Below are 54,997 nucleotides of genomic sequence, written 5' to 3'. Positions count from 1 at the left end.
CTGATAATGGAACTGAATTTGCTAATTTACATAATCATGATATTGATGTTTACTATGCTCATCCCTATTCAGCCTGGGAAAGAGGCACTAATGAAAGACATAATGGTCTCATTAGAAGATTTATCCCTAAAGGAGAACAAATAAGTAAATATACAGAAAAGCAAATTCAGAAAATACAAAACTGGTGTAATAATTATCCAAGAAAATTATTGAATTATTTTACTCCAGATGAATTATTTCAAAAAGAACTTCAATCTATCATTAACAGTTTATAAATAGTTTTAACTTTAATATACTTTATAACACTAGGTTTTTCTATGAGTGTTGCATTTAATATTGCAATTTAAGTTTTGTTCTTATTTTATCACTTAACTAAAAAAAATAAAACCGGGGCAGATTGCCCCGGATCTTAAATCACACTTCTTAAGTTTTAATAGCCGCCCATCATATAGTAATCCATCAAGGCGCTATCTTTGCGTTTAATATGCTCTTCTGTTTCTGACTTAACTGAATAGTTAAATCGATTCTTATGGCTCTTGTGAGTACGCTTATCCTTAAAAATGTTCTTCATTAGTAATGCCCCCTTAAATTAGTTTATTAATCAGGGAACATACTCGCTGCACATCTACTTTGTTCCAAATATCCAGCCAACCGACCTATTATAGATAACTCAGCTACTCACGCTCTGTCGGTTCAATTACAGTATACTACTATTATTTAGCTTTGACAAGTATTTATTTAAATTTTTTAAAAATTTATTATTTTATTTTTTAAGCTTATATTTCACATAATTTTTACCTGCTGACAAGCAGGATTTAAAATGATTTACCAGAACTATTAAATTAATAATTATTTAAGGATATCTTAATTTAAATTAAGATTATAAGCAGTCTAAAAAATATAAGTAATTAATAAAATTAACTATGAATTGAGGTTGAATTTAATGAAAGAAAAAAAATTAATACTCAAGATTAGTAATTTATGCTGTTTTATTCTAACTATAGTGATTAATTTTTTAGCTAATTATCTACCTCTTAATAATCAAACAACAAAAGAAGTTGCTAGGTTTTTCCATAGTCCACTTAATCCTGCTAGTTTTACTTTTATAATCTGGGGTTTAATTTACTTATTAATTTTTATTTTCATAATTTATCAAATGAGTAATAAAGGAAAGATAAATCAGCAATTTTCAACTGGACCGTATTTTATTATTGCTTCTTTTGCAAACTGGAGCTGGATCTTGAGTTGGCATTATGAATATATTTATCTAACAATGTTTTCTATTTTAGTGTTACTTCTTTCATTAATTAAGCTTTATAAAAGATTAAATAGTTATCAAGATTATTCAAGATTAGAATATTTAATCTTAAAGTTGCCTTTCAGTATTTATACAGCCTGGGTAAGCTTTGCAGCAATTGCTAATTTTCTGGTTGTACTAATTTATAGTGATATTAATTGGCCTCATCATTTTTTAGTTGTTACCTCAATTATAGGAATTCTACTTAGCTTACTTGTTAATGTCAAAGTTTTAGAAAAATATCAAGATATTGCTTTTTCTATTGTTATTTTCTGGTCTTATTTAGGAGTTATCTCCAGCCAGGCTCTAAGCTGCCAGAGCAATCTAGCTATTATTATAATTAGCATAGCAGCTATTATTATCATGGTACTTAAATTATTTAATCTTTATAGTTTAAATAGCAGCTATTAAAACTTTTGGTCTGTTCATCAATAGAAACAGATTCAATTGTCGGAAGTTTAATTTCTACCTGATCTTTAATTTCAAAGTAATTTTCTGCTGGTTGATTTATAATCTCAAAAGCTATTTTTTGCCATTTTTTCCGTAATTGATCTACTTCAACCTGAGCTGCTTTTTTTTGAGCAATTACCTTAGTAAATAATTGGGCTGCTTCTGGATAACTGTTTTTAACTATATTTTTTTTAAATGATACCTTCTATTTAAATTACTATTTTCCTGGCTGGCAAAAGTTACTGTGATTTGATCTTTGTCTTTATAAATTAATTTATTATTACCAAAAGTTGCTCCAGATACATACTGAATACCATCACTAAAGCAGTTCTTAGTTTCTACAATTGCTAAAACCTTCTCTTGATCTATAGGTTTTTCCAACATTAACTTAACTGCATTAGCAGCTGCTAAAACCCCCAGCGCCAGATATGGACAATAATAGCCATGAAATTCAGCCGCTTTTAGTAAAAGGCCTTCCTGATTATTGTTAATAATCAATTCATTTAAACGAGTTCTAGCCTGATCTTTTTCTAGCCTTAATGGCTGATCAAGTAATTCAGAATAAGCTTTAATATCAACAACAGGAGTTCCATCAATTGCATCTAAACCAGCTACATATAATTTATTTCCTTCTCTTTTTAGCAACTTTACTGTAGTAACACCAAGCGGACTGGGACGACGGGGACTGCGGGAAGAAAAAAGGCCTCTTTTGGGGCCGATATGCCACTTTTTAACTAATTCATAACCAGTTGATTTATGAAAATAGAAAATCACCTGAAGATATTTATAATCCTCTATTTTTTTCAGTCCATCTATAAACTCAGTTTTAATTTCAATAACACTTTTACTATTCCTCATTTTAGTTGGTGAAGTTGGCTCTTTAAATTCACTTCTGACCTGACCAATTTCTGTAATTTTCATATTTAATTCTCCTTTCAAATCTTCATAATTATAATAATTAATTTCAAAAAATCTTTGCTCAATTTCAATTGGCAATTTTTTCAGGAATAACTATTTTAAATCCTTGATGATCTTTTAAACTAACTTTTACTCCATAAACAGCATAAATATTTGCAGCGGTTAATATTTCCTGCCTTCCGGATTTAAAAACCTGACCAGACTTAAGCATTACTATTTTATCACTAAAACGACTTGCTAAAGAAAGATCATGCATGATAATAACTGCTGCACTACCTTGATTGACTTCTCTTTTAATTAAATTAAATATTTCTAGCTGATGTTTTAAATCAAGATTATTATTTGGTTCATCAAGTAAGATTAATTTTGCCTGCTGTGCCAAGCCTCTTCCTAAATAAACTTTTTGCCGCTGTCCACCACTTAATTGATTAATTTTTGTAAAAGCAATTTCAGCTAAACCTAGTTTATTTATTATTTTAGCTGTTAATTTTCTATCTTGATGACTAGGCCGCCAACTTTGATAAACCTTACGCCCCATAAGAATGGTATCAAAAACAGTATTTGGAAAAGGACTACTAATCTGCTGTGGTACATAAGCTATAAGACGAGCCAGCTCCTGCCGCTTATATTGATCTAGATTTTTACCATTAATCATAATTGTGCCACTATTAATATCTAAAAAATTATTAATACATTTTAATAAAGTACTTTTTCCAGACCCATTTGGACCAACTAAAGTAAGTAATTGTCCTTTAGAGAGTTCTAAATTAATATTCTTCAAAATCTCACTTTTACCATAATTAAAGTTTACATTATTAAGCTTTAGCATCACCAATAACGCCTCCCTTTAATAATTAAATAGATAAAAAGCGGTGCCCCTAAAAAAGAAGTTAAGACTCCAACTGGCAGAACAACAGGATTTAATAAAGTTCTCGCCAAATTATTAGCAATTATCAATAATAAAGCACCAGCTAGACTAGTGTTCAGAAAAAGCTGACGTTGGCTACCGGGAGAAATTTTTCTTATTATATGTGGTGTAACAAGTCCGATAAAACCAATAATACCAACTAATGAAATAATTATTGAAGTTAACAAAGAAACTATAGTTAACGCAATTAGTCTCATTCTAACTGGATTAAGTCCCAGACTAACCGCAACTTCATCACCTGCATTTAACAAACTGTAATTCCAACTCTGAATAATAAAATAAATAACTACAATCAAAACCACAACAGCTAAACAGAAAAATTGTGTCCAATTAGTTCGACCTGGATCACCAAATGTCCAGTAAACAACTGAAGCAAGTTCTAAATCATCTGCTAGAAACTGTAAAATAGTAGTGCCAGCTGTAAATAAAGATGAAATAGCAATTCCAGCTAAAACAATAGTTTCTGTTCCCTGTTCTTTATGTAAACTAATTATTAAAATAAAAGCTACAGCCAACTGAGCAAAGAAAAAAGCAGTTAAGGCTGGTAATGATAAATTTGAAAATAAAGGTACAGTTTTTAGAAATTGTCTAGAATCAAGTACTACAATTGCAAAAGCCGCTCCAAAAGCTGCTGCATGAGAAATACCCAGAGTAAAAGGTGAGGCAAGTGGATTTTTCAAGATTGTCTGCATTACTGCGCCAGCAAGAGCCAAACCCACCCCTGCAACTAGAGCAGTTAAAACAGCCGGCAGCCTGATATTCCAGATAATATTATAAACCATTCCTCTTCTACCATTAATAATAGCCATCAAATCTGTCATATTTATTTTAGTTGAACCGGCAAGTAATGAATAAATTACTGCTGTTATTATTAAAATAAGTAAACTTATAGTTAAAATAATATTTTTCTGTTCTAATTTTTGAGCATTTTTTAGAATTTCATTTTCAGCATCTTTTGCTAAATGTTTATTACTCATTTTTTCTCCTATCCCATAGCTTAAATAGTTCTGGCTAAAAATCTATTTTAGAAATTTGGCTAATTGTATTTTTTTAAACCACCAAAAATAGCAGTCATTTTTTGATAAACAGCCTGGCCAACAAACTCCTGATAAATTTGATCTGCTTTTTGAGCAGGAACAAAATCATTAAATAAATCTGGGTAAACTACTTTAGCTATGTAATAACTGTTAGCCAGTAAAGTGGCATAATTAGTTGTATAATAATTATATGGAAGCAATTGATAAAAGTTATCAGCCTGATAAGCTTGTAAATAACTAAATTCTTGTCGAGTTAAATCCTCTTTAACTAAATTTAAACCACCTGTATCAACAAAAATGAGTCCCGGATTTGACAACAATAATTTTTCTTTATCAATTGTAATATTTTTGTTTGAATCCGCTGCAATAATAGTTTTTAGATCAAGATATTTAAAAGGTAAATAGCCACTTTCAGTAGAACAAATTCCATGTGCTCCTTTGTTGCCAATTCCGCCTACATAAACTTTAGTCATAATTTTTTCTGACGGGTTAAGGGCAGCTACCTTACTGCTTAAGTATTTTTTATGAAACTCAAATCTGGCTATCAATTCTGCTGCTCGCTGCTGCTGATGCAGAATATCTCCTAGAAATTTAAGTTGATTTTTAAAATCACTCTCTGTTAGTGAATCCGCATTCTGACTGGTAATAGAAACAACTGGAATCTTTGTTTTAGCAGCTAAAGTATTTAAGTTAGCTTTAGTTAAATAAGCTGCAATAATAATTTCTGGTTGCTGAGCAGTAATTAGTTCCGCATCACCACCAAACTGAGGTCCAATCAGGGGCAGATCTGCTAATTCTGGGTGGGCTAAATTATAAGGAGTTTTTCGATTGCGACGTTCAAACTCTTCCACTCCAACTACTCTATTTGCTGCCTTAAGATAAACTACCATCCGTAAAGAACCCGGGCCAACCGCAACTAAGCGATTAATTTTTTCTGGAATTTTAACTTGTCTACCTGAAAGATCAGTCACCTCTCTAGCTGCACAGGAAAAAGTAACTAAATTGCTGAATAAAGTTAATAATAAAATTATAAAAATTAAGTCTTGCTGTTTTTTTAATATCACCACTAAAATCTCCTCCCTGAATCAAATTAAATATTAGTTTATTAGGATTCATTTACTTTAGTTACTGTCAATTTCCCATGTTTTACTCCTTTTAAAGCAATTAGTCGTTCACTTATTTTAGTTAATTTGTTCTGCAATCCTTCTACTACAATAACTTCCAGACAAAACTTATGATTAAGATGTAAATGTAAATTAGTTTTAAATAAACAGTGATAATCATGTTGAAGCTGATACATTTTATCTGTTAAGCCAGGCTGCTTAAAATTATAGATTAAGGTAATAGTACCAACAACATTTTCCTGAGAATTTTCTTTTTCTTTAGTAATTAGTTTATCACGAATTAGATCTCTAATTGCTTCTGAACGATTATTATAAATCCCTTCATTTAACTGATCAAAACGAGCCAGTAATTCTGCTTCAATGGAAACTCCAAATCTTTTTAATTCTGACATTTAATCTTCTCCTCAATTAAATAATCTATTTCCATTAATTTAGTAACACTTTTTAGAAATACGTGTTACTATAATTCTTTATTTAAAATAATTTTCCTGTTTAAAATAAAAAAAAACCTGCTGCATAACCCCAACAGGTTTTGATTAAATATTTTTTATTAAAGTTGAACAGCAGCTTCTTGTTTAATAATTTGATATACTTTACGTAAAGGCAAATTATTTTTTCGAGCTAACTTTTGACAGTCTTCATATTCAGGTGAAAATTTTAGCATTTCTCCCTCATAAAAGGCCGCTTTAATATTTACATTACCAAGTGATGACTTAAAGCTAATAATTTTCCGGGCCAGTGAACTTCTTTCTACTTTAAATTGGCGAATACCCAGGGTAGTTGTTTCTTGAAAAATTATTTTCTTCAGCTGCTCAGCTTTAGGCTGGGTACAAAGAACACTCAATTTCTGAGCTGGACGATTTTTTTTCATAATTAAATTGGTTAAATAAACATCCTTCGCACCTGCTTTAAATAAAAGCGGAAACAAGTAGGAATAAATTTCTCCACTCATATCATCAATATTACTCTCTAAAACTAATAATTGCTCATTAATTTTTTTTTTGCCTGATAAACTCTCAATAAATTTGTGATTTCATAATCTCTTTTACCTGCTCCATAAGCAATTTTTTCTATTTCTAATTCTGGTAAATCAATAAACTTCTCAGCCAGAGTTTTTATAATAGCAGCTCCGGTTGGAGTTACTAGCTCACCATGTACACCTGTAGAATAGACAGGTACTTTCTGTAAAATTTCAATTGTTGCTGGTGCAGGAACTGGAATAATGCCATGTGCAGCCTTAATAAAACCTGTACCAAGCGAAATAGGTGAAGCATAAATATGGTCTGGTTCTAACATCTCAATTAAAATAGCTGTCCCTACAATATCTATAATCGAGTCAACAGCTCCCACCTCATGAAAATGAACCTCTGCTATACTTTTATTATGCACTTTAGCTTCTGCCGCTGCCACATAACTAAAAATTTCAAGGCTGAGCTCTTTTACCTGCTGACTTAATTCACTTGCCATAATTAATTCTTTAATATCATTAAAATTACGATGTTCGTGTTCATGATGTTCGTGTTCATGATGTTCGTGTTCATGATGTTCGTGTTCATGATGTTCGTGTTCATGATGTTCATGTTCATGGTGTTCATGTTCATGGTGTTCAAGCTGATCAGGATGCCGGGGGTTGGCAAGTATTACCTTAAAGTCACTGGCTGTGATTCCATTTTTTTGAACTTTTTTTATTTCAATTTTATAGCCGCTTAACTGCAGCTTATCAAGTTCTGCTAAGAACTTTGCCTGATCAAGTCCCAAATCAAGCAGGGCTGCTATTGTCATATCACCACTAATCCCAGAATTAATATCAAAATATAAAATATTATCCATTTTTAGCCTTCCTTTCGTGCCTTTTCTAATTGTAGAATAATTGTGCTAGCTAAATAAGCTGCTCCAAATCCATTATCAATATTAACTACTCCTATTCCGCTGGCACAGCTATTAAGCATTGTTAATAAAGCAGCTAAGCCACCAAAGTTACTGCCATAACCAACACTGGTTGGTACAGCTATAACTGGTTTATCGACCAGTCCAGCTACAACACTTGCCAGAGCTCCTTCCATACCTGCTACTGTAATAATTACATTAGCTTCGTTTAAATAGTCAAGATTCCCCAGAAGCCGATGAATACCTGCTACCCCAACATCGTAAAGTCTTTCAACTTTAATTCCTAAAGCAGAGGCAGTTAAGGCAGCTTCTTCTGCTACAGCCAGATCAGAGGTTCCACCACTGACTACTAAAAGTTTACTTTTAGTTTTAGCAATAACTTCTTTTTCAATCATGATTAAGCGTGCTCTCTCATAATAGACAGCAGTTGGAGCTATTTTCTTTACTTGCTGATAAAGCTCTTTACTGGCCCTGGTTGCAAGAATATTATTATCCTGTTTTAACATTTCAGTCATAATTGCTTCCACTTCAGATGCTGTTTTCCCAGCACAGTAAATAACTTCTGGAAATCCATTTCTTAAATCTCGATGATTATCTACTTTAGCAAAACCAAGATCTTTAAACGGCAAATCTTTAAGTTCATTTAGAGCAGCTTCAACTGAAAGTTCATTATTTTTAACTTTTGTTAATAACTGTTGAATTGCATGCTTATTCATCTTGATCAGCCATGATCTCTTTATTCATACTTCCGCTTTGATAAGCTGCCAGATCGAGAGTAACATAGCGAAAACCTAACTGCTTTAATTTAGCAGATATTTTATCCATTAAAGATAGATCAAGAATTTTACTGCGCTCTGCCTGGGCAATTTCTATCCTGGCCAGATTAGCATGATCACGTACTCGAAAGTGCTCAAAACCATTGTGACGCAGCAATTCTTCTGCTAAGTCAATTTTTTCTAATTCTTCTCTGGTTATTGGAGTATTATAAGCTACTCTAGTTGCCAGACAGGAGAGAGAAGGTTTATTCCAGGTAGGCAGTTCCATTTCTTTCGACAAATCTCTAATTTCTTTTTTGCTAAGCGAAGCATTGAGCAGCGGACTTTTAACCCCCAATTCCTGTAAAGCTTTTCTACCTGGACGATAATCACCGGTATCATCGAGATTAGATCCTTCAATAACAGTTCTACCATCTGCATAAGCAAGAATCCGGCTAAAGATCACTTTTTTACAGTGATAACAGCGTTCAGCTGTGTTAGCAAGTGCTTCCCCAAGTTTATCAAACTCTATTTCAAGCAGGTGATGTTGAAATCCGAGACTAGCTACTAGCTGATTAACTGCTTCTATTTCTAACTCAGGTACAAAAGGTGTACTAACAGTTACTGCTTCAAATTCAACTTCTGCCTGTTGAGCTGCTGCTGTTAAAAAAGTACTGTCTACTCCTCCTGAAAATGCTATTACAAATGGTTCCAATTCCTTTAAACTTTCAATTAAAACTTCAAGTTTATCTTGCTTAGTAATTGTGGACATTCACTAAATACCTCCCAAATATTTTAACTAAACTAGTGAGCCGGCGGAACAAGTGCTTTTTTATGATAACCAATTAAATCTGTTCGATTCACCTGCTTTAAAGCCTGGCGAACTAATTTATGATTTCTTTTTTTATGATACTGTAAGAGAGCTCTCTGCATTTTTTTAGCCGTACTGGAACGTGCAGTGTAAACTTTTTCTAGAGTACGAGGATCATAACCGCTATAATACATCGCAGTAGCCATCGTACCTGGAGTAGGATAAAAGTCCTGAACTTGATCAGGATGATGATTAATATCTCTCAAATATTCGGCTAATTGTACTGCATCTTCCAATCGACTGCCAGGATGACTGGAAATAAAGTAAGGAATTAAATATTGCTCCATCCCGAGTTCTTCATTAACCTGATAAAATAATTCTCGAAAACGATCAAAAACTGCTATCTCTGGTTTGCCCATATAATTAAGTACACGAGCGGCAGCATGCTCTGGAGCAACCTTAAGCTGCCCACTAACATGATTAGCTGCTAATTCTTGCAGATATTTACGAGATTCTTTGTCCTCTAGCAGATAATCAAAACGAATTCCTGAACGAACAAAAACTTTTTTTACCTCAGGCAGTTTTCTAATAGCCTTTAAGATCGCAAAATATTCGGAGTGATCTACCTCCAAATTTTGACAGGGGTCAGGAAATAAACATTCCTTACCTCGACACATCCCCCTACTCAACTGCTTGCTGCAAGAAGGCTGCCTGAAATTAGCTGTTGGGCCACCTAAATCATGAATATAACCTTTAAAATCAGGCAGAGCAATTATTTTTTTAGCTTCTGCTAGTAGTGATTCTAAACTACGAGAAGTCACCATCTTCCCCTGATGAAAAGAAATAGCACAAAATGAACAGGCACCAAAACAGCCTCGCGAACTAAGCAGACTAAACTTAACTTCTTTAATTGCGGGAACTCCCCCCACTGCTTCGTAAATAGGATGATAATTCCTCTGATAGGGTAAAGAATAAACATGGTCTAATTCAGCTTGATTAAGCGGCTCAGCTGGTGGATTTTGCACAAGATAACGACTGCCATGCACCTGCACAAGCTGTTTTCCTCTAACTGGATCCTGCTCCAGATATTCTAATTGATAAGCATAAGCATATTGTTTCTTATTTTGTTTTACTTCTTTATAGCCAGGCAGCATCTGATAGTTGTAGAGAGAGTCTAAATCATCAGCAATAAAAGCAGTTCCCGGTAAATAGTTTATATATTTTATTTCCAGACCAGCAGCTAAATTTTCAGCAATCTTTAGAATAGTATTTTCTCCCATACCATAAACAAGTAGATCTGCTCGACTATCAAACAAAATAGAACGTCTAACCTGATCATCCCAATAATCATAATAAGCAAAGCGGCGCAAACTGGCTTCAATACCGCCAATAATAATTGGAGTGTCAGCATAAGCTTCTTTCAGACGGTTACTATACACAATAGTTGCTCGATCAGGTCGTAAACCGCTTTTTCCTCCCGGGGAATAGTTGTCATATTTACGCCTATTCTTACTAACTGAAAAATGATTAACCATCGAATCCATATTACCAGCAGTTACTAAAAAAGCATATTTGGGCTGACCCAATTTCTTGAAATCAGCTGTAGTCTGCCAATCTGGTTGGGCAATAATTCCAACTTTAAAACCAGCATCTTCAAGTACTCTTGCAATAATTGCTGTACCAAAGGAAGGATGGTCAAGATAAGCATCACCACTTATAATAATAAAATCAAGCTGCTGCCAACCTCGCTGTTTCAAATCTGCTTGACTAATTACCATAAATTGGTCCCTACTATTAAAAAGCTCTTTATCTCCAATATGTCTATCATTTTGTCTGTTCTGTTGAGCAGTTAATTTTGTCAATAAAATCATTATCTCCTTTAGCTAAGTGTTAAAATTGACTAAGTTACTAAGTTTATTATAGCAGATAATAGTAGATAAAAAAATGATAAAAATAATAAAAGGCCTTTATCTTAAGATAAAGGCCCGAATAGATAAATTATCAGCAAAAACTATTTGACAATTATTCTATCTTCTACTGCTGGCTTAATTGGACTATGCTCGGCAATATAATCCATTAGAACTTCTTCTAAACCACCAACCTCTTTTACTACTGGTGCCTGGCTAAACATTGTATAACCATCACCACCTGCTTTCATAAAATCATTAGTTGCTACTGTATATTGTGCAGCTGGATCAAGCAGTTTACCATTAACCCAGACTTCCTGAACTCTTTCGCCAACAGGAGCATCTCCTTTAAAAGTAAATTTAATTCCAGAAATTTGGGGGAAAAGACCTTCATGAGCAGGATATTCGGAAACTCCATGCTCTAAAGCTGCTTTTAAATCAGCTCCACTTATCTGGATAGCCATTGCAGTATTACCAAAGGGCAGTACAGAAATCACTTCACCCTGAGTAATTTGGCCCTGATCAATCGAAGCTCTAATACCACCACCATTTGTGATAGCAACATCAGTATCTAGTTTTGCTTTCATTGCATCAGTGATTAAATTACCTAGATTAGTTTCACCGGTTCTGACATGTTCTCTGGCTCCATCTAATTCTACAGCTGTTGAACCAACTACTTGAGAAGTAATTAATTCATTAGCACGATTAATCCGTTCGATAACAGTGCTAATTAAATAATCTGCTTTGACAGATTTTGTTTCCTCTTCTGGAATTAAATTAGCCGTTTTGTTAGTAACCTGGCCATTATTAATAGTCAAATCCACATAACCAAGATTTTTAGAATATTCTCCAGTCTGAACAATTAAAGTATCATTAACCATCATTCCATGAGGAAGCAGATTATGACTATGACCATCAACAATCAAGTCAATCCCTGGTACCTCTGCTGCAACTTTTTTACTTGTATATTTACTACCTTCACTAATTCCAAGATGAGTTACTGCTATAATAACATCAACTTTATCGCTTAACTGAGCTACCATTTTGCGAGCTGTTGTAACTGGATCTCTAAAGATAAGCCCTTCAACATTTTTGGGATGAGTTTTATAGGCAGTTTCTGGAGTTGATAAACCAAAAACTCCTACTTTAAGATCTCCATATTGTTTAATTATAAAATCCTTTTTAAAGTCTATCATACTACCATCTATTCGATTAAGATTAGCAGAAAGCAGTGGGAAATTTGCAATTTCAGCCAGTTCAGATAACCTCTGCTGACCATAGTTAAAATCATGATTACCAATTGCCATTGCATCAAGTTGCATTAAATTTAGCAAATAGACTACTGCTGCTCCTTGATTAATATTGGCAATTGTTTGGCCATGGAAAGTATCTCCTGCATCAAGAAACATTACATTTTCTTTTTCCCGGCGTGCCTGTTTAAGTAGAGTCGCAACTTTCGCATAGCCAATACTACCTGCATAATCATCAGCTTCTATGCGGGCATGAACATCATTTAAATGATAAATTCTTAAATCAACTTCTGCTGCTAGACCAACTGTACTAAGCATCAAAATTAAAGTCAGAGTAAACAAAGCAAGTGTAAACTTTTTGAGATTCATTATTAAAATCCACCTCCATGTTTTTTACTTCTCTGTTCCTAATATTTATATTTGATATCAAAACAAAATTTCCTGCTTTTAAAAATAGTATTTTATTAACTTAATGTAAAAAGATTGCAAACAGATAAAACTAAGCAGTCAATTTATTTAATAACTTCTATATTAGTCTAAACCCCTGCTTAAATTTAGTTTTATGATATAATTTAATTATTAATTAAATAAATTAAACAGATTAAGTAATTAATCATAAGCAGGAGGAATAAAAAATGAACAATGACCTAACAGCAATAGATGGAATAAAAATTGGACATAGTGGCAGTTCAGATAACGGAACAGGTTGTACAGTTATTTTATTAGAGAATAACTTTACTATTGGAGCAGAAGTAAGAGGAGGTGCTCCTGGCAGTCGCGAACTAGCTTTAACTGACTCAAGGGCAGCAGTTAACAGTGCTAATGCCATCTTTCTAAGTGGAGGTAGTGCTTTTGGCCTTGATGCAGCAGGTGGGGTAATGCAGTATTTACGCGAAAAAGAACAGGGATTTTTAACCGGTGGTGGTGTTGTCCCAATAGTTCCAGCTGCTGTTATTTATGATCTAGAATATAAAAGCAATAATTTTCCTGATCAAAAAATGGCCTACCAGGCCTGTCAAAAAGCAAATAACTTTCCGCAAAAAAACAGCAGCCTGGGAGCTGCTGCTGGAGCTACTTGTGGTAAATTAAATGGTATGGAATATGCTACTAAAACAGTTCTCGGCCATGCTGCTTTTAAAACTGGTGAGTTAATTGTAGCTGCTCTGGCTGTTGTTAATGCTTTTGGTGATATAAAAGATCCTGCTACTGGTAAAATTATTGCTGGAGCAAAAAATAAGGCTGGCCAATTTATTGATACTGAAAAAACTATCTCTACAACTTTTGATTTAAATTTAGGTTTTCTAAGAGAAAATACAACGCTAGTAGTAGTTGCAACTAATGCCTGCCTGGATAAAAGCGGCAGTAATCGAGTTGCTATGATGGCTCATAGCGGGTTAAGTAGAACAATTTATCCTGTTCATACATTATTAGATGGTGATAGCATTTTTGTTCTAGCTGCTAATCAAGTTAAAGCAGACCTTAATCAAGTAGGAATTATAGCAGCTAAAGCAGTTAAAGATGCTGTTTTAAATACTGTTAAATAATAAAATACTGTTAAAAAAAAAGGGCCGATTGGCCCTTTTACTTCAGATATTATTTTAAAATTAAATAAAGTTTTATCAAAACTACTCAAAAATTAAATAAACAGCTACCTACCCTGCTTAATATTTTACTCTTTTACCAGTTAAAATAAAAATAGTCTCTTCGCCAATATTGGTGGCATGATCCCCCACCCGTTCCAGAGACTTAGCAAGATTAATATGTTTAACAACTTTTTGCACCTGTTTAAAGTCATCTTTCTCCCGTAAGACTTTAATTGACTTATGATAGATTTCTTCATAGAGATTATCTGCTTTTTCATCCATGCGGCAGGCTGCTTCTGCTAAATCAGCATTTTTAGTTGAAAATGACTCCAGTACTACATCTAACATGTCAGTAACTATATCTGCCAGTTCAGGTATCATAACTAGTGGAGTCAAAACCCCATCGTGTTTTAGTTCCAGCAAAATTTCAGCAATATTAGTTGCATGATCACCAATTCTTTCTAAATTGCTAGCTATTTTAATCATAGCAATACTAAACCATGTATCTGCTGCCAGAGGCTGATCTAAAGTTAAAAGTCGTGAAACTTCTTCTTCGATTGTAATTAAATAATTATCCAGAACATTATCTCGATTGATAATTTCCCGGGCAGTGTCAACATCAATTTTAGCAAGTGCTTTAATTACCTTTTGCAGCATATCCTCCGCAACTTCGCTCATATCACTGATGTCAGCAAGAATCTGTTCCCGCTTTTTTTCATACACCTGTTCCATTGGACTCACTCTCCTCTTTAAAGTTTAACTTTAAATTAACTAAATTGAAGTCATACTAAAATATTCTTGACAGATAACTAAAATCCTGCCTTTTTTATAATTTAATTTTTTTAGTAAGTTAAATTTAAAAATTTAATCAAATAAATAAATAATTAGATCAAATAAATTGGCCAGGCTAGCTAAAAAGTTTCCGGGCAGTTTTCTCTATATTTTTAACAGTATAACGAATAGCATCTCGATTAAGATCTAAATGAGTTACAGCTCTCAGTTTGCCAGCAATACGACTAACCCGAATTCCTTTTTTTAATAATTCATCAGCAAAAAGATCACTCTCACCAGACTGTACAGTAAAAATAACAATATTGCTCTCTACCAATTCAGGATTTATTTCCAGACCAGGTTGATCAGCTATAGTTTCGGCCAGCATTCTGGCATGAAGATGATCTTCTTTAAGTCGTTCAATATTATTTTCTAGAGCATAAACACCCCCAGCAGCTATAATACCTGCTTGACGCATGGCACCTCCCAGGCGCTGCTTCCAGAAACGAGCTGCTTCAATAAACTCTGCTGATCCGGCTAAAACTGATCCCACTGGAGCACCAAGCCCTTTACTTAAATCAATCCAGATCGAGTCAAAATACTGTGCATAAGCTATTGGTTCCACTCCAGAAGCTACACTTGCATTGAATAAGCGGGCTCCATCTAGATGCATTTTAAGCTGATTTTCTGCTGCAAGATCAGCAATTTTAGCTATCTCAGCCAGGGGCCAGATGCGCCCTCCACCAAGGTTGGTTGTCTGTTCAATGGAAATAACTCGAGATCTTGGACTATGGTAATCATGGTCTCTCAAAGCAGATTCAACCTGATCAGCAGTAAAAATTCCTCCCTGTCCTGCAAGTGGATTGATTGCTGCTCCCGAGATTACTGCTGCGGCTGCACTTTCAAAATGAAGTGGATGTGCAGTTTGATCCATGATTATTTCATCACCCGGTTGAGTATGAACAGCAAAAGAAATTTGATTAGCCATTAAACCAGAAGGAAGATAAATAGCATCATCTTTGCCCAAAATCTCAGCCACCATCCGGCAGAGACGATTAACCGTAGGATCTTCTCCTAATTGCTCATCACCAACTTCTGCTGCTGCCATGGCTGCTCTCATCTCTGCAGATGGCCTGGTTCCTGTATCACTAAACAAATCTGCTTTAAGTTTCATTAATTTTCCTCCTCAGAAAATTTTATTTTAAATAACAAGTTGAGGCATTTTATTTAGTCACAAAATACGCTAATCAAGCTGACGGGGATCAAGTGCATCACGTAAAGCATCTCCCAGAAGATTAAAACTTAAAACTGTTATAATAATCGCCAGACCAGGAAAAATTGACATCCAGGGTGCCTGAGTTAAATATTCCTGACCCCGATTGAGCATAGTTCCCCAGGCTGCTGTAGGAGGTTGAATCCCCAGTCCTAGAAAACTAAGTCCTGCTACAACCAAAATTGAAATTCCAATTCGTAAAGTTGCCAGTACAATTAGGGAAGAAATTGAATTAGGCAAAATATGCTTAAATAAAATCCGGACATCACTTGCCCCCAGAGCTTTAGCAGCTGCAACATATTCTTTTTCTTTTATCTGCAGCACAATAGATCTCGTTAAACGCGAGAAATTAATTAAGCCAGTAACACCAACAGCTAAAATTATATTAGAAATTCCTTTGCCTAAAGCTGAGATTATTGCCAAAGCCAGTAAAATAAAAGGGATAGAATTCCAAATTTCAATTAACCGCATAATTATCATATCAACTTTACCTCCATAATAACCAGCTAAAAGTCCCATTGTAACACCCAGACTAGCATTAACAAGAACTGCTGCAAATCCAACTCCTAAAGCTATTCTAGCTCCGTAAAGTACCCGGGAAAACATATCTCTCCCAAAATCATCAGTTCCAAACCAGTGTTCAAAAGATGGAGCTGCATAGGTCATATTACTATAATCAATTTCAGTTGGAGAATATGGAGCTATAAAAGGAGCCATAAAAGCAGCATAAAAAATTAAGCCTAACATTAATAAAGCCATTCTACCACTATAACCCTTGTTAAATTCTTTAATCATTTTAGCATAAAGCGCATTTTCTCTTAATTTATGCCAGAAACCAGTTTGAAAAATTAAAAATAATAAAAAGATTATTATTAGCACTGAAAAAATTGTAGCAAATTTATATTCCAATTTAGCCCAGACTCTATTTTCTATAAACCAGTTCTGGTAATCTATGTATAACTGAATAATTAATAATAAAATAAAGATAATCTTTTTTTTCAAATTCTAACACCTCACTTCCAGGGCCGCTTCTTAACTTATTTATAGCTAATCCTGGGATTAATTAAAACATAAACTAAGTCCACTATTAAATTAACTACTACATAAAGTAGTGAAAGTATCAAAATTGAGCCAAAAACAAGCGGCTGATCTCGATATTCAACTGCTTTAACTGCTAAACGACCTACTCCTGGCCAGGCAAAAACTGATTCAATCAAAATCGCTCCCCCAAACATCATAGCAAGCTGATTACCAACATTAGTAATAATCGGAATTAGAGCATTTCGAAAAGCATGTTTAAGAATTATCATTTTTTCCGCAACACCCTTCGAACGAGCTGTTACAAGATAATCTTCTTTCATTACATCTAACATAGCAGATCTGGTTAGACGACTTGTACTTGCAATCATAACTGTGCTTAGTGCAAAAGCAGGAAGAATTAAATGCTGCAGACCGCTTAATGTCCAGATTGGACCTCCATAACCAGAAGAAGGAAAAATTTGAAAATAAACTGAGAAAAGATAAATGAAAATAATTCCAGTAAAAAATGCAGGAACTGAAATTCCAATTGTGGCAACAAACATACTCAATAAATCAAAAACAGAGTTCTTCTTAACTGCTGCAATAACCCCAGTTGGAATCGCAATTAAAATCGCAATTATTAAAGAAACTAATCCCAATTCTACAGTGGCTGTTAATCTTCTTTCTACAATACTTAATACCTGATCATTATAATAGATAGAATCTAATTCCCCGGTTAAAAAATTCTTCAACATTAAAAAATAACGAATATGAAATGGCTTATTAAAACCAAATTTTTCATTTAAAGCCTGAACTGCCTCTGGTGTTACGTTAGTTCCCAACATAATAGCTGCTGGATTACCTGGAACCAGCTGCATTATACCAAAAAGAATTAATGAAACACCAATCATGACAGGAATTAACCAGAGCAGCCTTTTAATTATATATGCAAACAAACAATTCACCTCTTTCTAAAATAGAGTATGCAGATAGAACTATCCTATCTGCATACTAATTTAGATTAAATTGTTAATATTTAGCTTTAAATCACCTGCTTAACCAAACTGCTGATTAGAGCTGGCTAAATTTACTTTAAACTAAATTGTAATTATTTAATCTTCTTTATATACATTAGCTGTTGGAGTTACCAGCGGGATAATCAGTGAATTTCCTGGTTCAAGATCTTCAACATTATTCTGCATTACATAAATTTGGGTTGAATGAACAAGTGGATAGAATACAATATCTTCATTCAATACCTTGGCCAATACTTTATTATAAAGTTCAGCCCTTGCACCTTCGTCAGAAATTGATCTTGCTTCATCTAACCACTGATCAACCTGATCATTTTCATAAAAAGCTCTATTTAAAGATCCATCTGATTTAAAGAATCTATACAGCCAATAGTCAGGATCAGGATCAGAGACAAATCTCAAGAAGAAAATACCAATTTCTCCTCGTCCCAGCATATCCCACATAGTACCAAATTCCATTGCATTAACTTCTGCACTAAGTCCTGCCTGGTTAAGAGCTGTTACCATAGCTTCAGCTGTTTTAACCTGATTAGGACGGCTATTAGAAACATAAATTTGAGCAGTATAATCTGCTGGAATTACACCGGATTCTTTTAGATCTGCAAATTTTTGAGCTGCTGCTTCTGGATCAAATTTAACTGCATTTTCTTTTAAGAACTCTCTATCTTCTGGCCACAAAGTTGGAGGAAGCATTGAATATGCTCTTTCTCCTAAAATACCAAAAATCTGGGGCAGCATTTGATCAAATGGAACTGCCTGTAAAATAGCTTCTCTAAATTTGCGATTATTAGTTGGACTCATATCAAAATTAAAGCCAAGGAAGTTAATTCCTGCACCAGCAGCTGACTTAACAGTAAAATCAGGATTATCAACAAAAGAATCAAGCTGACCAACATCAAGATTGACTCCAAAATCAATGCCACCACTTCTTAATTCCATAGCCTGGGTAGCTGATTCTGGAATAGAACGAATAATAACTTTCTGCAATTTTGGTTCTTCTCGCCAATAATCTTTAAAGGCAGTTAAAACTATTTGATTACCAGCATCCCATTCCTCTAATTTGAAAGGTCCAGCTCCAATTGGATTTCTACCTAGCTCCTCATCGCCAACTTCTTCTGCATAAGCTTTAGGTATAATTCCAAAAGTCATTCCTAACATGAAAGGAGCATATGATTCTTTTAAAGTAAACTTAACAGTATAATTATCAACTACTTCAATGGTATCAATAGCCTTTATTTTTGCCCTAAGACCAGAACCATAATCTGGATTTAAAATTCTACGATATGTGTAAGCAACATCTTCTGCAGTTAATTCTGTTCCATTATGAAACTTAACACCTTTCCGCAAATTAAAAGTATATTCCAGTCCATCATCAGAAATTGTCCAATCTTTAGCAATTCCTGGTACAATTTTGTTAGCTTTACCATATTGAACCAGACCATCAAAAATTAAAGAAGCAACTCTCTCATTAACAGAAATAGTTGTTTCACCTGGATCAAGATTACTAACCTCATCTTCAATCCCCATTACAAAAGTATCATTATCCTGAGCTTGAATAGGGCTCAGAAAAGATAATAATAAGAGTAAACTTAAAGCAAAAATAATAAACTTATTTCTCATTCTACTTCCTCCTTTTAAATTTATTTAACTTATGAAGTCTAAGCAAATTTGAAAACTTAATTATTTGTTTTTAATTATAAATTGAACAAAGTCTTCAAATAATTTTAATTGAACCGGCTCCCGGGCAGCCATCATTTCTGGATGCCACTGCACACCTACTAAATAGGGATAATCAGAATCTTCAATTCCTTCTACAAACCCATCCGGAGCTACAGCAGAAACCTTTAAATTGTTACCCACTTTATCTACTGCCTGATGATGAAAGGAATTAACTGCAATTTCGGAAGCTGCAAAAACTTCTGCCAGTCTAGTTCCTGGCTTGATATTAAGTTTATGGGTTTTATAATATTTAGGTACCATAGAAGCCATATGTGGAATTTTAGTTTCAACACTATTTCCACATACATCAACCTTTAGTGACCCACCATAAAAAACATTAATTAGTTGAAATCCACGACAGATTCCCAGAATAGGTTTGCCCATTTCTTTAGCAATTTTTAATATTTTTAGTTCCCAGCGATCCCTTTCTGGTGTTATACTGCCTAAATTCTTTTGAGGATAAGAGCCATATAAAGCAGGATCAATATCACTGCCCCCTGGTAAAACAACACCATCAGCCAGATTTAAAAATTCTCTAATATAAGCTTCATCATTCTGCCTGGCTTCAAGATAAGGCATCAATAATGGAATGGCACCAGCTGCACTTATTGACTCAGCATAATCCTGAGTAATTAAGTTGAACTCTACCCCCTGAAAATTATAATCTTCCCCCATTTTATCTGAAGATACTTTATAAGACATAACTAAAATTTTTGGATACATTATTACTTCCCCCATCTGAGACATTAATTTTAAAAAATTATATCAATGTTTAGTTTATTTGTCAACTTTAGTAAAATAAAGCGACCATCTTAATAAACTAAGTTAATCACCGGGAAAAGTATAATTTTAACAATAATTAAGTTTCATTTTCTAAAGTTAGTAATAATATCTGCTAAAATAACTGCTGCTTTTTCTAGTAAAGTTTTACCAGCTAAACTAAAGTCGGCTATGAAATGAAGTCTTTCCAACTTCATTTCAGTATTTCCCTGAAAATTTAATTGTTTCTGAAGAGCAGCCAACTTATCATTCCTGCCAATTAAAGCAATATAACTGGCTTCTGAAACAATTACATTTTTTAAAATTTGATAATCATACTGCTGGCCCCTGCTAATTATAATTAAATAATCATCAAATGTAATTTTAAGATCACTAAAATAATCACTATAAGAAACTAATAGTAATTGTTCTGCATTAATCAAATTATTATAATTAAGCTTGCTTACCTGATCATCAACCAATGTAATTTTAGTTTTTAATACCCTGGCTAATTGAGCTAAAGGGGAGGCCAACCGACCTGCTCCAAAAACTACTAGATTTGCTTTAGTAAGAAGCGGTACTAATTGGTTTTTATTTTGATCATTTCTCTCTGAAGCTAGAAACTTAGTTATTTCAGCTTCCATTTTTTGAGAAGAAAAATTAGTCATTCCCTGCTGATCATAAAATAGCATTTCACCAAATAAACTGCCTACTATCTGCTCATTTTCAATATCTGTTAAAACAGCTGCCAGAATCTGATTAGAATCTTTAAAGCCCTGCCCAAAATCTTCAAATGATTTTCCCATTTGTTTCACATCCTTAAGCTCTGTTTGTGAATAAGAAAATATTATTTAGGCTGTTTTTCAGCAAATATTATCAAGCATTAATTTTAAAATAAAACTATATTTAGAATTATTTTTCCACTGGTAATTTTATGATTGAATTTTTAGTACAACTATTTATAAATTTCTCCATTAGCTGTATTTTTCCTGCTTTTGAAGCCAATAATTCCTGTATACAAGATTGAACTCACCTTTCTTACTCGGCTGCTTTTACCCAGACTGAATAACCATTTGCTTCACTAGCTTTAACTTTAAAATTGCCGACTGCATCTGCATTTGTAGTTACTGTTTCTTTAACATTAGCTGTAAAATCATAATATTTTGTTTCAGGACTGCCAGTATTGACCTCTTTTTCAATTAACTGATCACCTACTGCCTGAGTGATCAGCATAACTAACCCACTGCCAGCATGTTTCTCATCTCCAGATCTAATATAGGAATAAGTATTTTTATCATTAGTTTCATTTTCATATGAATCACCATAAGCAAACTTTTTGCGGGCAGTAATTAAATTCTGCAGTTGATCTTTTAAATTACTATTATAGTAATCTTTCCAAAAAATACTGGGAACTCCTTCTTTTCGCATCAAAATATAACAATAAGCCTGTAGTTTGCGCCTGAAAATTGATTCAGTCCCATACTGGTTTTCTCCATCCCTTTCTGTATCATGATTATCAACAAAAGTTACTGCTCTATTCTGATAATCAGGCTGATTAACCAATCCTTTATCTCCCAACCAGCGAAAATCAAGCTGACCATCCCGCAGTTTCACAAAAATATTTCGTAAAGCAAAATCAAATACTGTTAATCTATCCTGGCCAACAGTATTTAAATAATCAATCAGAGTGTCTGGATTGTTTTCCCATGCTTCTCCTACAAAAAATAAATCTTTTTCTGCTGTCTGACTTACTTCTTCTACAAAATCATAAATCAGCTGATTATCAACATGTTTGCTGGCATCAAAACGAAAACCATCAAACCCAAGCTCTCTTACCAACCATTTACCCCAGCTAATTACATCATTTCTAATTTCCTGATTGTCATAGTCAAGGTCAGCTCCCATTAGATAATCTTCCTCATAGGAATTATCCCATTCTTTTGTTTTAAATAAGAATTTACCAGCTTGCTTAGTCCGGGCATTCCAATCAACACCATCGAAATTCTCCCAATCTAATTTGAGTTTACTATACTTATCATTTCGACCATTAAAATTAAATTTGGTCCATACTTCTGCTTTACTGCCATCTTTTAATTCTACCTGCTCCTTTTCGTCGGCGCCTAAGCGATGATTTAGAACAGCATCATAAATAACTTTTAATCCCTGTTTATGCAAAGCAGCAATGGCTGCTTCAAGCTCAGCGCGGTTTCCGTACTTAGTCCGGACAGTACCTTTTTGATCAAATTCCCCTAAATCCCAGAGATCATATGTTCCATAGCCAACATCTTCCTGGCCACCTGCTCCTTTATTCGCTGGTGGTAACCAAATATAATCAAAGCCAATTTCTTTAAATTCAACTGCTCGCTGCTTTAATAATAACCACAAATCTTTTTCTTCTGGAAATTGTTCAGCATAGTTGCCAGTTGCCATTTCCCAATAAAAACTATGTAAAATAATAGGATTTTCCATAACTAACCTCCTAATTGAAAAGACTTTATATATTTTACTTTATTCAAGTTCAGCCACATTTTTCCTGCTTATAAAACAATTGAAAGATTTAAATAAAGTTAATTAATTCTATAAATAATTATCTATACTAATAGAAAAAACTGCTCTTTTCCCAGTTAGCTGTTTATCCTATTTAAACAGAATAAACCTGGTTAAGAACAGTTAATAAACTAAAAGCCCCACTCTAAAGAGCAGGGCTAGTTGTCAGTTTTATACAGTTTTAAACTCTATAACTTTACAACGTTTTCAGCTTGTGGACCACGATCGCCTTCAACGATTTCAAATTCTACTTCTTGTTCATCTTCGAGAGTTTTGAAACCTTCGTCCTCAATAGCTGAGAAGTGTACAAATACATCGTCGCCATCTTCTCTTTCAATAAATCCATAACCTTTTTTTGCGTCAAACCATTTTACTTTACCTGTGTAAATCATAATTAATACATTCCCCCTAGGAATAATTCTATATTTGGGGTTCGTTCAGTTAAAACTTCACCCATCGAAAATAATTATACCACAGCAAGATATGCTTTTCAAGTTAATATTGACCCTTCACCAGCTGTTGTATAGCAATAATTTTGTCTAATTTTGTCCAAAATTATTTAAGCTCTTTTTTCTTAATAAATTTCTTGCTTAATTAGCTAATTTCTCGATAAAATTTGACCATATCACGACCTGCTCCTTTAGCTATATAAAGTGCTGTATCAGCATTTTTTATTAATTGTTCTGATCCATACTGACCGTGCGAATTAATGGAAACACCAATTGAAACTGTGACTTGAAGTATGTCATCCTCAAACTTTATTTTCATTTCCCGAATTTTCTTCATCAATCTATTTAGAATTTGTGATAATATTCGCTGATCAACAACATTAAGATAAATAACAAATTCTTCTCCACCATAGCGGGCTACAAGATCCTGCTGTCTAATTTCATTTTTCAATAAAGAAGATAGCTCTCGTAAAATAGCATCACCAGCCTGGTGACCATATTGATCATTAAAAGCTTTAAAGTTATCAATATCCATAATTGCAATCGAATATTTTTCACCTTCTTTTTGCTTTAATTGATTATGGAAGTAACTATGATTATAAAGATTAGTTAATCCATCAGTTACAGAAAGCCGTTTAACTTTATGATGATTTAGTGCATTTCTAATGCTAACTCTAATCTGATTAGCTAGAGTACGAATAAATTTTTTCTGATTTTCATTAATTAATTGTTTATATTTGACTGCATAGCATATAGGACAGCTTGATAATCATTTAGATTTATTGGGATAGCAATTAAGGTCTCGATCTCAGCCAGAAAATCTATTTCATTTTCAATTAAAATCTGCTCGGAAGCTATTATTTTATCATAATGACCTTTTAAAAAATAATATAATTCACTATCAACTTCAACGTTAATACTTTTTACCTGTTTAATTTGTTCAGTTTCTTTTTTGATTATAGTAGCAGCTGACATTCCCATTGTAGCAACTATAATATCAAGTATTCTTTCATATAATAGATCAATATCTAATGTAGAATAAAGAAAATCTGAAGTAAGTTCCAGAGTAGATAAACTTGCCAAATTACGCTCTAAACTTTCGTATAAAACTGCTTTTTTTAAGTAATTGGGAATTTGTTCAATAAAAACTCTATTCTTTTTAATATCATATAAATCAACTTCATTACTTAAAATGATTATTAAAGCTTCAACCTCTTTTTGGAGAGGAATTAAAAATGTGTTTCGATAGTTTAAAATACCCGGTTTTTTAGTTGTGTGGTTAGGCTTTTGCTGCCAGAAATCTCTAAACAAATCATAGGCTGCTGCTCCAAGTTGATCTTCTAGATAAATTTTAGTTAAGTTTTCAGCCTCTTTAATTACAATTCCACCTGTATAATTTTTTTCATCAAAAATTAATTTAAATATTTCAGCTGCTGTCTCTTTAACTTTACTGTTACCAGTTGCTAGATTAGCTTTTCTCATTTTTTCATTTATCATTTCTAGTTCAGAAACTACTTTTTTAGATAAATGAAATAAATGTTCTGTTTTTACAATTGGTTCAGAAGTATTAAATCTAATTTTTTTACTTACTACCTCTTTTTTTTCGCTCAAATAAAGAACCGTTGAACTAATATTAAAATGATAAAATTTATTATTTACCAGACCAAATTCACCACCGGTACAAAAACCAAATCGGCGGCCTGGTATTACCTGCAGTTCTTCATTTAAACTAGTATTAAATGACTTTAAATATTGGCTGCGCTCAGTACAGGAATAGATAAGGGCCAGCTCAGGATGAAAATTAAGTCCCTGATGTAATTGTCGAGAATTAGCCAATATTTCACTTAGACTACCATAACCAACCCGGACTAAATCACCAGTTTTTAATTCACCAGAAAAAAGAATGCCTTCTCCTACAGTCTGTTTAGCCGAACGAACATTATGAAGCTCATCATTAAGAACCAATGGAAACTTTGAAGCAGCTATAGATGGTAATTTATTTTTTATGTCTTCACCTAAAAATTCTGAATAAACTTGAAAAATATTTCTACCATCAAGTTCATAAACAACTCTATCTTCTGCTCTCGTTATTTCCATTTCACGACTAATACTATCCCAACCCAGATTATAAGACCAGCTAGCTTTTAATTGACTGCCATTTAAAATTACAGCCAGAAGACCATTGTCCAAAATACCTGTTTTATCAAAAAGATAAGTTTTATCATCAACAGCTGGAGATGCTTCACCACCTGCTGCAATAAAGTGAAAAGAGCTTTGATTAAGAATGTCAACTAGCTTATCTCCATTTATATCTGGAGCAGAAAAAATCAAAACAGCTTTAGTATCTGACTCAATTCGAGAGTTAATTGCTGCTGCACTGGCTGCTGTCCCATTTGATTTTAGTAATTCAAAACTACTTTTGGCAAAATTTATTACCAGAATAGTAATTAAATTACCTGCAACTCTTTGACCACTTATTGTTTCCTGGGCAGTAAGACCAACCAGAGTAGATAAGGGGAGAGTTTGGCTAAAAAGCTTAATAATTTTTTTATTAATTTGCTCCGGCTTAGATGAATAAACCTGAATTAATTGTGAAGGTGAATCTTTAATTTCCTCCAGAAAAGATTGGCATTCGGCAAAGTTCTGACATGCTTTTTTTAATACCTGCAAACTCTACACCCTTTCTAATAATATAAATCCTAAATACTGACTACTTTTATTAATAATTACTAGTTAAAATATATATCTGTTAAAATTACATTTGCTGGTAATTACTGGATGTAAAAAAAGATTATCCAATACCATAATTTCTCGCTAAACGAAAAAAATCCTGCAAAAAAAAAAATAAACAGCTTACTATCATTATAATAGTTTGCTGTTTATTTTTATAATAATATTTTGCTATATTTAACATTAAAGGTTTATTTTATCTAAATAGTTAATGAGTAACTAGGCCAACTAAAATACTTCTAATTAGTTTATTAAATTCTTTAATTTTTAGCAAGTTTGAATGTTTGACGATCTTTAAATTCTTCTTTTTTACCTTTATTCCAATCAGAAACTGGAGAAAGATAGCCAACTACACGAGAATAAATTTCGCATTTTTGTTTTCTAGCCACTATTTTCACCTCCTTTTAATTTATTAATCTCTAATTATAACTTTTTTTACATATGAAACTGCTATTTCTTTAAACTCAAGCAGTTCCTGTTCTGTAAAAGATCTCTGTTTTCTCAGTTCAGCTGCCAGTACATTGGTACTAGAACGAAAGTTTTGCAAATAATAGCTATTTGCTCCTCTAATCAGCTCTGCAATTTTCTTAATTTCTTTACTATCATGCAAACCAGGAACAACTGTAGTTCTGAATTCATAATCAATTCCTGAATTTAGGACCAAATTAATAGTTTTTTCTAGCTCTAATCCTAACTCGGCAGGAGCCAGCCAACTATAATTATCAAGACTGGCTTTAACATCTATAGCAATATAATCAAGCAGCTTTTCTTCCAATAAGTCTTTAATAACAGCAGCGTTACTACCATTACTATCAAGTTTTAACTTTAAATCATAATTTTGCTTGATTTTAATTATAAATTCTTTTAAATCAGGCTGCAAACATGGTTCACCACCTGTAATTGTTACAGCATCAAGTAAATTTTGCCGCTGCTCCAGAAAATCAAAAAAGTAAGTCTCTGGCATAATTGAATTTGGAGCAGATTCAATTGTAATCAGCTGACTGTTATGACAATAGGGACAGTAAAAATTGCACCCCTGGGTAAATACTACAGCTGAAATTTGATCCGGATAATCAAGTAGAGATGTTTTTTCCAGTCCAGCAAGCTTCATAATTAAGATTCCTCCTCAAACTAAACCAGCAATTTTACCCAGCATTTTCAGCAAGTTCTGCCTCTGCTTCACATTTAGGGCAATATTCATGTTCCCCAGGTAAATAACCATGTATAGGACAAATACTAAAACTGGGAGTTATTGTATAATAAGGCAGTTTAAAATTTTCAGCAATTCTTTTTACTAATTTTCTGGTTGCAGCAATAGAACTAATCCTTTCTCCTAAAAATCCATGTAAAACTGTTCCTCCTGTATACAGTACTTGAAGTTCATCCTGTAATTCTAAAGCAGTAAAAATATCTGAAGTAAGTCCAACTGGCAGCTGAGTTGAATTAGTATAATATGGCTCTGCTTCAGACTCGATAACTCGTTTCTGGTTTGCTGCAATAATTTTATTGCCAAATTTTTGCCTGTCAAGTCTAGCAAAACGATAAGCAGTACCTTCAGCAGGAGTTGCTTCTAAATTATAAAGGTTATCAGTTTCAGTCTGATATTCCTGTAGTTTTTCGCGCATTTTATCCATGATTTGAACAGCAAACTTATGGCCAGCTGGAGAAGCAATATCTGCTCCCATAAAATTAAGCAGGGCTTCGTTCATTCCATTAATTCCAATTGTATTAAAATGATTTTTCCAATATTGATCAAAGCGCTTTTTAACATCTCTTAGATAAAATTTAGAATAAGGATAAAGTCCCTGTTCGGTTAAACTTTCTAGCACCTTGCGCTTAATTTCAAGACTGGCTTTAGCTTTATCCATCAGTTTATAAATACGCTCTATAAAGTCTTCTTCGTCACTGGCCAGATAACCAATTCTGGGTAAATTTATAGTAACTACACCTATGCTGCCAGTCATTGGATTGGCTCCAAAAAGTCCTCCTCCTCTTTTACGCAAAACTTTATTATCAAGTCGAAGTCGACAACACATACTGCGTGCATCTTCAGGATTCATGTCAGAATTAATAAAATTAGAAAAATAAGGTATTCCATATTTAGCAGTCATTTCCCAGAGTGGATCCAAAGTTGGATTATTCCACTCAAAATCACTGGTTATGTTGTAGGTTGGAATCGGGAAAGAAAACATTCTTCCTTTATAGTCACCAGCCATCATTACTTCAGCAAACGCCCTGTTTAAAATGTCCATTTCAGCCTGAAATTCAGCATAACTGCTTTCCTGATATTCTCCGCCAATAATTACTGCCTGATCAGCTAAATAACTAGGCACTTTAAGATCCATTGTAATATTGGTAAAAGGTGTCTGGAAACCAACTCTAGTTGGCACATTCATATTAAACAAAAATTCTTGCAGTGCCTGCTTAACTTCTTCATAATTAAGCTCATCATAAGCAATAAAAGGTGCCAGATAGGTATCAAAGTTAGAAAAAGCCATTGCACCAGCAGCTTCTCCCTGCAATGTATAGTAGAAATTAACTATTTGACCGAGAGCAGTTTTAAAATGTTTAGCAGGAGAACTTTCTATTTTTGTTGGTACTCCCCTAAAGCCACTGCGCAGTAAATCTTCCAGATCCCAGCCACAACAATAAACACTTAAATTACCTAAATCATGAATATGTAAATCACCACTAGTGTGCAGTTCAGCTATTTCAGCTGGATAAATTTCCTGGAGCCAGTACTGACCGGTAACTTCAGAAGCAATAAAATTATTTAACCCCTGCAGAGAATAGCTCATATTAGAGTTTTCATTTACTTTCCAATCACTGCGATCTAGATAATCATCCATAATATTAACTGCATCAGCAAATAATTTTTTAGTATCTCGCAATTTACTGCGCTGTTCACGATATAATATATAAGCCTTCGCTATTTCAGCATATCCCTGTTCAATTAAAATTTTTTCAACCAGATCTTGAATCTGTTCTACATCTGCTGTACCACCTGATTTAAAAAATATATTTAAATAAGCAAGTACTTCTTTGGTAACTAAATTTGCTATTTCTGGATTAGAATTATTAGTAGCAGCTGCCGCTTTTTCAACTGCTCTGCTGATTTTTTCAGCAGAAAATTTAACCTGCTTCCCATCTCTCTTTTTAACATAATCTAGTGTCATTTTTTCCCTCCTAAAATATTTAGCTAATCTTTAAATGAACAAAACCATCAAAAAATAAATAAAAACAAAAAATCCCTTTCTCTGGAGAAAGAAAGGGAAATATAATAGTCAGATAATTATAAAAATTTATAACTAATTGAATTAGCCTGCTGGCTAACTGCTAAATATTTACACCCCCTCATATCCCGTGAGTTGCTGGTGAATAAATCCAGGCAGGTCTTCCGGCTTAGTTGAGATAAATAATCAGCCTTCCCAGTTTGACCAGTGGCAATTAGATTATTTTAAAACTATACGGCGGCGGGACCGCAGAGGACTTTAACCTCTTTCCCATTTTAATCTAGTCACTGCCTGAGCTTAACACTGGCAGCAACTAAAACCTGAACTCAATAATATTCAATTTTAAATCAAAAAATTATAATTTACTTAGCTATCTTAGATAATCAAATTTAATTAACTTATTAAAAATAATTGCAAATTAATTACTAATAAGCTTTAAATTTATCTTATCTTATTAAAAGTCAAAAAACAAATTCACAACTAGATAAACAGCAGTTCTAATTGGTCATTAAAACAATTTAAACTGTTTTTTTAAACAAATACAGGCCTGATTAATTTTTCAATTACAAATTTTTAATTTTATTTTATAAATTATAACTGCTCAACTCAGTTAGATTAGCAACTTCTTTAATCCCCAGGCCAGGAGTTTCTGCTAACTTTATTTTAGAAGCAGAAAATTCAATTCCCCCCTGGACAGGATCTTCTGCTAATAATTGGGGAGCATCAAGATCAAGATAAACAATATTTTTTTTAGCTGCTGCCAGATGTGCTGCTGCAGTTACAGAAACTTTCGCTTCCAACATACTGCCTAACATAACTTTAATTCCTGCAGCCTGAGCAATAGAATTAATCTGTAGAGCGTTATAGATACCACCAGTTTTCATTAATTTTATATTAAGCAGATCACAAGCCTGTTCTTTAATCAAGCGCAGACAATCTGCTGAATTAAATAAACTTTCATCTGCCATGATAGCAGTCAATACATTATCTTTAACATATTTAAGACCAGTTAAATCTGCAGCAGGAACTGGCTGCTCTACAAATTCTAAAGCTAAACTTTCTTTTTCAAGTTCTCTAATCAGATAGACAGCTTGTTTAGGATGCCAGGCCTGATTTGCATCTAATCGCAATTTTATTTCTGGACCAACTGCCTGACTAATTGCCTTTATTCTGGCTAAATCTAGCTTGCTATTTTTACCGACTTTTATTTTAAGACTCTGATAACCATCCGCAACTGCTGTTAGTGCATCTTCTCTCATTTCAGCTGGAGAATTAACACTAATTGTCAGGTCAGTAGTCAAGCTATTTCGATATCCGCCTAAAAATCTAAATAAAGGAACCTGGTAGCTCTGGGCCAGCAGATCATAAATTGCTATTTCTACAGCTGCCTTAGCACTATGATTATTAACTGCAGATTCTTCAATTAAAAAATGAATTTTTTCTAAATTAGTCGGGTCTTCTCCTACTAAAAGGGGTCTAATTCGACTGGCAATTAGTGCACAGATGCTTGCCGTAGTTTCTCCTGTTATAACAGCAGTTGGCGGAGCTTCTCCAATCCCAACTAAACCCTGATCAGTAAAAATTTTAACAATTACCTCAGCAGCAGTTTCGACAGTTCTTAAAGCCGTTTTAAATGGTTTTTTTAAGCCAACATTAAGCTGATACAACTTTATTTGCGTGATCTTCATTTTAGAGACTCCTTCTTAAATTTATTTAAAAATCAAAAATATTCTAGCTTTGAGTTAATAGAAATTGTCTTCCTAAATAAATAGCATCTAAATAACTCTGTTCTTTGTTTTTTAAGAATTGTTCAAGCTCCATTACAAAAACAGCTCGAACATTAATTTCCGTCAAACTATCATTTACTAATTCACTGTAACCAGCAGCAGCATGAATTACATAATGATGATCATTATGCTCTCCAAGATAAAGCATTACATGTCCTTTCATATAAAGAGGATCACCAGCTGCTAGTAAAGTGAGCTGCTGTTTACGTTCAGCAGCTGAGCCCTGCAAAATGATATCTTTAGCAGCTGGTATTTTTTCCTGAGCTAGGCCGGTATCTCTGGGTAATTCTATGCCTACACTACGATAAATATCTACTAAAAAACGCGAACAATCTCGCCGCTTAAAAATACCACCCCAACCATATCTTTCACCAAGCACTTTAAATGCCTGCTTAACTAAATTAGCCCGATTATATTCCAAATATCCACAATTAAAGTCATTAGACTGGGCAACTATTCCTCTTTCAAAGTAAAGCTGTCCCTGAGAGTCCCTAGCTGGTAAAACAACCTGATAAGCAGAAAGTGCCTGACTTAAATCGGGAAAATCAGCTTTAATTAAAGGCTCCCACTCAGCTGTTAAAAGAGGAATCTTATCTCCCATCTGAAAAGAAAGTCCTGTTTTATGATAACTAGCCGGATATGGTTCTGTCTGCAGATGGCTGCCTGTTATAACTAAAAAATCTTTACTATCTAGATAAGCAAGAGCTGCTGCTTTGGTCTTGCTAAAAGCCAATTTTTCTTTTTCTAGCCAACCACAATAATACTTACTCTGAATAAAAGCCCAGTTATCATTTTTACTATAATATAATACAGCTACTGGTGTACCAGGTGATAAAGCAGTAAGTTGAAACATATCTTGTTCCAATGAATCTCTAGATCTAGTATATGATTTATCCGTTGGATAAGCTCGCAGATTGCTTCTACTTACCAGAACAGCAAAACAAACTGAAAATTTCCGCTCTGAGTTACCTGCTAAACTTTCCAGATAAAGCTCCTCAATTAATAGCTCTTTAACAGTTGGCGAAAGTTCTGTTGCTGCTAGCTGAGCAGAACTTTGATAACAGGGATGATAGAAGTTATGTAACCTTAGATAATCGGGATTAGAAACAGTCAATAATTTTTTACGTAGTTCAGCAGCTGTCAAAACTGCTGGATATTCACTTAAATCGCAAAATTTATTCTGCTTTCCTAATTGGGCAGCTCTACTTAAAGTTAAATGGTTATAATTTCTAATCTGAACTGGACTAAGCAGTACTTCCTGTTCATTTTCAGTTAGCCAGAACTTTGCCTTATTCATTGCAGCAGTTATCCCCGGAGCACGATTAACTATAAATTTATTCATTCAACCACTCCTCAGCAATAATTTTAATTATTTTTCATTTTAGGATCAAGAGCATCTCGCAGACCATCACCAAAAAGGTTAAAACCTAATACTGTATAAGCAATAGCTAAGCCAGGAAAAAGTGAATACCAGGGTTTAGTTCTTAAGTACTGAAGACCATTATTAATAATTGAACCCCAGCTGGGTGTCGGTTCCTGGGCTCCCAATCCAAGAAAACTTAATGAAGCTTCTGCCATAATTGCAGAGGCAACTCCCATTGTAAAAGTTATTATCAGGGGGGCCAGACAGTTAGGCAAAATATGTTTATACATAATCACAAAATCATTATTTCCTAAAGCACGAGCTGCTTCTACGTACTCTTTTTTGCGATGACGAATAAACTCACTCCGCATAATTCGAGCAGTTTTAGTCCACCAGACTGCACCAAGAGCCAGAAAAACATTATAAAGTCCCGGGCCCAGCGCTACCATAATTGCAATTGTAAGCAACAAACTAGGGAAACTCATTACAATATCAACCAATCTCATAATAATCATATCAACCTTGCCTCCATAGTATCCTGCCAGCGATCCCATTAAAGTGCCGATTGAAATAGAGACAAGCTGGACTATTACCCCCACACTAATCGAAATTCTTGATCCATAGATTATTCTGCTTAACAAGTCTCTTCCATAATAGTCTGTTCCTAGCCAATATTGACTAGAAGGTGGCTGTAAAATTGCAGCCAGATTAATTTCAGCTGGGTCATAAGGCGCTAGCAATGGAGCAAAAATAGCCACTAATAAAAATATAGTTACCATAATTAGTCCAACAACCGCAGCTCTATTCCTCCGTAATCTACGCCAGGTATCATACCACATACCATAAGAGCTTTTATTAGAGTCTATTTTGTCTTTTTTTAAAAAATCTAGCATGACTAATTTCCACCTTTCTACTTATCGATTTAAAAATTATTAATAAAAATCTTTTATTAAAACTAATCATAACTAATTCGAGGATCAAGCATTACATATATAATATCAACAATTAAATTAACAAAAACAAAAATTAAAGCACCAATCCAGACACAACCAGCAATAACCTGAAAATCACGTTTTTTGATAGCTGTAACTAAATAGCGCCCAAAACCGGGCCAGGCAAAAATAGTCTCAGTTAAAACAGAACCATTTAATAGTGAAGCAAAATTCATACCGACAACTGTTACAATTGGAATTAAGGCATTGCGCAAGCCATGTTTTAAAATAACCAAACTTTCTTTTACACCTTTAGCACGAGCTGTCCTGATATAATCTTCACTAATTACTTCTAACATAACAGATCTTGTATAGCGGGCTAAAAAAGCAGCAAAACGGCTCCCTAGAGTTAGAGCAGGTAAAATAAGATGTTTGAGATTAAAACTACCTTCTCCCATACCAGAAACAGGTGTCCAACCCAGTGTCATAGAAAATAAATAAATTAAAAGCATTCCAAACCAGAAAACAGGTGTTGAGATAAAAAGCAGTGCAACTGTCATTGCTAAATGATCTAACCAGCTATTTTTGTAAACAGCCGAAATAATCCCAATTGCAATTCCCATTATTGTAGAAACTATAATTGCTGCCAGAGCTAATTTAAATGTATTTGGTATTTTCTGTTTCAAAGCTGTAGTAACATCTACATGGGAAATATAAGAACGTCCTAAATCTCCTCTAATTGTCCGATTTAAATAACTAAAAAACTGCTGATACCAGGGGTCATCTAGATGCAGTTCAGTTCGCATCCGCTGAATAATATCATCATCAGCATGCTGGCCCAACATTGTCAAAACAGGATCTCCAGGTACTAAATACATTAAAACAAAAGTCAAAAAAAGTACTCCCAGTAAAACAGGAATAATTAACAACAGTCTTCTTAAAATATACTGAATCACAGCTTAGCCTCCTTTAAAACAAAAGAGCTGTACCCAAACCGACCGGGTACAGCTATCTAAATTAATAGTTTAATTAAAATTTATTAAACTAATTTGTAGATTCTGCTTTTAAATCCTGATCAATCCACCAGGTCAAAAGTTTATCTGCGGTATACATCTGATGGTAAAGATCTCCTTTAACCCAGGGATGTTTTACATAAGAAGTACTAGTATGGTAAAGATAAATATAGGGATCCCCTACTTGATCGGCCAGTTTAATTATCTGCTGAGAAAGTCTAATTCTTTGATCGGTATCTGTAGTAATAGTCATTTCTTTAAGTAGAGAATTTATTTCCTGATTATTAAATGGAATACGATCAGTAGTATAGAGTGCATTCAAGAAATTATAGGGATCTGCATAATCTGCCCACCATGACAAATAATAGGCAGGTGCATTACCGTTTTTGACAGTATTATAAAAAACACTCCAGTCATTTTTAATTAAATTAACTTGGATTCCTACTCTACCCAGAAGTGCCTGTAGAACTCCTCCTACTCGAACTGAAGTACTGCTGTCACTAACCCAGATATCAAGCTCAAAACCATCAGGATAACCAGCTTCTGTCAACAGCTGTTTTGCTTTTTCAGGATCAGCTTTAATAGGAAGATCGCTTCCCCCGGGCATGCCTTCCGGAATAGCATCATTAGCAGCTACATAATAAGGAAATAGCGAATCAGTAATTGTCTTGCTATCAATTGCATAATTAATAGCTTCTCTTACCTGAGGATTATCCAGAGGTTCAAAATCACTATTTAGCGCTAAATAGTAAGTCGATAAATCAGCAATTGTTGTTATATAATCTGACCATTCTGGATCATTTAGCCAGCGTTCCCTTTCTTCCTCAGGGACAACTGTTCGGTCTAGATTATTAGCTTCAAATTCTGCAATATCTGTTAAGGGCTGTGGTATTACCCGATATATAACCTGGTCAACATAAGGCCTACCAGCCCAGTAATCTTGATTAGCTTTCATAACTAATTTATTATCATGTTCCCATTCAACAAATTTAAAAGGTCCTGTACCAACAGGGTGCTGACTAAAATCAGCTCCATACTTCTCTACTGCTGATTGATTTACTATTAGTCCATAGGGCAGAGTAAGGTGAGTTAAAAATAAACCAAAAGGCTCTGATAAATCAAACTCTATTGTATAATCATCAATAACTTTAACACCTGCTAATTCAGCAGATTCTCCAGCTAATTTAGCGGCAGTCCCTTTGATCATCGGATAAACCCAGGTTCCTGGTGAAGCAACTTCTGGATCATAAAGTCTTTCAAAAGTATACTTGACATCCTGGGCTGTAAATTCAACTCCATTATGAAATTTCACTCCTTTTCGCAAATGAAAAATAAAGTTCTGATTATTATTCTTTACTTCCCAGGATTCTGCTAAATCTGCTACAATTTTATTTGAGCTAAAGTCAAATCTGACCAGTCCATCATAGAACTTAACTGCCATTTCACCAGCATCAAAACCAGATGCATAAGCTGGATCTAATGTGTCCCAGTCAGCATCATTACTTAAATGAAGAGTTCCTCCATACTGAGGATTTTCTGCAGCAAATGCTATTTGACTCACTCCACTCAAAAATAAGATTAATAAAAATAATAATCCTAAACTACTCAATTTTTTCATAAAAATATTCTCCTCCCACTTTATTAATCTGATCATCATTCAGTCTTAAATCTACAAACAACTAGCTTTTTCTCCTTTTTAGACCTTACTTTAGTATATTTATTCAAATTACTGCTGTCAATAAAGTCAACAGTAGTTTTTATTGTATAGCTGTATTTTTCCCTTTAATTAAAATAGAAGCTGCATAAAATATCGCTGAAGCAATTATTATAACAGCACCAGAAGGTAAATCAAGATAATAAGAAAAAGTTAAACCTGATAAAGTAAATAACAGGCTAAAAGCAATTGCTAACAACATCATTTTTTTTAAGTCAGCTGTGTATAGACGTGCAGTGGCTGGCGGAGCAGTCAGCAAAGCTATAACTAAAATTATTCCAACTACACGAATTAAAATAACTATTGTTAGACCAATCATCACAAAAAGAAAATTTTCTAATAATCTTGAATTAAAGCCAAGTACCTTTAAAAATCCTTCATCAAATAAGTAAGCTTTCCAGTAATTAAACAAACTGCTAATTGCCAGTACAATAGCAACTGTTAAAATAATCATTAGTAGAACATCAAATCGTCTTACAGTCAGAATATCACCAAATAAATAAGAAGATATATCAGGTGGATAGCCAGGGGTAAAGGCAATAAATAATATTCCGAGAGCCATTCCGAGGGCCCAAAACATACCAATTAAAGTATCAGAACCTGTCTTAAGCTTACGATTAATTCGAGCAATAGCCAGAGAAGTAAAAATGATAAAAATAAAGGCTGTATAAATTGGTTCTACCCCTAAAAAATAGCCCAGACCAATACCACCAAAAGAAGTATGCGCAATTCCACCACTTAACATCACCAGCTTTTTTTCAACAATAATTGTACCAATTAAGCCGCAGACTATACTGGCCATAGTTGCTCCTAGTAAAGCATTTTGCATAAATTGATAATTAAATAAAGCTTCAATCATTATGATCACCCGCCTGATGTGAGGCAAAGACTCGGTGAGGATGACCATGAGCAATTAAATCTACAGGACAGCCAAAAACTTGCTCTGTAATTTCTTGATCAATTTCTTTACCACCATGATGATAAAGTTTTGAGTTAAGGCAGGCTAAACTATCAAAATAAGAAGAAACTGCCGCCATATCATGTGTAACGACAATAATTGTTTTAGTTTGATTTAAACGTTTTAATAAAGTATAAATTTGAGAGGTAGAACTAGCATCAACATTTGCAGTAGGTTCATCAAGCAGCAAGATCTCCGGTTCTACTGCCAGACCTCTTGCAATTAGAACTCGCTGCAGCTGACCCCCAGATAGCTGACCAATCTGGCGGTCTGCCAGTTGAGATAAATTTAATTCTGCTAAAATGTCACGAGCTTTAGCAATATCTGCTTTACTATATTTATGAAACAAACTAAATTTACCACCTAATCGGGCCATCAAAACTACATCCAATACACTAATTGGAAAATTACGATCAAATTCAGAAATTTGAGGTACATAACCAATTTTATCAGCTGCCTGTTTTAGACTCTGTCCAAACACTTTAACCTGACCTGAAATTGGTTCAACCAAACCTAAAATAACTTTTAACAAAGTAGTCTTACCACCACCATTAGGACCAATTATTCCTAAAAAAGCTCCTTTATCAACCTTTAGTGTGACATTTTTTAATGCTTCTATACCACCATACTTTACTGTTATATTCTCGACTTCAACAGCATAACTCATCTTTTATCATCTCCACCGGTTATCGGCTTAAAAATTAACTCAAACAGCCGAATTTCTTCCATTAAATATCACCTCAGGTTATTTTTTAAAACATAGTCCTTAAAACAAGCTGAATAATCCCAAAAATACCACCTGACCAGCCATATTGTTTTAGCTGACTGAAATATTGACCAGCAAAACTGTTAAAAAGCTGTTCAATCTCAGCTGGATTCATTTTATTTACTTCAGCAGCAGTTAAATTTTCTAATTCAAGTGCAGCCAACAAATCTGCTGAGTTATTTTTCAAACTAATAAGGCCAGCCTCAATTACTAAATTAAATAAATAGTCAAGGCTCTGCCGATTGAAATTATTACTTAAATAATCAGCTAAATTATTAATCTGTTCAGCAATTTGTTGTTCCAGAAACTTCTGGCCTGGACCAGCTGCTAAAATATCGGCTAAATTAGCAGCAGAATCAGTAAATATTGGGGAATCAATTAAGTTTAAATCTGATAATCTTTCTTGTAATTCTAAATTTCCGATAATTTTTCTTAATCTAAGTTCAGTCTCAGTAAATTTTTCTTGCTGCAAAAGTTTAGTCAGGGGTTTTTTCCAGTCAGCCAGTTTGAACAGCTGCTGAAAAGAAATTAATAATTTTAACTTTTCTGGTAGATCAAAATGCTGCTCAATAAAATAATCGAGTTCAGCTGGATTTAACTCAATTTGTAGCTTAAGTAAGACTTGCTCTGATTCAGGCAGTAAATTATCCATTACCCAATCAAATTGTTCCTCACTTAAGTAAATAACTTCTCGCATTAACTTAAATGCTTCTGGATTTTTAAAAAATAAAGCTAACGACTTATTGAGCTCAAATTTCTTTAAATAATTTAAATCATGCTTAGCTAAGTTAACAACTGTATTAACTAAAAGATCCTGTAATTCAGCATTTTTTTCTGGTAAATAATTTTCTCGTAATTCTTTAAATACCCGACCAGTTACATTTTCAATAAACTGATCAAGGTCAGCCATATAAAGAGCACCTGCAACTAGAGTGTTTTTTAACAAACCACCCGATTTAGCTTTTTCCTGCTCTAAAAGCTCATCCTTTTTTAAATTAATTAGTTTTGCTAATTTAGCCTCCTGATTTTGATTTAAAATCAATTCAATCAACTTTTGATAATAATCACTTTGCTTTGCTTTAAAATGTTTAGATAGCCAGAGCTGTAAATCAAAAGTAAATTTTTTCTCTGCTAAAACAGGCATTAAATAGGCTAAAAACGGATAAAACTTTTTGCTGCTTAAAATATTTTTTAACTGGCTAGAACTAAATTCTAGCTTATGCTGTCCAGCAATTAATTTAGCAAATTGGTCAAAATTAAAATTAGTTAAATCACCTAAAAAGGCAGCAGACTCAGACTCTGATTGATCAGAAGGCAGCTGTTTAAGATAATTTAACAGTTGTTTTTGATAGTCAAGTTCACTTAATTCATTTGCAAGATAATTACCAATTTCTGCTGTTAAATAGTTTAATTTATCTGAGATAACATCAGTTTTTAAATTAGCTAAATAGTCAACAGCTAAAGCAGCTAACTTTTGAGCTGCTTCGTCCTTCTTATTTTTTGCAGCAGCAAAAATAAACTGATAATCATTGGAACTTAAATAATTAAAAATTTTATTTTTAAGCTGTGTTTCATGTTGGGCAATTAACTCAGCAGCTGAATCTGCTTTTAATAATTCCTGTTCAACAAATTTACCCATTGAATTAGCAAAACGAGCTTTATTTTTAGCTACTACTCCTGGAGTAAAAGGAACTCTAACTCCAGCCAATTCTTGTTTTTGATGGGGATTAAAAATCATCCAGATAGCAAGAACATTTGTCAGCCAACCAACACCACCATATAAAAATGCTGTTGCAAGATAATCAGACCAGGCAGAACCAGAATTTAAAATAAAACTCTCCGCTCCACTCATAGTAAATATGAGCCCGGCTCCTGCTCCTAATAAAGCACCTAAATAAGTAATTGGTTTTAACTCTTTTCCCATAAAATCAGCTATTGCCTGTTCAACTTCCTGATCAGAAAGTTTGTTTAGATTAGCAGAGGCAGCTCCAGCTACTTTTCCATCAATAATTCCAGACATATTATTATAAAAGAAATTTAATATTTTTTCAGTTAAGTCTGCTACAGCTTGTTTTTTATCTGGCTGCAGACGATATATCTCAGTTAGACTTAATTGGGCTGCTTTTGCTTTGCTTTTTCTAATTTTTGCAGCCGCTTTTTCTTTTAACAGAGCATCTTCAGCATTACTGACCTTTGTTAATTGATTTGCCAAAATAACTAATCCATTTTCAAGTAAATACTGGGTTAAAAGCTCAGGTACTTTTTCTTCTTTTTTTAAAAAATCAGCTAATTTAGCTGGCATTTCCGCTCCAAATAAAGGGTTTTTAGCAGAAATAAGATCTCCCAATTCTAAATCTAAAACATAATTAAGTAACAGTTTAATGCTTGTTTGAGAAGAAAAAAGTTGTTCAACAACTTTTAAAATTAAATCTGGCAGCTGTTTTTTACTAGCAGCAAATTTGTTTTTGCTGTTTAAACTTAAAAGACTTTCTAAAGTTTGCTGTTTGTTAAGCTGATAAAAATTAAGTCCTGAATTAACAAGTTGGGCAGCTATTTCTTCTAAATTTAAAAGATCAAGTAAATCTTTAATTTTTAATTGTTTTAAGACCTGCAGCAGCTGCTGACTCAGTTTTTCACTTGATTGAGGGAGCGACTTCTTTAAATAAGATTTCAAATAACTAATTGGAGTTCCATAATCAGCAATATTTTCTTGATATTTATTATAAATAGCAGATCTGCTCATTGCTTTTAAGCCATTACTAGCAGCAATCTCTGCTTCAACCGCCTTAAAAATTAGTTCATTTAAATCTGATTCTGATCTTGCAACAAAACTATAAGCTGCTTCAGCCAGGTCATTAATTAGAACTTTACTTAATTTTAAAATTTCTTGTTCAACTTCAGAATCAATAAAATCAGCTAATTTAAACTCACTATTTTTTAACTCTAATTTTAGATTAAGTAAAATTTGATGTATTACAGTTTCTAAGCCTGCTTTTTTTTGATGATCATTTAGCTGATCCTCTGCCAGCAGATCAGTTAGAGCTAACCCTGAAGTTTCTTTTAATAAAGAATCAATAAACTTTTCCATTCCTAAAAAATTAAGTAATTTTTCCCTGGTGATTTTTTTAACTTCAACTGCTGAATTATAATAATTATTGACAAAATAAGCAGCTGAATCTGTTATTAAATTAAATAATTTATCTTTTTGCTCATCTGTAATTAAATCAGTTAGTCTTTCTGCTTTCAAATCATCATAAATTGCAGTTTCGAGAATAGCTAAATTTTCAACTGTACTAAACTCTGCTACCAAAATTGTATAGAGATCACTAACTAATTTATTTATTTTTTCTTTTGCCAGCAAATATTCTAGCTGATAATTTCTGGCTAAAAATTCTCCCAGGCCAGCTGCCAGATCAAAACCACTTTTTAAAAAGAAATTACTTAAATGCTGATAATTTTTTTGCCATCCTGGTAGATCAGCTATATTAAGATTCTTTGTTTGTTCATAAAGATCTTTTTCATAAAAATCAGCTATCATTCTAGCAAAACTAGCTTTAAATTCCGGTCGCGAAAATTCTGCTTCTAAACTATGGTGATTAATTAGTTCTCGTTCAACAAGTTCAGAAATAGCTGTAATAAATTCTTTTTTTGTCTTAATAACTACACCACCAAAAGGACCGTACTGCTTAAAAATCATTTTTAAAGCTAAATTATTAGTTAAATAACCAGTAATCGCTCCTGTACTTGCAGCTGCTAAAATTGCTTCTAAATCTAAAACCATTTTTTCCTCCTTAAAAATCAGCAAAACATTTTCTTAATTAATAATCATTTTTAATATCCACAAATTGTGGATAATCTGTTGGTAAACCCATATTTTAATCCACATTAATTGTTAATTAATTGTTAACAACTGTGGATAAAACACCTGTTTTGTTAATAACTTGTGGATAACTATCTATAATAAGCCTAATTTTGGTATTTTTTAAATTTCTGGCAATACTTTTTCGACAAATTTATCCACAAGTCGGGGATCAAAAATACTTCCCTGATATTTCTTTAATTCGCCAGCTATCTGTTGTTTATTTAATTCAGCAAAAAAATAACGTCCCTGTAAAAAAGGGTAAAATATATTACTGCTAACAGCATCATAAAAATCAAGAATAGAAAAAATACGATTTAAATAAGGAATTTTAATTCCCTGCAAACAGTCCGGATAACCACTACCATCATAATATTCATGATGATGATAAACAAGTTGAAAAATATCTGTTAAATCATAAAAGTGACTAATAAAATTAGCAGATCTTTCAATGTGATGCTGATATTCTTCCCATTCTAGTGCTGTTAATAAGTCACCTTTTTTAAGAATATTCTGGTCCAGACCTAATTTACCAATATCATGATATTTAGCCAGTAAAATAAACTTTTCCTTTTCAGAACGATTCAGTTCAAAATGAGCAGCAAACATAGTTGCTCTTTCTATTAGTTTAGGCCCATGACCAATTAACTTATATTTACTTGCCGCAATCGATTCCAGTACACCCTGACAAAATCTACTATTAGCTGTGTGTCGGTAATTATATTTTTCTAATTTTAGTTTATCCATTAAATTAGCATAAAATTTCTTAGCAGCCGGTAATTTAGCTAGTTTAACTTCTCCAACTACGGCAAAATCAATTGGAATTCCGGCAATTTTAACTGCAGCTAACCTGGCCTTTAATTCAGCCATGATAACTTTAAACTCTCTAATTGATCTTTTTTTCAAAACTAGAGCAAATTGATTACTGCTTACACGAGCAGCCACCTCATTTTCGCGACTCAAATCTGCAGCGATTGCTGCTGTTTGTTCTAAAATAGAATTTGCCTGTGTAGTTGAAAATAATTTATTTAAGAGATTAAAACCAACAATATCAATTACAATCACTACTAGAGGTAAGTTTTTTAATTCAATAACTTTTGGTAAATAATTATTAAAATATTCTTCATTATAAAGACCAGTCAGTTTATCCCGCTGCTTGAAGTATTCAAGCTCTGCCTGCCAGCTCTCTAATTCTGTTATATCTTTAGAAGCACCTACAATTTCTTTAACTTCTCCCTGTTTAATTACTGGATAAAGAGCAGTCTGAAAAACTCTTTTTCCTCCGGGAAATTCAATCTCTTCTGTATAATTTATCTTCCTTTTTTGCTCAACACAGCGCTGATAATTTTCTTCCATTTGAGCTGCCACTGCCTCACCAAAAATCTCTGCTGTTGTTTTACCAATAACATTTTCAGCCTTCAATCCTGTCAGATTATAATGTGTTTCATTAATTCTTTTATAATAAAAGTTATTATCACAGTCTATTTCAAGCAAAAAGATTGCATCATGAGTATGATCAATAATTGTTCTATAATCTGTTAATTTTTGTTGTTCAGCCATAATTTTCGCATTTTTAGCTTGATGTTTTAACAGAGTAAATAAAATTATATTTTTAAAATTTTTATAACCAGAACTTTTGCTTAAAATAGCAGCTAAATTAGTTATTTTATAAGAACTTAAGTCTAACTCTTTACTGGCAGAATAAGTTAAAATCAAACTGCTCTCCGGAAACTCTTTAGCCGCCAACATGATAAAGTCCAGTCCTTCAAAATTATCGCGATTAAAGTCTTCAATAATTAAAATATCAATCGGCTCATCTTGATAAAGAAAATTAAGCGCATGACGATAATCTTCAAATTCTTTACTTAATTCAAATTCAAACTCAGGTAGCTCATTTTTAGCTTTAGCTAAATAAGATTTTATTCTATTTTTTTCCATCAAATCATTAATTATTGTGACAATTTTTAACACAGAAAAGGCTCCTTTAATTTAATTATGTACTGACTCAGGATCAACATGAACCATTACATCCTTTACATCTGCCTGCTGCTCTATAATTTGACTTTCAACCTGACAAGCAATATTATGACCTTCTACTACAGAAAGCTGATCTTGAACAACTATTTTTAAATCAACAATATAATTAGGTCCATAACTGCGCAGCTTAAGATCATAAACATCAATCACTCCACTAATTTTTGCTGCAATCTTGGTTATTTCATCAACTTTTTCCCGGGCTGGACGTCCATCCATTAACTCATAAGAGGTTGACTTTAAAATATCATAAGCAACTTTGAGAATTAATAAAGCAACTACTACTCCAGCCAGTGGGTCAAGAAAACTAAATCCCAGTCGAGCCCCTGCAATACCGAACAGTGCAGCTATTGAAGAAAAAGCATCTGAACGATGATGATGAGCATCAGCTATCAAAGCTTTACTATTAATCCTTTTCCCAATCTTTATTGTATAACGATAGAGAATTTCTTTAACTATAATCGAAATAAAAGCAACTGCTAAAGCTGCAAGACCAGGCTCTTTAATATCTCTCTGCCAGAGTGATAACAAAGCATCTCTACCTAAGAAAATTGCAGTTAAAATTAAAATAACTGCCAGAATATTTGTTCCAAGTGCTTCTGCCTTTTCGTGGCCATAAGGATGATTTTTATCAGCTGGTGTCGTCGAGAATTTGATACTAATTAAAACAATAATAGTAGAAGCCATATCTGATAATGAATGAAATCCATCAGCAATTAAGGCCGTACTACTGGCAAATATTCCAATAAATATTTTTAATACTGCTAATAACGTATTACTTAGCAGGCTAATAAGCGATATTTTTCTACTCTCCTGATAACGGGACTTATCATTTGTCATTAGATTCCTCCTCTTTTTACCATCAGTAAAGCTTAGTTAATACTTTTAACTTTACTGTATTTAATCAATATAAGTATATCAATTTAATTAAATAATAGCAATCACAGTCCTGGCTGACACATTTGATTAACTTTAGCTATTATAGTATTATTTAATTAGATTAAATGCTTAATTTTGGCAAAATAAAAAAAGGAGAGTCCACAATGTTTAATAATCGGGTTATTGCTCTTTTATTTAATCTTTTTAAAAGTATGAGTGTTATTGCTACATTTGCTTATATCTTAAGCCGAATTAACAGTATTAAAGATATATTTACTAAAGATTTCAGTAAATATGAAAAAATATTCTTAACTATTTTTCTGGCTATACTTTCAATTATGGGAACTTATTTAGGAATTGTAATTATGGATGCTTATGCCAATATTAGAGGAATTGGAGCTCTCCTGGCTGGAATGATTGGTGGCCCGGCTGTTGGTATAACTACTGGCTTAATTGCTGGTCTCCATCGTTTTTCTCTGGGAGGCTTTACAGCCCTGGCTTGCGCAATTGGAACCACTAGTACTGGGTTAATAGGCAGCTTTTTTCATCGTAAATATCTCGATGATAAAATCAATTTTAAAAATGCTTTTTTAACTGGTTGTTTAGCTTTAAGTATAGAAATGATTATTGTAGTAGCTTTTAGCCGCCCCTTGAGTCAGGCAATTGAGCTGGTTAAAATTATTTCTTTACCGATGATCTTAAGTAATAGTATGGGGATAGCTATTTTTATCAGTATTTTAAACAAAGTAAAAGAAGAACGGCAAAAAATTCGGGCTTTCCAGGCAGAAAAAGTTTTATCAATTGCAGATCGGTCTCTGCCTCTACTGCAAAATGGGCTTAATAAAGAGGCTGCTGCATTTATTATCGAAATGATAAAAAAAGAAAGTCAAGTTGATGCAGTATCAATTACAAATAATAAAAAAATACTGGCTTTTTCAGGCCTGGGTGCTGATCATCATTTACCAGGTGAAAATATTAAAACAGAAGCCAGTAAAAAAGCTATGCAGGAAAAGAAAACAATTATCGTGGATCACAAAGAAAAAATTAATTGTAATAATCCAGACTGCAGATTAAGATATGCTGTTATAACTCCGTTAAAGATAAATAATAGTATTTTTGGATTACTTAAATTATATCGTGCCGAAAGTAGAATCACAGTTCTTGATATAAAACTTGCAGAAGGTATTGCTAATTTGCTGGCAACACAGCTTAAATTAGCCCAGCTCTCTAAACAGGCTGAATTAAAGAGTGAAGCCGAATTGAAAGCTCTTCAGGCTCAAGTTAATCCTCATTTCTTATTTAACTCTTTAAATGCAATTGCTGCCTGCTGTCGTAAAGATTCAGCCCAGGCCAGAGAACTGCTAATTAAACTAGCTGGTATCTTTCGCCGTACTTTAAAAAGAAATATTTATCAAATAACTTTAGCTGAAGAAATCCAATTCTGTCAAGATTATTTAAGTATTGAGAAGGCCAGAATGGATCAGCGGCTGCAGATTAAATGGGAGGTTCCTGGTCAGCTTAAACAGAGTATTATCCCTCCTTTTATTATTCAACCTTTAATTGAAAACTCAATTAAACATGGGCTGTATCCTTTACCAGAAGGAGGAGAAATTAAAATTAAAATTAGCCAGCAGGCTGAAAAGATCCAGCTAATTGTAGCTGATAATGGGGTTGGAATTACTCCAGAAAAATTAGCTAATATCTTTAATTCAAGTGATAATTCGATTGGTCTAAATAATATTAAAGCAAGACTTGATTCAATCTATGGAACTTTAGCTGATTTCAAAATCAAATCCTGGCCTGATCAGGGAACTAAAAATATTATAACTATTCCAGCTGAGTTTATTTTTGAAAGGAGAAAAGCAAATTGAAAATTACCTGTCTGCTTGTTGAGGATGAAAAATTGGCCCGGGAAGAATTAGAATATCTCATTGGCAAATCAGATGACTTTAAAGTTAGTTTTACAGCCTCAAATAGTCAGCAAGCACTGGAAATTATTAACCAGGCTGAAATTGAGGTTGTTTTCCTTGATATAAATATACCGGGAATTTCTGGTATTGAACTGGCAAAAGAAATTAATCAAAAAGAAGCAGCACCTTTAATTGTCTTCACAACTGCTTTCGATGACTATGCAATTGAAGCATTTAAGTTATCAGCTGTTGATTATCTTCTAAAACCAATTAGTGAAGCAAGACTAGAACAGAGTCTGCAAAAGATAAAAAAACAGCTTAAACAAAAAATTAACTATAATCAAAAACTGGCTAATCTCCTGGCTAATTTTCCTGAGCAAAAAAATAATAAACAAGAAAATTTATTGAATAAAATAGCTGTTGTAGAAAAAAATTATTATCTTATGCTTAATTTTACTGATATTTATTATTTTTCTACTCAGGACAAAAAGGTCTGGGCCCACTGCCAGAAGAAATCATATATGACTCAATTTCAATTAAAAGAACTTGAAGAAATACTGCCCGGTCAATTTTTTAGAATTCATAAAAGCTATATTGTTAATTTAAAACACATTAAAGCTGTTATACCCTGGTTTAAAGGTAAGTACCAGGTTTTAATGGCAGATTATTCAGGACATAAAATACCAGTTAGCCGCAGTAAAGTAGAAAAAATCAATAAACTATTAAACCTTAAATAATGTAGCTGAGTATAATATTTTTACTATTCAGTTAAAATAGCTTTGCTAAAACCTGGATAAGTGTATAATTGCATTGTAAGCTAAAACACTTATAGGGGGTTTTTTTATGGCATCTTTTCTTATTTCTTTGGTGGTTCTAATTGTTGGTTATTTTACTTATGGAAAAATTGTAGACAGAATTTTTACTTCTCAGCCCGATCGAGTTACTCCCGCAATTAGTAAAGAAGATGGAGTTGACTATATTGCACTGGACTGGAAAAAGGCTTTTTTAATTCAATTTTTAAATATAGCTGGTCTTGGTCCAATTTTTGGAGCAATCGCCGGTGCTCTCTGGGGGCCAAGTGCTTTTCTCTGGATTGTATTTGGAACTATTTTCGCAGGCGGAGTTCATGACTATCTTTCTGGCATGCTTTCTATTCGCTCAGATGGTGCTTCGATTTCAGAAATAATTGGGGAAAATCTCGGGGGAACAATTCGTCAAATTATGCGTGTTTTTAGTATTGTCCTGCTGGTTTTAGTGGGAACTGTTTTTATGACTGGCCCTGCTTTACTGCTGGCCAATCTTACACCTGGTTTTATGGGAGTTAATGTCTGGTTATTAATTATTTTAGCCTACTATTTTATTGCTACTTTTTTACCAGTAGATAAAATAATCGGTAAATTTTATCCGATTTTTGGTCTGGCCTTACTAATTATGGCTCTTGGAGTTGGCGGTGGATTAATTTTTGGTGATTATAATATTCCGAACATAGCTTTTAATAATTTACATCCTGATTCATTACCAATCTGGCCATTGCTTTTTGTAACAATTGCCTGTGGTGCAATTAGTGGTTTCCATTCTACTCAATCACCAATTATGGCACGCTGTACCAAAAATGAAAAAGAAGGACGTAGGATTTTTTATGGAGCCATGGTTGCAGAAGGTATTGTCGCTTTAATCTGGGCCGCTGCTGCTATGACCTTCTTTCAAGGTACAGGCGGTTTAAGCCAGGCACTTGCTAATCTTGGTGGACCAGCAGGAGTTGTTAATGAGATTACTAGTACAATGATGGGTGTTGTCGGCGGAATTCTGGCAATGCTAGGAGTTATTGCAGCTCCAATAACCTCTGGTGATACTGCTTTTCGTAGTGTCCGATTAACACTTTCTGATATTTTTGGTCTGGAACAAAAATCTGTTAAAAATCGTCTTTTATTGGCTATTCCAATTTTTGTAGTTGGTGGTTTTCTATCACAAATTAATTTTGATGCTCTCTGGCGTTATTTTGCCTGGTCAAATCAAACTGTAGCAATGGTTGTTCTCTGGGCTGGAGCAGTCTGGCTGGCTAAAAGAGCTAAAAACCACTGGATTGCTGCTATTCCTGCTTTCTTTATGACAGGAGTATCTGTTACCTATATTCTTTACGCACCGGAAGGATTTCAACTTCCTTATAATTTTTCTGTAATCGTTGGTATAGTAGTGGCAGTTGTTACAATGGCAATCTATCTTAAGAAAATTACTAGTCAGAAGTTTGAAGATAATTTGATACTTGAAGAAGAGACTCAACAAAAAGCAGTTTAAATTTTAACTCTTATTAAAACTTAATAAAGTTTAGTTAAAACCTCTGATTTTAAAATCAGAGGTTTTTTTATCATTAAAAGTACCTAAATTATTTTTCTAAATCGAATCTATTTTGACAATAAAATTATTATTTTGTTTTAACAGGTAGCATTGTTGAGTATAATCTAGCCTGTTTTACCATATTTTTAACAATTTTTTCTTTATTAACTTGCCCTTTTTCAAATAAAGTTGGCCACCAGTTAGCAAGAGAAGGATCAGTAGCCAGATAATCAAAATTAGGATTTCCGTAACGCATATGGCAGTGTCTGAGACCATCTTCACCATCCTGATGGTAGGGCACAAACATTAGATATTTAAAACCAGCTGCAATTGCTGCCTGATCTGCTGTCTTAAATATGTACCAGGAAATACTGTATTCTCCCCAGCTTGTATTTAAATTACCAAGATAGTCGTATTCAGCTTTTAACTGCTGATCAAAAATAACTGTCTTGGCATCAACTACTTCCATTTCTGAAAAAGAAGCATTATAAAGCTCAGCAAAGGCCTGACGAACCGCCTGACTATCATAGCCTTCAGCATAATCTGCTACTGCACTAAAAAACTCAGCTGAAGCTGGGGTATCAAAAAGTTTGATAAAAGCCTGGTTTGTTCCCTGCCAGGGCATTAAATCATTTATTGCTCCTGTTTCAGTTTCAGCTGCCAGAGTTAAATTAGAAAAAGAGAATAAAACACCTACTAAAATCATCATTAAAATAATTGCTTTTTTATTTTTCATTTATCTCACCTCATATTTTTATTAAATCCTGTAATTATTGTTTAAAAATTTTTGCTTTTTGACTAAACAATTGGGCAACTTAGATTACTTAGTTATTATTAATTTTTTAACTCTGCTAAAAACTACTGCTTAAACATGACTAATCTGCCAGCTTTTTGAATTCATTCTTTTCTGCCAGAAATCTTGATATTTACCAGCTTCTTTAATTAATTCACTATGTTTACCCTGCTGAATTAATCTGCCGGCTTCTAAAACAAGAATCTGATCGGCATTTTTAATTGTCGACAGACGATGAGCAATTACAATTAATGTTTTATCCTTAACTAACTCATTAATTGCCTGCTGAATGTATTTTTCATTTTCTGGATCAACACTGGCAGTTGCTTCATCCAGTAAAATTATCGGGGCATCTTTTAAGATGGCCCGGGCAATAGAGATTCGTTGTTTTTCTCCTCCTGATAAGGAGGATCCTCCCTCTTCAACTACAGTTTGATAACCAGCTTCTAACTGCTGAATAAAGTGATGGCAGCGGGCTTTTTTAGCTGCTGCAATAACCTCTGCTTCTGTGGCTTGAGGATTACCAAAGCGAATATTATTTAAAATGGTATCATTAAAAAGATACACATTCTGAAAAACCATACTAATATTTTGCAATAAACTATCACAAGTTAATTCTTTAACATTAATTCCACCAACTTTAACCTGACCCTGTTCTACATCCCAAAAACGAGCAATTAAATTGGCAATAGTACTTTTACCAGAACCAGAGCTGCCAACCAGAGCGGTCATGCTATGTTCAGGTATCTGAAAGGTTAAATCATGCAGTACATCATGCTCTTCATAAGCAAAACTTACATCTTCAAATTCAATCTGATAATTTTTTAATTGTTTATCTTGCCCAGCCTGATCAATTATTTCAATATCTTTTAATTTTTGATAACGATCCAGGCAGGCTTCCATTAAACGTATTTCTGCACTTTGTCCACTTAATGCTTGAAAAGGAATATAAATTCGGAAAATAAAAATTAAGACTATCAATAATTCTGGCAAAAGCATACTTCCACTCTTAACTGCCAGACTTGCTACTAAAACTGTCAAAGCTATTCCAAAAGCAAACCAACTTTCAAAACGAAAAATCAATGGTACAAAAGCTTTTTCCATTGCAATCGAAATGTCACGGAACTTTTCAAAAGCTTTTTTAGTTGCTTTAGCTTTAGGTCCTGTTAAATTAAATGATTTTATAACTGACATTCCCCGGACATATTCTAATACAGCTGTAACTACTTCAGATTGAGTATTTTGTCTGGTTTGCCCCTGCAGTTTACCTACTGCAAATAGTTTGTTTAAGCTTAGATTAGCCAGCAGATAAACTACTGCTGAAATTAAAGCAAGTCGATAGTCAATATAAAGCAAAAACAATACCGCTATTACAGCATTTACATAAGCTATTACAACTCGATCAACGATATTCATTACATACATTTCAACAAAATTAATATCAGAAGTAATTACTGCTGAAATATAGCCTAAATTACCTTCACTAAAATAGCCCATTGGATAGCGTTTGAGTCGATCACCAATTGCTATTCTTTCCCGGGCAAAAATTTCAAAACCACTACCGCTCTGGAGAGAATAAATTATTCGTTTCAGAATAACCTGAACTAGCAATGCAGTGATAATCATTATCATCGCAAAACGTAAATCAGCCCTATCAAGTGAATCCTGCAAAATCTCACTTACAATATAAAAAATCATAAAAAAGGGAACATTATTAAATAATGCTTCGAAAAAACTAATTCCCATTGCTAATTTTATTTTTCCAGCAAACTTACCCGCCAGAATTAAAACTCGTTTAATTATGCTAAACATAGCTCTCAGCCTCCTCGAGCTTAATATTCCATTCCATAGCTTCGAGATGAGCCTGCCAGAGTCGTTGATAAATTTCTGAACTTACCAGCAGTTCATCGTGAGTTCCCTGGGCTGAAATTTGGCCCTGATCCATTACTATAATATTATCTGCTTCTGTAATAGTAGAAAGTCGATGAGCAATTACAACTAAAGTCTTCCCTGAAATCAAACCATTTAGAGCAGCTTGAATCCGATCTTCATTTTCAGGATCAGTAAAAGCAGTTGCCTCATCTAGAATAATAATTGGAGAATCTTTAAGTAAAGCCCTGGCAATAGAAATCCTTTGCTTCTGGCCACCTGAAAGTTTATTTCCAGCATCACCAGCCATTGTTTCATATCCATTCTCTAATTCTAGAATAAAGTTATGACACTGCGCCAATTTAGCTGCTGATTCTACTTCTTTATCTGTTGCCTGTGGATTACCCAATCTAATATTTTCTCTAATTGTGGTATTAAATAAATAAATATCCTGTGAAACATAGCTAATTGCTTCCATTAAATTTGCAAAAGAAATTTCTTTAATCTCTACTCCATCTAGCATTATTTTTCCCGACTTGGGATCCCAAAATCTAACCAATAATTTGGCAATTGTTGATTTGCCAGAACCAGACTCACCGACTAAAGCAGTTACTGTCCCCTGGGCTGCTGTAAAACTAACTTTTGTTAATACTTCTTCTTTATCATAAGCAAAAGAAACATTATTAAATGAAATGTCATAATTAGCTGGTTTAAGTTCATTTTTTCTAAGCTCCAATTCCGGACCAGACAGGACTTCATTAATTGCTTTACTCTTTCTTTTCAACATTGTAATTGATTCAATGAAACGAGCTAATCGCGAGAGTGGGTCCCCCAGCCCCATTGCTAACATCATAATTAAAATATAATTTGCCAAATTCAAGCTACCCTGTAAATAAAGATATGCCCCCAATGGAACTACAAAAATTAAAGTCGCCGGTAAAATTACATAAAAAGCAGCCATATAGCTCCATGATTCACGATACCATTCTAAAGTATATTTTTCATAATCTTTAACTGAGTCAGTATATTTAGCAAAAGAGCGCGTAGTCTGATTAAAAATTTTAATTACTTCCATTCCACTTATATATTCAACTATATTACTATTCATTCTTTCCCCTGCTTTAAACCAGTATTCCAGCCTTTCCTGACTATTTTTCATCATTAGCTGAAAAATAATTAATGAGATTGGTACAGTACCTAAAGCCGCCAGAGCCATTCTCCAATCCAGAAAGAAAATATAAATAATCAGCAGAATTGGAACTATTAGATAGGAAACCCCTTCCGGAATTAGATGAGCTAAAATTAATTCCATTTCTTCTACCATATCAACAATAATATTTTTTAGTTGTCCAGAACTTTTGGCCTTTATTTCTCCCATTGGCATTCGAATTAATTTTTCAGCCATGCTCTTACGCATACCCATTAAAGTATCAAAAGCTGTCTCATGAGAGGCTCTCATTGCCTGCAAAAAAAGATATGATTTAGCAAGTAAAAGAATTAAAATTAAAGCCGACATAATAAATAAATAGCTAGTCTCTACAACAGATTCTGTTAAAAAAGCCATAATAATTTTATAAATTAAATAAAATGGCACTATTCCTAATAAAACACTGCTAGTAGCCAATAAAATAGCTAAATACAGCTTATAATGATATTCTCTAGCAAAAGCAAATATCTTTTTAATATCTTCCATTTTTAATTACTCCCTCCTTAAAGTTAATTAAATTAATAATTAAAAAATTTATTATTTTTATTTGGTTAAATTTATCTCGACTAGCTTTATTATTATTTTATCTGTTTGCTATGGCTATTAGCGACTCAGAAAAGTAATTTTTTGACTCAATTTTGCAAATTTAGTATCCAAAATAAAAAGAGACAGGATAAACCTGCCTCTTTTTAAAAATATTTTTATTTAAAATTAAATAGCTAATTAGTAATCGAACACTCCAATTTTTAGATTAGCTATTAAACTTAAACCCAAATTTTTCCCGAAAAACACTGGGATTTAAACCATATTCCTTTTTAAAAGCAGCAGCAAAATGACTAGGATTCATATAACCAACTTGATTAGCAATTGCCAGAATATTTTCATTTTCCTGCTTAATTAAAAATTCTCTTGCCTTTTCCATTCTTAAGGAACGAAGACAAGAAAAAATTGTCATTTGATAAACTTCTTTAAAACCCAGCTTAAGTTTATAGTTATTTAAACCAACTGACCGGGCTAATTCTTCTGTATTAGGAGGATCAGTTAAATTATTAGCAATTATATGGCGAGCTGCCTTTATTTTTTCTAATTCAAGTTGATTATTAATTATTTTTTTATTTATTGCTTTACGATGCAAATATTTGTGTTTAACAAATAAGGAAACTAGTTCTATTGCTTTACTCTGTAAAAATAAAAGTTCACTCATTGAATTATAGTCCCAGCTAGAAGCAGCAATTTGTTTTAATGGTACAATCAGTTCTGGAATAGCCAACTTATCTGTTGCCTGCCGTTGATCTTGACTCAAAATTTCTGCCTTAATTGCTTTAAAGTTTGCAAAGCTTAACTGTTCGAAAAAACTTTTATTAAAGTAAACATTAATAAATTTAAGTTTATCTTGTTTAAAATATTTCATTTTCCCCTGATTAGGATCACGATTTTTCCAGTAGTGAACTTCACCTGCTTTAATTAGACTACTTTTACCAAGCAAATGATCTTCAACCAGAGCACTGCCAGATAAGAAATAAACTAATTCAAACCCACGGCTGAGATGGGTTTCATAACTATATTCAAAATCACGTTTAAGTTTGAAATCTGCTTTAACAATCTCAATTCCATTTTCCAGCTTAAGCCTCCGGAAGTATCCACTGCCAAAATCATTATTAATTTTATAGGCATAAATATTTATTCCTGTTAATTGCTCTAAAATACCTACCTCATGTGAGAGCTTATCATAATAATCATCGGTATTAGTAAATATGTATCTATTCATGCTGATCCTTCCTCGTATAATATACTTAGTGATATTGAAATTTATCACCATTTAAATATAAATTTGCTTGTTTCTATTAAGTTTAGATTTAGTCCCTGATATAATGATATCAAAAGATATCCAGGGAAGATTTAGACCCTCCTTGTAGCATGTATTTACATGACTACTTTTTAAGTTTGATCCCCTGAGGCTGATATGAACTCCTAACCCGTATGTTGTGTCCCATTTGTTTTCTGCTGCTTTAGCAGGCAGCTGCCTCTGTACTCAAAACTTACTGGTGAACACTAATGGCGAGGCTGTTGAGCTCTCAGTTTTTCAGGGACTAAATC

At 33.4% G+C, this 54,997-nt stretch carries 43 protein-coding genes, 2 pseudogenes and 1 riboswitch; of the genes and pseudogenes, 6 read left to right on the top strand and 39 right to left on the bottom strand.

All coding sequences use genetic code 11. The features are described 5' to 3' along the window. On the top strand, positions 1 to 275 hold a 275-nt coding region (locus BMZ74_RS07650; protein ID WP_143070154.1), incomplete at its 5' end, for an IS30 family transposase. Positions 276 to 430: 155 nt separating this feature from the next. Here the strand turns inward: BMZ74_RS07650 and BMZ74_RS14495 are convergent. Next, positions 431 to 571, bottom strand: a complete 141-nt coding sequence (locus tag BMZ74_RS14495) for a hypothetical protein (protein ID WP_177181394.1) — start codon at positions 569 to 571, stop codon at positions 431 to 433. Between the two features lie 372 nt (positions 572 to 943). Here BMZ74_RS14495 and BMZ74_RS07645 point away from each other — a divergent pair, with 372 nt between their 5' ends. Continuing rightward, on the top strand, positions 944 to 1,708 hold the full coding sequence (locus tag BMZ74_RS07645) for a tryptophan-rich sensory protein (protein ID WP_089861663.1): 765 nt from the start codon (positions 944 to 946) through the stop codon (positions 1,706 to 1,708). Positions 1,709 to 1,927: 219 nt separating this feature from the next. Here BMZ74_RS07645 and tsaA read toward each other — a convergent pair whose 3' ends face one another. The 10 genes and pseudogenes from tsaA to BMZ74_RS07595 all read right to left on the bottom strand — a co-directional run bounded on the left by tsaA (position 1,928) and on the right by BMZ74_RS07595 (position 12,733). After that, positions 1,928 to 2,668, bottom strand: coding sequence for a tRNA (N6-threonylcarbamoyladenosine(37)-N6)-methyltransferase TrmO (gene tsaA / locus BMZ74_RS14490; protein WP_177181393.1), 741 nt, complete (start codon positions 2,666 to 2,668; stop codon positions 1,928 to 1,930). 64 nt (positions 2,669 to 2,732) lie between these two features. Continuing rightward, positions 2,733 to 3,494, bottom strand: a complete 762-nt coding sequence (locus BMZ74_RS07635) for an ABC transporter ATP-binding protein (RefSeq protein ID WP_089861662.1) — start codon at positions 3,492 to 3,494, stop codon at positions 2,733 to 2,735. After that, on the bottom strand, positions 3,494 to 4,570 hold the full coding sequence (locus BMZ74_RS07630) for a FecCD family ABC transporter permease (RefSeq protein ID WP_089861661.1): 1,077 nt from the start codon (positions 4,568 to 4,570) through the stop codon (positions 3,494 to 3,496). The genes BMZ74_RS07635 and BMZ74_RS07630 overlap by 1 nt, the downstream gene beginning before the upstream one ends. Before the next feature lie 59 nt (positions 4,571 to 4,629). After that, positions 4,630 to 5,697, bottom strand: coding sequence for an ABC transporter substrate-binding protein (locus tag BMZ74_RS07625; RefSeq protein ID WP_089861660.1), 1,068 nt, complete (start codon positions 5,695 to 5,697; stop codon positions 4,630 to 4,632). Positions 5,698 to 5,735: 38 nt separating this feature from the next. Further along, the gene (nikR, locus tag BMZ74_RS07620) at positions 5,736 to 6,146 is read right to left on the bottom strand and encodes a nickel-responsive transcriptional regulator NikR (protein WP_089861659.1); all 411 of its coding nucleotides are present in this window, start codon (positions 6,144 to 6,146) and stop codon (positions 5,736 to 5,738) included. A 158-nt stretch (positions 6,147 to 6,304) separates the two neighbouring features. Continuing rightward, a pseudogene (larC, locus tag BMZ74_RS14690) lies at positions 6,305 to 7,536 on the bottom strand (nickel pincer cofactor biosynthesis protein LarC). A 50-nt stretch (positions 7,537 to 7,586) separates the two neighbouring features. After that, a complete protein-coding gene (larB, locus tag BMZ74_RS07610; RefSeq protein ID WP_089861658.1) occupies positions 7,587 to 8,357 on the bottom strand; it encodes a nickel pincer cofactor biosynthesis protein LarB in 771 nt (256 codons plus the stop codon). Beyond that, on the bottom strand, positions 8,350 to 9,168 hold the full coding sequence (gene larE / locus BMZ74_RS07605; protein WP_089861657.1) for an ATP-dependent sacrificial sulfur transferase LarE: 819 nt from the start codon (positions 9,166 to 9,168) through the stop codon (positions 8,350 to 8,352). Before larE ends, larB begins: the two co-directional genes overlap by 8 nt. Before the next feature lie 32 nt (positions 9,169 to 9,200). Beyond that, positions 9,201 to 10,985, bottom strand: coding sequence for a YgiQ family radical SAM protein (locus tag BMZ74_RS07600; RefSeq protein WP_342742436.1), 1,785 nt, complete (start codon positions 10,983 to 10,985; stop codon positions 9,201 to 9,203). Between the two features lie 233 nt (positions 10,986 to 11,218). Further along, positions 11,219 to 12,733 carry a bifunctional metallophosphatase/5'-nucleotidase gene (locus BMZ74_RS07595; RefSeq protein WP_089861655.1) on the bottom strand — a complete coding sequence of 505 codons (1,515 nt, stop codon included), beginning with the start codon at positions 12,731 to 12,733 and terminating at the stop codon, positions 11,219 to 11,221. A gap of 266 nt (positions 12,734 to 12,999) precedes the next feature. On the opposite strand from BMZ74_RS07595, the gene BMZ74_RS07590 reads away from it, so the two are divergent. Next, positions 13,000 to 13,908 carry a P1 family peptidase gene (locus BMZ74_RS07590; RefSeq protein WP_089861654.1) on the top strand — a complete coding sequence of 303 codons (909 nt, stop codon included), beginning with the start codon at positions 13,000 to 13,002 and terminating at the stop codon, positions 13,906 to 13,908. 117 nt (positions 13,909 to 14,025) lie between these two features. On the opposite strand, the gene phoU is transcribed toward BMZ74_RS07590, so the two are convergent. The 24 genes and pseudogenes from phoU to BMZ74_RS07475 form a co-directional block, all read right to left on the bottom strand. Continuing rightward, entirely contained in the window at positions 14,026 to 14,679 is a 654-nt protein-coding gene (phoU, locus tag BMZ74_RS07585) for a phosphate signaling complex protein PhoU (RefSeq protein ID WP_089861653.1), read from the bottom strand. Positions 14,680 to 14,854: 175 nt separating this feature from the next. Further along, on the bottom strand, positions 14,855 to 15,892 hold the full coding sequence (locus BMZ74_RS07580; protein WP_089861652.1) for a threonine aldolase family protein: 1,038 nt from the start codon (positions 15,890 to 15,892) through the stop codon (positions 14,855 to 14,857). Positions 15,893 to 15,961: 69 nt separating this feature from the next. Then, on the bottom strand, positions 15,962 to 16,993 hold the full coding sequence (locus BMZ74_RS07575) for an ABC transporter permease (protein ID WP_089861651.1): 1,032 nt from the start codon (positions 16,991 to 16,993) through the stop codon (positions 15,962 to 15,964). A 35-nt stretch (positions 16,994 to 17,028) separates the two neighbouring features. Continuing rightward, positions 17,029 to 17,976 carry an ABC transporter permease gene (locus BMZ74_RS07570; RefSeq protein WP_245750849.1) on the bottom strand — a complete coding sequence of 316 codons (948 nt, stop codon included), beginning with the start codon at positions 17,974 to 17,976 and terminating at the stop codon, positions 17,029 to 17,031. Between the two features lie 147 nt (positions 17,977 to 18,123). Beyond that, positions 18,124 to 19,665: an ABC transporter substrate-binding protein gene (locus BMZ74_RS07565; RefSeq protein WP_089861649.1), complete on the bottom strand. Its 1,542-nt coding sequence runs from the start codon at positions 19,663 to 19,665 to the stop codon at positions 18,124 to 18,126. 60 nt (positions 19,666 to 19,725) lie between these two features. Next, on the bottom strand, positions 19,726 to 20,487 hold the full coding sequence (locus BMZ74_RS07560) for a gamma-glutamyl-gamma-aminobutyrate hydrolase family protein (RefSeq protein ID WP_089861647.1): 762 nt from the start codon (positions 20,485 to 20,487) through the stop codon (positions 19,726 to 19,728). Between the two features lie 143 nt (positions 20,488 to 20,630). Beyond that, complete coding sequence (locus tag BMZ74_RS07555) at positions 20,631 to 21,329, bottom strand: XdhC family protein (RefSeq protein WP_089861645.1); 699 nt, start codon at positions 21,327 to 21,329, stop codon at positions 20,631 to 20,633. A gap of 232 nt (positions 21,330 to 21,561) precedes the next feature. Next, a complete protein-coding gene (locus BMZ74_RS07550) occupies positions 21,562 to 22,992 on the bottom strand; it encodes an alpha-amylase (protein ID WP_089861643.1) in 1,431 nt (476 codons plus the stop codon). Between the two features lie 266 nt (positions 22,993 to 23,258). Then, a complete protein-coding gene (locus BMZ74_RS07545; RefSeq protein ID WP_202943531.1) occupies positions 23,259 to 23,459 on the bottom strand; it encodes a cold shock domain-containing protein in 201 nt (66 codons plus the stop codon). Positions 23,460 to 23,664: 205 nt separating this feature from the next. Continuing rightward, on the bottom strand, positions 23,665 to 24,186 hold the full coding sequence (locus BMZ74_RS07540) for a GGDEF domain-containing protein (protein WP_245750851.1): 522 nt from the start codon (positions 24,184 to 24,186) through the stop codon (positions 23,665 to 23,667). A gap of 56 nt (positions 24,187 to 24,242) precedes the next feature. After that, on the bottom strand, positions 24,243 to 26,189 hold the full coding sequence (locus tag BMZ74_RS07535) for an FIST signal transduction protein (RefSeq protein ID WP_089861639.1): 1,947 nt from the start codon (positions 26,187 to 26,189) through the stop codon (positions 24,243 to 24,245). Positions 26,190 to 26,509: 320 nt separating this feature from the next. Beyond that, positions 26,510 to 26,626: pseudogene (gene nrdD, locus BMZ74_RS14350) on the bottom strand (anaerobic ribonucleoside-triphosphate reductase); the annotation flags it as partial. A 35-nt stretch (positions 26,627 to 26,661) separates the two neighbouring features. Continuing rightward, positions 26,662 to 27,360 (bottom strand): anaerobic ribonucleoside-triphosphate reductase activating protein, encoded by a 699-nt coding sequence (locus BMZ74_RS07530; RefSeq protein WP_089861637.1) that lies wholly within the window; start codon positions 27,358 to 27,360, stop codon positions 26,662 to 26,664. A gap of 34 nt (positions 27,361 to 27,394) precedes the next feature. Next, positions 27,395 to 29,425, bottom strand: a complete 2,031-nt coding sequence (locus tag BMZ74_RS07525) for a ribonucleoside triphosphate reductase (RefSeq protein WP_089861634.1) — start codon at positions 29,423 to 29,425, stop codon at positions 27,395 to 27,397. 194 nt (positions 29,426 to 29,619) lie between these two features. Then, positions 29,620 to 29,821: riboswitch (cobalamin riboswitch) on the bottom strand. 245 nt (positions 29,822 to 30,066) lie between these two features. Beyond that, the gene (locus tag BMZ74_RS07520) at positions 30,067 to 31,170 is read right to left on the bottom strand and encodes a mandelate racemase/muconate lactonizing enzyme family protein (protein WP_089861632.1); all 1,104 of its coding nucleotides are present in this window, start codon (positions 31,168 to 31,170) and stop codon (positions 30,067 to 30,069) included. A 43-nt stretch (positions 31,171 to 31,213) separates the two neighbouring features. Continuing rightward, positions 31,214 to 32,611: an SH3 domain-containing protein gene (locus BMZ74_RS07515; protein WP_089861630.1), complete on the bottom strand. Its 1,398-nt coding sequence runs from the start codon at positions 32,609 to 32,611 to the stop codon at positions 31,214 to 31,216. Between the two features lie 23 nt (positions 32,612 to 32,634). Then, positions 32,635 to 33,525 carry an ABC transporter permease gene (locus tag BMZ74_RS07510; RefSeq protein ID WP_089861628.1) on the bottom strand — a complete coding sequence of 297 codons (891 nt, stop codon included), beginning with the start codon at positions 33,523 to 33,525 and terminating at the stop codon, positions 32,635 to 32,637. Positions 33,526 to 33,587: 62 nt separating this feature from the next. Beyond that, entirely contained in the window at positions 33,588 to 34,520 is a 933-nt protein-coding gene (locus BMZ74_RS07505) for an ABC transporter permease (protein WP_089861625.1), read from the bottom strand. An 88-nt stretch (positions 34,521 to 34,608) separates the two neighbouring features. Further along, positions 34,609 to 36,195 (bottom strand): ABC transporter substrate-binding protein, encoded by a 1,587-nt coding sequence (locus tag BMZ74_RS07500; protein ID WP_177181392.1) that lies wholly within the window; start codon positions 36,193 to 36,195, stop codon positions 34,609 to 34,611. 139 nt (positions 36,196 to 36,334) lie between these two features. Next, a complete protein-coding gene (locus tag BMZ74_RS07495; protein WP_089861621.1) occupies positions 36,335 to 37,150 on the bottom strand; it encodes a metal ABC transporter permease in 816 nt (271 codons plus the stop codon). After that, on the bottom strand, positions 37,143 to 37,916 hold the full coding sequence (locus tag BMZ74_RS07490) for a metal ABC transporter ATP-binding protein (RefSeq protein ID WP_089861619.1): 774 nt from the start codon (positions 37,914 to 37,916) through the stop codon (positions 37,143 to 37,145). The genes BMZ74_RS07495 and BMZ74_RS07490 overlap by 8 nt, the downstream gene beginning before the upstream one ends. 85 nt (positions 37,917 to 38,001) lie before the next feature. Further along, the gene (locus tag BMZ74_RS07485; protein WP_089861617.1) at positions 38,002 to 41,796 is read right to left on the bottom strand and encodes a DUF445 family protein; all 3,795 of its coding nucleotides are present in this window, start codon (positions 41,794 to 41,796) and stop codon (positions 38,002 to 38,004) included. Positions 41,797 to 41,997: 201 nt separating this feature from the next. Continuing rightward, positions 41,998 to 43,845, bottom strand: coding sequence for an HD domain-containing phosphohydrolase (locus tag BMZ74_RS07480; RefSeq protein WP_089861615.1), 1,848 nt, complete (start codon positions 43,843 to 43,845; stop codon positions 41,998 to 42,000). A gap of 18 nt (positions 43,846 to 43,863) precedes the next feature. Continuing rightward, complete coding sequence (locus BMZ74_RS07475) at positions 43,864 to 44,748, bottom strand: cation diffusion facilitator family transporter (protein ID WP_089861613.1); 885 nt, start codon at positions 44,746 to 44,748, stop codon at positions 43,864 to 43,866. A 203-nt stretch (positions 44,749 to 44,951) separates the two neighbouring features. Between BMZ74_RS07475 and BMZ74_RS07470 the strand changes: the two genes are divergently transcribed. The 3 genes from BMZ74_RS07470 to BMZ74_RS07460 all read left to right on the top strand — a co-directional run bounded on the left by BMZ74_RS07470 (position 44,952) and on the right by BMZ74_RS07460 (position 48,992). Further along, complete coding sequence (locus BMZ74_RS07470; RefSeq protein WP_089861611.1) at positions 44,952 to 46,658, top strand: LytS/YhcK type 5TM receptor domain-containing protein; 1,707 nt, start codon at positions 44,952 to 44,954, stop codon at positions 46,656 to 46,658. Next, positions 46,655 to 47,434 carry a LytR/AlgR family response regulator transcription factor gene (locus BMZ74_RS07465; protein WP_089861610.1) on the top strand — a complete coding sequence of 260 codons (780 nt, stop codon included), beginning with the start codon at positions 46,655 to 46,657 and terminating at the stop codon, positions 47,432 to 47,434. Before BMZ74_RS07470 ends, BMZ74_RS07465 begins: the two co-directional genes overlap by 4 nt. 106 nt (positions 47,435 to 47,540) lie before the next feature. Beyond that, positions 47,541 to 48,992 carry a carbon starvation CstA family protein gene (locus BMZ74_RS07460; RefSeq protein ID WP_089861608.1) on the top strand — a complete coding sequence of 484 codons (1,452 nt, stop codon included), beginning with the start codon at positions 47,541 to 47,543 and terminating at the stop codon, positions 48,990 to 48,992. 127 nt (positions 48,993 to 49,119) lie between these two features. Here BMZ74_RS07460 and BMZ74_RS07455 read toward each other — a convergent pair whose 3' ends face one another. From BMZ74_RS07455 to BMZ74_RS07440, 4 genes are all read right to left on the bottom strand, one after another. Then, positions 49,120 to 49,767: a ZinT/AdcA family metal-binding protein gene (locus BMZ74_RS07455; protein ID WP_089861606.1), complete on the bottom strand. Its 648-nt coding sequence runs from the start codon at positions 49,765 to 49,767 to the stop codon at positions 49,120 to 49,122. Positions 49,768 to 49,896: 129 nt separating this feature from the next. Beyond that, positions 49,897 to 51,636, bottom strand: coding sequence for an ABC transporter ATP-binding protein (locus BMZ74_RS07450; protein WP_089861603.1), 1,740 nt, complete (start codon positions 51,634 to 51,636; stop codon positions 49,897 to 49,899). After that, the gene (locus BMZ74_RS07445; RefSeq protein WP_089861601.1) at positions 51,629 to 53,386 is read right to left on the bottom strand and encodes an ABC transporter ATP-binding protein; all 1,758 of its coding nucleotides are present in this window, start codon (positions 53,384 to 53,386) and stop codon (positions 51,629 to 51,631) included. The genes BMZ74_RS07450 and BMZ74_RS07445 overlap by 8 nt, the downstream gene beginning before the upstream one ends. A gap of 265 nt (positions 53,387 to 53,651) precedes the next feature. After that, the gene (locus BMZ74_RS07440; RefSeq protein ID WP_177181391.1) at positions 53,652 to 54,668 is read right to left on the bottom strand and encodes a helix-turn-helix transcriptional regulator; all 1,017 of its coding nucleotides are present in this window, start codon (positions 54,666 to 54,668) and stop codon (positions 53,652 to 53,654) included. Positions 54,669 to 54,997: the final 329 nt, after the last annotated feature.

The organism is Halanaerobium salsuginis (assembly GCF_900114545.1).
Taxonomy (GTDB): Bacteria; Bacillota; Halanaerobiia; order Halanaerobiales; family Halanaerobiaceae; genus Halanaerobium; species Halanaerobium salsuginis.
Note: the sequence above shows the minus strand (reverse complement) of the source record. Positions and strands in the feature narration are given on the sequence as shown.

Coding starts and splice junctions, on each gene's coding strand:
- BMZ74_RS14495 (WP_177181394.1), bottom strand. CDS start 571: ATGAAGAACATTTTTAAGGATAAGCGTACTCACAAGAGCCATAAGAAT.
- BMZ74_RS07645 (WP_089861663.1), top strand. CDS start 944: ATGAAAGAAAAAAAATTAATACTCAAGATTAGTAATTTATGCTGTTTT.
- tsaA (WP_177181393.1), bottom strand. CDS start 2,668: ATGAAAATTACAGAAATTGGTCAGGTCAGAAGTGAATTTAAAGAGCCA.
- BMZ74_RS07635 (WP_089861662.1), bottom strand. CDS start 3,494: ATGCTAAAGCTTAATAATGTAAACTTTAATTATGGTAAAAGTGAGATT.
- BMZ74_RS07630 (WP_089861661.1), bottom strand. CDS start 4,570: ATGAGTAATAAACATTTAGCAAAAGATGCTGAAAATGAAATTCTAAAA.
- nikR (WP_089861659.1), bottom strand. CDS start 6,146: ATGTCAGAATTAAAAAGATTTGGAGTTTCCATTGAAGCAGAATTACTG.
- larB (WP_089861658.1), bottom strand. CDS start 8,357: ATGAATAAGCATGCAATTCAACAGTTATTAACAAAAGTTAAAAATAAT.
- larE (WP_089861657.1), bottom strand. CDS start 9,168: ATGTCCACAATTACTAAGCAAGATAAACTTGAAGTTTTAATTGAAAGT.
- BMZ74_RS07600 (WP_342742436.1), bottom strand. CDS start 10,985: ATGGTAATTAGTCAAGCAGATTTGAAACAGCGAGGTTGGCAGCAGCTT.
- BMZ74_RS07595 (WP_089861655.1), bottom strand. CDS start 12,733: ATGAATCTCAAAAAGTTTACACTTGCTTTGTTTACTCTGACTTTAATT.
- BMZ74_RS07590 (WP_089861654.1), top strand. CDS start 13,000: ATGAACAATGACCTAACAGCAATAGATGGAATAAAAATTGGACATAGT.
- phoU (WP_089861653.1), bottom strand. CDS start 14,679: ATGGAACAGGTGTATGAAAAAAAGCGGGAACAGATTCTTGCTGACATC.
- BMZ74_RS07580 (WP_089861652.1), bottom strand. CDS start 15,892: ATGAAACTTAAAGCAGATTTGTTTAGTGATACAGGAACCAGGCCATCT.
- BMZ74_RS07565 (WP_089861649.1), bottom strand. CDS start 19,665: ATGAGAAATAAGTTTATTATTTTTGCTTTAAGTTTACTCTTATTATTA.
- BMZ74_RS07560 (WP_089861647.1), bottom strand. CDS start 20,487: ATGTATCCAAAAATTTTAGTTATGTCTTATAAAGTATCTTCAGATAAA.
- BMZ74_RS07555 (WP_089861645.1), bottom strand. CDS start 21,329: ATGGGAAAATCATTTGAAGATTTTGGGCAGGGCTTTAAAGATTCTAAT.
- BMZ74_RS07550 (WP_089861643.1), bottom strand. CDS start 22,992: ATGGAAAATCCTATTATTTTACATAGTTTTTATTGGGAAATGGCAACT.
- BMZ74_RS07530 (WP_089861637.1), bottom strand. CDS start 27,360: ATGAAGCTTGCTGGACTGGAAAAAACATCTCTACTTGATTATCCGGAT.
- BMZ74_RS07525 (WP_089861634.1), bottom strand. CDS start 29,425: ATGACACTAGATTATGTTAAAAAGAGAGATGGGAAGCAGGTTAAATTT.
- BMZ74_RS07520 (WP_089861632.1), bottom strand. CDS start 31,170: ATGAAGATCACGCAAATAAAGTTGTATCAGCTTAATGTTGGCTTAAAA.
- BMZ74_RS07515 (WP_089861630.1), bottom strand. CDS start 32,611: ATGAATAAATTTATAGTTAATCGTGCTCCGGGGATAACTGCTGCAATG.
- BMZ74_RS07510 (WP_089861628.1), bottom strand. CDS start 33,525: ATGCTAGATTTTTTAAAAAAAGACAAAATAGACTCTAATAAAAGCTCT.
- BMZ74_RS07500 (WP_177181392.1), bottom strand. CDS start 36,195: ATGAAAAAATTGAGTAGTTTAGGATTATTATTTTTATTAATCTTATTT.
- BMZ74_RS07495 (WP_089861621.1), bottom strand. CDS start 37,150: ATGATTGAAGCTTTATTTAATTATCAATTTATGCAAAATGCTTTACTA.
- BMZ74_RS07490 (WP_089861619.1), bottom strand. CDS start 37,916: ATGAGTTATGCTGTTGAAGTCGAGAATATAACAGTAAAGTATGGTGGT.
- BMZ74_RS07485 (WP_089861617.1), bottom strand. CDS start 41,796: ATGGTTTTAGATTTAGAAGCAATTTTAGCAGCTGCAAGTACAGGAGCG.
- BMZ74_RS07475 (WP_089861613.1), bottom strand. CDS start 44,748: ATGACAAATGATAAGTCCCGTTATCAGGAGAGTAGAAAAATATCGCTT.
- BMZ74_RS07470 (WP_089861611.1), top strand. CDS start 44,952: ATGTTTAATAATCGGGTTATTGCTCTTTTATTTAATCTTTTTAAAAGT.
- BMZ74_RS07460 (WP_089861608.1), top strand. CDS start 47,541: ATGGCATCTTTTCTTATTTCTTTGGTGGTTCTAATTGTTGGTTATTTT.
- BMZ74_RS07455 (WP_089861606.1), bottom strand. CDS start 49,767: ATGAAAAATAAAAAAGCAATTATTTTAATGATGATTTTAGTAGGTGTT.
- BMZ74_RS07450 (WP_089861603.1), bottom strand. CDS start 51,636: ATGTTTAGCATAATTAAACGAGTTTTAATTCTGGCGGGTAAGTTTGCT.
- BMZ74_RS07445 (WP_089861601.1), bottom strand. CDS start 53,386: ATGGAAGATATTAAAAAGATATTTGCTTTTGCTAGAGAATATCATTAT.
- BMZ74_RS07440 (WP_177181391.1), bottom strand. CDS start 54,668: ATGAATAGATACATATTTACTAATACCGATGATTATTATGATAAGCTC.